The 53,748-nt window shown below is 71.4% G+C and carries 52 protein-coding genes, 1 rRNA gene and 1 riboswitch; of the genes, 21 read left to right on the top strand and 32 right to left on the bottom strand.

Features of this window, described 5'->3' with window-relative positions; translation table 11 throughout:
- The 6 genes from CA984_RS08080 to menD all read right to left on the bottom strand — a co-directional run.
- Positions 1-294 (bottom strand): DnaJ domain-containing protein (locus tag CA984_RS08080; protein ID WP_479725528.1); only part of this gene is annotated, 294 nt, incomplete at its 3' end.
- Positions 291-821, bottom strand: coding sequence for a nucleotide exchange factor GrpE (locus CA984_RS08075; protein WP_086569856.1), 531 nt, complete (start codon positions 819-821; stop codon positions 291-293). The genes CA984_RS08075 and CA984_RS08080, both read right to left, overlap by 4 nt.
- The gene (gene dnaK, locus CA984_RS08070; RefSeq protein WP_086569854.1) at positions 814-2,715 is read right to left on the bottom strand and encodes a molecular chaperone DnaK; all 1,902 of its coding nucleotides are present in this window, start codon (positions 2,713-2,715) and stop codon (positions 814-816) included. Before dnaK ends, CA984_RS08075 begins: the two co-directional genes overlap by 8 nt.
- Positions 2,716-3,033: 318 nt before the next feature.
- Positions 3,034-3,546 carry a YflT domain-containing protein gene (locus CA984_RS08065; RefSeq protein WP_086569852.1) on the bottom strand — a complete coding sequence of 171 codons (513 nt, stop codon included), beginning with the start codon at positions 3,544-3,546 and terminating at the stop codon, positions 3,034-3,036.
- A gap of 77 nt (positions 3,547-3,623) precedes the next feature.
- Entirely contained in the window at positions 3,624-4,259 is a 636-nt protein-coding gene (locus tag CA984_RS08060) for a DedA family protein (protein WP_086569849.1), read from the bottom strand.
- A gap of 193 nt (positions 4,260-4,452) precedes the next feature.
- Positions 4,453-6,108 carry a 2-succinyl-5-enolpyruvyl-6-hydroxy-3-cyclohexene-1-carboxylic-acid synthase gene (menD, locus tag CA984_RS08055; RefSeq protein ID WP_086569847.1) on the bottom strand — a complete coding sequence of 552 codons (1,656 nt, stop codon included), beginning with the start codon at positions 6,106-6,108 and terminating at the stop codon, positions 4,453-4,455.
- Between the two features lie 108 nt (positions 6,109-6,216).
- Between menD and CA984_RS08050 the strand changes: the two genes are divergently transcribed.
- The 3 genes from CA984_RS08050 to CA984_RS08040 all read left to right on the top strand — a co-directional run bounded on the left by CA984_RS08050 (position 6,217) and on the right by CA984_RS08040 (position 9,376).
- Entirely contained in the window at positions 6,217-7,392 is a 1,176-nt protein-coding gene (locus tag CA984_RS08050; protein ID WP_207620782.1) for an AMP-binding protein, read from the top strand.
- Positions 7,393-7,442: 50 nt separating this feature from the next.
- Positions 7,443-7,829, top strand: a complete 387-nt coding sequence (locus CA984_RS08045) for a hypothetical protein (protein ID WP_086569844.1) — start codon at positions 7,443-7,445, stop codon at positions 7,827-7,829.
- Positions 7,830-8,014: 185 nt separating this feature from the next.
- A complete protein-coding gene (locus CA984_RS08040) occupies positions 8,015-9,376 on the top strand; it encodes an RNA polymerase sigma factor (protein WP_086569842.1) in 1,362 nt (453 codons plus the stop codon).
- Positions 9,377-9,458: 82 nt separating this feature from the next.
- Here CA984_RS08040 and CA984_RS08035 read toward each other — a convergent pair whose 3' ends face one another.
- The 3 genes from CA984_RS08035 to CA984_RS08025 all read right to left on the bottom strand — a co-directional run bounded on the left by CA984_RS08035 (position 9,459) and on the right by CA984_RS08025 (position 10,963).
- Positions 9,459-9,773 carry a DMT family transporter gene (locus CA984_RS08035; protein WP_086569840.1) on the bottom strand — a complete coding sequence of 105 codons (315 nt, stop codon included), beginning with the start codon at positions 9,771-9,773 and terminating at the stop codon, positions 9,459-9,461.
- Positions 9,770-10,441, bottom strand: coding sequence for an FMN-dependent NADH-azoreductase (locus CA984_RS08030; protein WP_242675806.1), 672 nt, complete (start codon positions 10,439-10,441; stop codon positions 9,770-9,772). The genes CA984_RS08035 and CA984_RS08030 overlap by 4 nt, the downstream gene beginning before the upstream one ends.
- Positions 10,442-10,561: 120 nt before the next feature.
- Entirely contained in the window at positions 10,562-10,963 is a 402-nt protein-coding gene (locus CA984_RS08025; RefSeq protein ID WP_086569836.1) for a hypothetical protein, read from the bottom strand.
- Between the two features lie 151 nt (positions 10,964-11,114).
- Between CA984_RS08025 and CA984_RS08020 the strand changes: the two genes are divergently transcribed.
- Together CA984_RS08020 and CA984_RS08015 are read left to right on the top strand one after the other, a co-directional pair.
- Positions 11,115-11,702, top strand: coding sequence for a TetR/AcrR family transcriptional regulator C-terminal domain-containing protein (locus tag CA984_RS08020; RefSeq protein WP_086569834.1), 588 nt, complete (start codon positions 11,115-11,117; stop codon positions 11,700-11,702).
- A gap of 417 nt (positions 11,703-12,119) precedes the next feature.
- Entirely contained in the window at positions 12,120-12,311 is a 192-nt protein-coding gene (locus CA984_RS08015; RefSeq protein WP_031164576.1) for a DUF5999 family protein, read from the top strand.
- 3 nt (positions 12,312-12,314) lie between these two features.
- Here CA984_RS08015 and CA984_RS08010 read toward each other — a convergent pair whose 3' ends face one another.
- Positions 12,315-12,911: an alpha/beta hydrolase family protein gene (locus tag CA984_RS08010; RefSeq protein ID WP_086569866.1), complete on the bottom strand. Its 597-nt coding sequence runs from the start codon at positions 12,909-12,911 to the stop codon at positions 12,315-12,317.
- A 121-nt stretch (positions 12,912-13,032) separates the two neighbouring features.
- Between CA984_RS08010 and CA984_RS08005 the strand changes: the two genes are divergently transcribed.
- Entirely contained in the window at positions 13,033-13,380 is a 348-nt protein-coding gene (locus CA984_RS08005; protein WP_207620781.1) for a hypothetical protein, read from the top strand.
- Positions 13,381-13,394: 14 nt separating this feature from the next.
- On the opposite strand, the gene CA984_RS08000 is transcribed toward CA984_RS08005, so the two are convergent.
- The 11 genes from CA984_RS08000 to CA984_RS07950 all read right to left on the bottom strand — a co-directional run bounded on the left by CA984_RS08000 (position 13,395) and on the right by CA984_RS07950 (position 26,629).
- The gene (locus tag CA984_RS08000; RefSeq protein WP_086569830.1) at positions 13,395-14,177 is read right to left on the bottom strand and encodes a hypothetical protein; all 783 of its coding nucleotides are present in this window, start codon (positions 14,175-14,177) and stop codon (positions 13,395-13,397) included.
- 123 nt (positions 14,178-14,300) lie between these two features.
- Positions 14,301-17,156 carry an aminomethyl-transferring glycine dehydrogenase gene (gene gcvP, locus CA984_RS07995; protein WP_086569828.1) on the bottom strand — a complete coding sequence of 952 codons (2,856 nt, stop codon included), beginning with the start codon at positions 17,154-17,156 and terminating at the stop codon, positions 14,301-14,303.
- Between the two features lie 158 nt (positions 17,157-17,314).
- Positions 17,315-17,406: riboswitch (glycine riboswitch) on the bottom strand.
- Between the two features lie 15 nt (positions 17,407-17,421).
- Positions 17,422-18,042, bottom strand: a complete 621-nt coding sequence (locus CA984_RS07990) for a MerR family transcriptional regulator (RefSeq protein WP_012890655.1) — start codon at positions 18,040-18,042, stop codon at positions 17,422-17,424.
- 144 nt (positions 18,043-18,186) lie between these two features.
- Complete coding sequence (locus CA984_RS07985) at positions 18,187-18,657, bottom strand: bifunctional nuclease family protein (RefSeq protein ID WP_086012361.1); 471 nt, start codon at positions 18,655-18,657, stop codon at positions 18,187-18,189.
- A 79-nt stretch (positions 18,658-18,736) separates the two neighbouring features.
- Complete coding sequence (gene ftsR, locus CA984_RS07980; RefSeq protein ID WP_037934828.1) at positions 18,737-19,387, bottom strand: transcriptional regulator FtsR; 651 nt, start codon at positions 19,385-19,387, stop codon at positions 18,737-18,739.
- Between the two features lie 26 nt (positions 19,388-19,413).
- Entirely contained in the window at positions 19,414-19,929 is a 516-nt protein-coding gene (locus tag CA984_RS07975; protein WP_086569827.1) for an FHA domain-containing protein, read from the bottom strand.
- A 309-nt stretch (positions 19,930-20,238) separates the two neighbouring features.
- Positions 20,239-22,740, bottom strand: a complete 2,502-nt coding sequence (locus CA984_RS07970; RefSeq protein WP_086569825.1) for a mannose-1-phosphate guanyltransferase — start codon at positions 22,738-22,740, stop codon at positions 20,239-20,241.
- 3 nt (positions 22,741-22,743) lie between these two features.
- The gene (clsA, locus tag CA984_RS07965) at positions 22,744-23,340 is read right to left on the bottom strand and encodes a cardiolipin synthase ClsA (RefSeq protein ID WP_012890650.1); all 597 of its coding nucleotides are present in this window, start codon (positions 23,338-23,340) and stop codon (positions 22,744-22,746) included.
- A gap of 390 nt (positions 23,341-23,730) precedes the next feature.
- A complete protein-coding gene (locus CA984_RS07960; protein WP_086569823.1) occupies positions 23,731-24,150 on the bottom strand; it encodes a hypothetical protein in 420 nt (139 codons plus the stop codon).
- A 66-nt stretch (positions 24,151-24,216) separates the two neighbouring features.
- The gene (locus CA984_RS07955; RefSeq protein WP_086569821.1) at positions 24,217-24,918 is read right to left on the bottom strand and encodes a response regulator; all 702 of its coding nucleotides are present in this window, start codon (positions 24,916-24,918) and stop codon (positions 24,217-24,219) included.
- Between the two features lie 46 nt (positions 24,919-24,964).
- The gene (locus CA984_RS07950) at positions 24,965-26,629 is read right to left on the bottom strand and encodes a sensor histidine kinase (protein WP_242675805.1); all 1,665 of its coding nucleotides are present in this window, start codon (positions 26,627-26,629) and stop codon (positions 24,965-24,967) included.
- Between the two features lie 129 nt (positions 26,630-26,758).
- On the opposite strand from CA984_RS07950, the gene CA984_RS07945 reads away from it, so the two are divergent.
- From CA984_RS07945 to CA984_RS07935, 3 genes are all read left to right on the top strand, one after another.
- Positions 26,759-27,367: a class I SAM-dependent methyltransferase gene (locus CA984_RS07945; protein ID WP_086569819.1), complete on the top strand. Its 609-nt coding sequence runs from the start codon at positions 26,759-26,761 to the stop codon at positions 27,365-27,367.
- A 118-nt stretch (positions 27,368-27,485) separates the two neighbouring features.
- Positions 27,486-28,667 carry an acyl-CoA dehydrogenase family protein gene (locus tag CA984_RS07940; RefSeq protein ID WP_086569817.1) on the top strand — a complete coding sequence of 394 codons (1,182 nt, stop codon included), beginning with the start codon at positions 27,486-27,488 and terminating at the stop codon, positions 28,665-28,667.
- A gap of 67 nt (positions 28,668-28,734) precedes the next feature.
- Entirely contained in the window at positions 28,735-29,157 is a 423-nt protein-coding gene (locus CA984_RS07935; protein WP_086569815.1) for an SRPBCC family protein, read from the top strand.
- Between the two features lie 72 nt (positions 29,158-29,229).
- On the opposite strand, the gene CA984_RS07930 is transcribed toward CA984_RS07935, so the two are convergent.
- Genes CA984_RS07930 through CA984_RS07920 form a run of 3 tightly spaced genes read right to left on the bottom strand, consistent with a single transcriptional unit; the run spans position 29,230 to position 31,642 of the window.
- Complete coding sequence (locus CA984_RS07930; protein WP_086569813.1) at positions 29,230-30,012, bottom strand: enoyl-CoA hydratase/isomerase family protein; 783 nt, start codon at positions 30,010-30,012, stop codon at positions 29,230-29,232.
- Positions 30,009-30,923 (bottom strand): alpha/beta hydrolase, encoded by a 915-nt coding sequence (locus CA984_RS07925; RefSeq protein ID WP_086569811.1) that lies wholly within the window; start codon positions 30,921-30,923, stop codon positions 30,009-30,011. The genes CA984_RS07930 and CA984_RS07925 overlap by 4 nt, the downstream gene beginning before the upstream one ends.
- A 29-nt stretch (positions 30,924-30,952) precedes the next feature.
- Positions 30,953-31,642: a gamma-glutamyl-gamma-aminobutyrate hydrolase family protein gene (locus tag CA984_RS07920; protein WP_086569809.1), complete on the bottom strand. Its 690-nt coding sequence runs from the start codon at positions 31,640-31,642 to the stop codon at positions 30,953-30,955.
- Between the two features lie 493 nt (positions 31,643-32,135).
- Between CA984_RS07920 and CA984_RS07915 the strand changes: the two genes are divergently transcribed.
- Together CA984_RS07915 and CA984_RS07910 are read left to right on the top strand one after the other, a co-directional pair.
- Positions 32,136-33,251 carry a globin domain-containing protein gene (locus CA984_RS07915; RefSeq protein WP_086569807.1) on the top strand — a complete coding sequence of 372 codons (1,116 nt, stop codon included), beginning with the start codon at positions 32,136-32,138 and terminating at the stop codon, positions 33,249-33,251.
- A gap of 187 nt (positions 33,252-33,438) precedes the next feature.
- The gene (locus tag CA984_RS07910) at positions 33,439-34,518 is read left to right on the top strand and encodes a WD40/YVTN/BNR-like repeat-containing protein (RefSeq protein ID WP_086569805.1); all 1,080 of its coding nucleotides are present in this window, start codon (positions 33,439-33,441) and stop codon (positions 34,516-34,518) included.
- A gap of 106 nt (positions 34,519-34,624) precedes the next feature.
- On the opposite strand, the gene thyX is transcribed toward CA984_RS07910, so the two are convergent.
- The 3 genes from thyX to CA984_RS07895 form a co-directional block, all read right to left on the bottom strand.
- Positions 34,625-35,350 carry an FAD-dependent thymidylate synthase gene (gene thyX / locus CA984_RS07905; RefSeq protein WP_086569803.1) on the bottom strand — a complete coding sequence of 242 codons (726 nt, stop codon included), beginning with the start codon at positions 35,348-35,350 and terminating at the stop codon, positions 34,625-34,627.
- 97 nt (positions 35,351-35,447) lie between these two features.
- Positions 35,448-36,608 (bottom strand): amidohydrolase family protein, encoded by a 1,161-nt coding sequence (locus CA984_RS07900; protein ID WP_086569801.1) that lies wholly within the window; start codon positions 36,606-36,608, stop codon positions 35,448-35,450.
- 100 nt (positions 36,609-36,708) lie between these two features.
- Complete coding sequence (locus tag CA984_RS07895) at positions 36,709-38,856, bottom strand: anthranilate synthase component I (protein WP_086569799.1); 2,148 nt, start codon at positions 38,854-38,856, stop codon at positions 36,709-36,711.
- A 279-nt stretch (positions 38,857-39,135) separates the two neighbouring features.
- Between CA984_RS07895 and CA984_RS07890 the strand changes: the two genes are divergently transcribed.
- Together CA984_RS07890 and CA984_RS07885 are read left to right on the top strand one after the other, a co-directional pair.
- Positions 39,136-40,725: a CocE/NonD family hydrolase gene (locus CA984_RS07890; protein ID WP_086569862.1), complete on the top strand. Its 1,590-nt coding sequence runs from the start codon at positions 39,136-39,138 to the stop codon at positions 40,723-40,725.
- A gap of 230 nt (positions 40,726-40,955) precedes the next feature.
- Positions 40,956-41,891, top strand: a complete 936-nt coding sequence (locus tag CA984_RS07885) for a helix-turn-helix transcriptional regulator (RefSeq protein WP_086569797.1) — start codon at positions 40,956-40,958, stop codon at positions 41,889-41,891.
- A gap of 18 nt (positions 41,892-41,909) precedes the next feature.
- Here the strand turns inward: CA984_RS07885 and CA984_RS07880 are convergent, their stop codons facing one another.
- Positions 41,910-42,824 (bottom strand): SDR family oxidoreductase, encoded by a 915-nt coding sequence (locus tag CA984_RS07880; RefSeq protein ID WP_086569795.1) that lies wholly within the window; start codon positions 42,822-42,824, stop codon positions 41,910-41,912.
- A gap of 311 nt (positions 42,825-43,135) precedes the next feature.
- On the opposite strand from CA984_RS07880, the gene CA984_RS07875 reads away from it, so the two are divergent.
- The gene (locus tag CA984_RS07875; protein WP_086569792.1) at positions 43,136-44,395 is read left to right on the top strand and encodes an arginine deiminase; all 1,260 of its coding nucleotides are present in this window, start codon (positions 43,136-43,138) and stop codon (positions 44,393-44,395) included.
- A 40-nt stretch (positions 44,396-44,435) separates the two neighbouring features.
- Here the strand turns inward: CA984_RS07875 and CA984_RS07870 are convergent, their stop codons facing one another.
- Together CA984_RS07870 and CA984_RS07865 are read right to left on the bottom strand one after the other, a co-directional pair.
- Positions 44,436-45,809 carry a GntP family permease gene (locus CA984_RS07870; RefSeq protein WP_086569790.1) on the bottom strand — a complete coding sequence of 458 codons (1,374 nt, stop codon included), beginning with the start codon at positions 45,807-45,809 and terminating at the stop codon, positions 44,436-44,438.
- 6 nt (positions 45,810-45,815) lie between these two features.
- Complete coding sequence (locus tag CA984_RS07865; RefSeq protein WP_207620779.1) at positions 45,816-46,421, bottom strand: gluconokinase; 606 nt, start codon at positions 46,419-46,421, stop codon at positions 45,816-45,818.
- A gap of 136 nt (positions 46,422-46,557) precedes the next feature.
- On the opposite strand from CA984_RS07865, the gene CA984_RS07860 reads away from it, so the two are divergent.
- The 5 genes from CA984_RS07860 to mctP all read left to right on the top strand — a co-directional run bounded on the left by CA984_RS07860 (position 46,558) and on the right by mctP (position 50,673).
- Positions 46,558-47,286 (top strand): FadR/GntR family transcriptional regulator, encoded by a 729-nt coding sequence (locus CA984_RS07860; RefSeq protein WP_086569788.1) that lies wholly within the window; start codon positions 46,558-46,560, stop codon positions 47,284-47,286.
- Between the two features lie 196 nt (positions 47,287-47,482).
- Positions 47,483-48,037, top strand: a complete 555-nt coding sequence (locus tag CA984_RS07855; RefSeq protein WP_031172838.1) for a VOC family protein — start codon at positions 47,483-47,485, stop codon at positions 48,035-48,037.
- Positions 48,037-48,678 carry a carboxymuconolactone decarboxylase family protein gene (locus CA984_RS07850; protein WP_086569786.1) on the top strand — a complete coding sequence of 214 codons (642 nt, stop codon included), beginning with the start codon at positions 48,037-48,039 and terminating at the stop codon, positions 48,676-48,678. The genes CA984_RS07855 and CA984_RS07850 overlap by 1 nt, the downstream gene beginning before the upstream one ends.
- A gap of 134 nt (positions 48,679-48,812) precedes the next feature.
- Positions 48,813-49,076 (top strand): DUF3311 domain-containing protein, encoded by a 264-nt coding sequence (locus CA984_RS07845; protein ID WP_242675804.1) that lies wholly within the window; start codon positions 48,813-48,815, stop codon positions 49,074-49,076.
- A 4-nt stretch (positions 49,077-49,080) separates the two neighbouring features.
- On the top strand, positions 49,081-50,673 hold the full coding sequence (gene mctP, locus CA984_RS07840) for a monocarboxylate uptake permease MctP (RefSeq protein WP_086569784.1): 1,593 nt from the start codon (positions 49,081-49,083) through the stop codon (positions 50,671-50,673).
- 54 nt (positions 50,674-50,727) lie between these two features.
- Here the strand turns inward: mctP and CA984_RS07835 are convergent, their stop codons facing one another.
- On the bottom strand, positions 50,728-51,078 hold the full coding sequence (locus CA984_RS07835; RefSeq protein ID WP_086569782.1) for a DUF6285 domain-containing protein: 351 nt from the start codon (positions 51,076-51,078) through the stop codon (positions 50,728-50,730).
- Between the two features lie 52 nt (positions 51,079-51,130).
- Here CA984_RS07835 and CA984_RS07830 point away from each other — a divergent pair, with 52 nt between their 5' ends.
- Both CA984_RS07830 and CA984_RS07825 read left to right on the top strand, forming a co-directional pair.
- On the top strand, positions 51,131-52,321 hold the full coding sequence (locus CA984_RS07830; protein ID WP_086569780.1) for an acyl-CoA dehydrogenase family protein: 1,191 nt from the start codon (positions 51,131-51,133) through the stop codon (positions 52,319-52,321).
- The gene (locus CA984_RS07825) at positions 52,318-53,316 is read left to right on the top strand and encodes a phosphotransferase family protein (protein ID WP_086569778.1); all 999 of its coding nucleotides are present in this window, start codon (positions 52,318-52,320) and stop codon (positions 53,314-53,316) included. The genes CA984_RS07830 and CA984_RS07825 overlap by 4 nt, the downstream gene beginning before the upstream one ends.
- Before the next feature lie 181 nt (positions 53,317-53,497).
- On the opposite strand, the gene rrf is transcribed toward CA984_RS07825, so the two are convergent.
- A 5S ribosomal RNA gene (rrf, locus tag CA984_RS07820) occupies positions 53,498-53,614 on the bottom strand.
- Between the last annotated feature and the right edge of the window lie 134 nt (positions 53,615-53,748).

Genomic DNA, 53,748 nt, shown 5'->3' with positions numbered 1-53,748 from the left:
GCCCCGCGCGCCCCGACCGGCCCTGGCGCGGGCCCAGGTGTCCGGGTCCACGTCTTCGGGCACCTGGCGGAAGTCCGGCCCGAACGCGTCGTAGCGGCGGCGCGTCGCGGGGTCGGACAGGACGCTGTAGGCCTCCGAGATCTCCTTGAAACGGTCCTCGGCGCCCGGGTCCTTGTTGACATCGGGATGGTAGGTCCGCGCGAGCTTGCGGTAGGCGCTCTGGATCTCGTCCTGGCCGGCGTCCCTCGACACTCCGAGGCTTTCGTAGAAGTCGCGGGTCGTGGTGGCCATCATCCCTCCCTGGCCACCACGACCAGCGCGGGCCGCAGTTGCCGGTCGCCGTCTCCGTAGGCGGGCCGTACCACGTGCAGGACCGTCCCGTCGGGAACGCCCTCCTGGGCGAGTGTGGCCACCGCCTCGTGCCTGGCCGGGTCGAAGACCAGCCCGGCGTCGTCACGGCGCGGGAAGCCCAGGCGGGCGAGCACGTCCTGGGCCTGGTCCCGGATCGCCCGCAGTCCTTCGGCGATGGAGGCCGGGTCGCTTTCGGCGTGCTCCAGCGCGCGTTCCAGGTTGTCCAGCACGGGCAGCCATTCGGCGGCGGCCCGCGCGCGCTCCTCCGCCCGCACCCGTTCGGCGTCCCGGCTGACCCGCTTGCGCAGGTTGTCGAGATCGGCCAGGGCGCGCCGCCACCGGTCCTCCAGCTCGGTGATCCGCCGCTGGAGCTCGGCGACGTCCGGGGCGGAGCTCTCGGCGCTCTCCCGGACGGGCTCTTCCCGCTCGGACGCCTCACGCGCCGGTTCCCGCTCGGACGCCTCACTCATCGGTCGTGAACTCCGCGTCGATGACGTCGTCGTCCCCTCCACCGCCCTGAGCTCCCTGGGCGCCCSGGGCGCCCGGACCCGCCCCAGCCGGCTGGCCCGCGGAGGCGACGGCGAGGCTCTGGTAGACCTGCTGCAGCTCGGAGGTCAGGGACCGGAGCCGGTCGACCGGGGTGTCCTGCTGCTTGACCGCGTCACGGGCGTCGTTGACGAGCATCTCGGCCCGCGCCTTCTCATGGACGGCCACCGCGTCGCCCAGCTCGTTCAGCCGCCGTTCCACCTGGTAGGCGGCGCTGTCGAGCTCGTTGCGCGCGTCGACCGCCTGCCGCAGCCGCGCGTCCTCCTCACGGTGCTGCTCGGCGTCGGAGACCATGCGCTCGACCTCGCTCTGGTCGAGGTTGGAGCTCTCGCTGATGGTGATGCGCTGCTCGGCGTTGGTGTCCTTGTCCTTGGCCGAGACGTTCACGATCCCGTTCGCGTCGACGTCGAAGGTCACCTCCACCTGGGGCTCGCCGCGCGGCGCGGATCTGATGTTCTCCAGCCGGAACCTGCCCAGGGCCCGGTTGTCGGCGGCGCGTTCGCGCTCCCCCTGGAGCACCACGACGTCGACGGCGCTCTGGTTGTCCTCGGCGGTGCTGAACACCTCGGTACGGCGGGCCGGGATCGTCGTGTTGCGCTCGATGACCTTGGTCATGATCCCGCCGAGCGTCTCGATGCCGAGCGAGAGCGGCGTCACGTCGAGCAGGACGACGTCCTGCAGATCACCCTTGATGACGGCCGCCTGGACCGCGGCGCCCAGTGCCACGACCTCGTCGGGGTTGACCGTCATGTTCGGGTCCTTGCCGCCGGTCATGCGGCGCACCAGGTTCTGCACGGCGGGCATCCTGGTCGAGCCGCCCACCAGGATCACCTCGTCGATGTCGTTGGAGGAGAGCTTGGCGTCGGCTATCGCCTGCTCGACCGGGCCCTTGCAGCGCTCCAGGAGGTCGGCCGTGATCTCCTCGAACGTCGCCCGCCGCAGCGTGGTGTTCAGGTGCTTGGGGCCGGAGGCGTCCGCCGTGATGAAGGGCAGGCTGATCTGCGTCTGGGTGACCGAGGACAGCTCGACCTTGGCCTTCTCCGCCGCCTCGAACAGCCGCTGCAGCGCCTGGGGGTCGTTGCGCAGGTCGATGCCGTTGTCCCGCTGGAACTCGTCGGCGAGGTAGTCGACGATGCGCCGGTCGAAGTCGTCGCCGCCCAGGTGGGTGTCGCCCGAGGTCGACCGTACCTCCACGACGCCGTCGCCGATGGTGAGGATGCTGACGTCGAACGTTCCGCCGCCCAGGTCGAAGACGAGGACGGTCTCGTTCTCCTTGCGGTCCAGACCGTAGGCGAGGGCGGCCGCGGTCGGCTCGTTGATGATCCGCAGCACCTCCAGGCCGGCGATCTTCCCGGCGTCCTTGGTCGCCTGGCGCTGGGAGTCGTTGAAGTAGGCGGGCACCGTGATGACCGCCTCGGTGACCTTCTCCCCGAGGAACTTCGAGGCGTCGTCGACCAGCTTGCGCAGGACCTGGGCGGCGATCTCCTCCGGCGCGTACAGCTTGCCGTGGACGTCGAAGCGCACGGCCCCGTCCGGGCCGGACACCACGTCGAACGACACGGCGTTCATCTCGCTGGTGACCTCGTCGAAGCGGCGCCCGATGAACCGCTTGGCGGAGTAGATCGTCCCCTTCGGGTTGAGAATGGCCTGACGCCGGGCCAGCTGCCCGACCAGGCGCTCGCCCTGTTCGGTGAAGGCCACGACCGACGGCGTCGTCCGGGACCCCTCGGCGTTGGGGATCACCGTGGGCTGGTTGCCCTCCATCGTGGCGATCACCGAGTTGGTGGTGCCGAGGTCGATCCCGACAGCTCTAGCCATTTCTGACCTCCAGTGTGGGCTGTGCCGCCGGCGTTCGTCCCCGGCGGGCTTGTCGCATCCTCAGACCTTGTAGTTCTGTCCCTCCGCGGGCCGGATGTCCGGCTGGGACGTCGAAGCGGGCGGACGGTCGTCTCCTCGCCGCCGCGCCATAACGGGAGGGGGACCGGCGCCGAGAGGGGGCACGGGAGGTGGCGGCACCGCGACCCCGTGGGCGGCGCGGGCGCGCCCCCACCGCCTGGAGGCCCTCTCCCCTCACGGAACCGTCCGGCTGGAGCCGCCGAAGTGCGAGAGGGCCGCGCGGCCGGCGCGGGCCGTCCGCTAGAACTGCGGGGTGTGGGGGGTCTGCGGAGTCTGGGGGACCTGCGCGGCCTGCGGGGTGCCGACCTCCAGGAGCCTGCGGGCCTCCGCCGCGCGGTCGGTCGTGACCAGCACCTGGTACCGGTTGGCGACGATCGCGCTGGAGGACAGGAAATCCCGTTTGCCGCCGGTCAGCGCGTGGCCGATCAGCCCGAAGATCGCTCCCGCGATCGCGCCCCACACCAGCGCCCACAGCACCAGGAGAAAGGGGAACCGTCCAGGGGTGAAGATCGCCAGGAACAGGCCGATCAACAGGCCGATCCAGGCACCCGTCGCCGCTCCCATGCCGGCGGCGCGCAGGTAGGTCAGCCGCCCGAGCACCTTTTCGACGAGCCTGAGGTCCGATCCGACGATCTTGGTGTGCTCGACCGGGAACTTCTGGTCGGAAAGGTAGTCGACGGCTCTCTGAGCCTCCAGGTAGGTGTTGTAGGAGGCCACCGGTTCATAGGCGATCGAAGTGTCGTCAGTGCGCATGGCGCTTCCCTTCACGGTGAGTCGTACTCCCTCACCGTGACCGCATCACCGCGGGCCCACATCCCCAGGTCTGGTAGTCAGGCCGCGCCCGCGGGCTCCTCGGCCTCCTGGGCGGCCATCCTGGCCGCCCGGCGCTTGACGAGCAGCGTGGTCACGACGCCGAAGAGCACCGCGAGCACCAGCCCCGCCCAGGAGAAGCCCTTGAGCCATTTCTCGGCGACCCTGCCCAGGTAGTAGACGACCGCGGTGGTCCCACCCGCCCAGGCGATCCCGCCGAGCACGTTGGCGGTCAGAAACCTCCAGTACGGCATGCGCAGGGCCCCGGCCAGCGGGCCTGCCAGGATGCGCAGCAGCGCGACGAACCGGCCGAAGAACACCGTCCACATGCCGTAGCGCTCGAAGTAGCGCTCGGCCTTGGCGATGTGGGACGGGCCGAAGTGCTTGGGGAACCTGCGGCCCAGCCGGTCGAACATGGGCTTGCCGCCCTTGCGGCCGATGGCGTAGCCGATGGAGTCGCCGACGATGGCCCCGACGCTGGCGCAGATCCCGACCCAGAGCGGGTTGACCACGCCCTGCGCCGCCAGCAGCGCGGAACTGACCAGGACGATCTCCCCGGGCAGCGGAATGCCGAGGCTCTCCAACCCGATCACCAGCCCGACCAATGCACAGATCCACAGCGGGGGAATCGCCTGGAGCCATTCGTCGACATGCATGACGGACACCTTATTGGGTCAGCCGGACCGTTCCCTCCGGGACGGCGGGGCGCCCCGGAGGGAACGGTTCACCGGCCCCGGGTCCCAGGGCCCGCCAGGGCCGGCGGCCGCGCTCTCCACCCGGACCGCCCCGCCGCGGCCTCACATGACCTGGCGGCGGCCGCGCTCTCCCCCGGACCGCCCCGCCGCGGCCTCACATGACCTGGCGGATCGCGGCGTGGGCCGCGTCGCGCATCATGGCGTGCAGGACCGCGTTGGACTCCCGGTCGCTGCGGACCTCGACGATCCGCGGCCCCTCCCCGCGCAGCGCCTTGGAGAGCTGGTCGGGCTCGTCCACAAAGGTGTACGGAGTGCCGGTGGCGGCGGCCACGTGAGCCAGGTCCACCCCGTGCGCGGTGCCGAAGACCCGCTCGAACGGGTCGCGCAGCGAGGCCTGGGGCAGCAGCGAGAAGATCCCGCCGCCGTCGTTGTTCACCACGACCACGCACAGGTCGGGGCGGGGTTCGCGGGGGCCGAGGATCAGGCCGTTCTGGTCGTGCAGGAAGGTCAGATCGCCCATCAGCGCGTAGGCGGGGCCGTTGTGCGCCAGGGCCGCGCCCATGGCGGTGGAGACCACGCCGTCGATCCCGGCGGCGCCCCGGTTGGCCAGGACCCGCAGGCCCCTGCGGGGACGCATCGCCTGGTCCAGGTCGCGGATGGGCATGGAGGAGCCGGAGAACAGCAGCGACCCGTTGGGCAGCGTGTCCGCCAGGTCGCGGGCCAGGCGCGGCTCGCTGAGCCCGGCCCCGTCCAGCACCTCGTCGATCGCGGCCCTGGCCGCGTGGTCGGCGCGGCGCCAGGAGTGCAGCCAGGCGTCGTCGCCGGCCGCGACCGGGATCTCCACCGCCTGCGCCACCTGGGTGGCCGAGCGGGTCGGGTCGGGCCAGCGGGCCAGGTCGGGGGCGACCACGATGTGCTCGTCGGCGTGCCTCAGCCAGTTCAGCAGCGACCGGGACAGGCCGGGGCGGCCCAGGGTGACCACCACCTCGGGCCGGTGCCGGTCGGCGAACTCGGGGGTGCCGAGCAGGAAGTGGTAGGCCGACATGGCGTGGTCGCCGTAGCGGGCGCCGCCGTTCGGCTCCGACAGGACCGGCCAGCCGGCCATGCCCGCCGCCGCGACGTATCTGCGGATGTTGGAGGCGCCGTCGCCGACGACCAGCACGCCCCGCCGGGTCGGCGGCAGGTGCAGCGCCACCGCCGGGGGCGCCACCCGGGCCCGGATCCAGGGCCCGTTGGCGTCGCCCTCCAGGGACTCGCACCAGGAGGCGTCGCCGTCGGGGATCAGCGGCTCGCGGAAGGACAGGTTCAGCTGGACCGGGCCGGGGTCGGTGGGGCCCAGCGAGCGCTGGTAGGCCCGGCAGGCCAGCGACCGCCAGTAGGCGACCTGGCCGGGCCGGTCCTCGGGCACGCCGACCTCGCTGAACCAGCGGACCGCCGTGCCGTACAGCTTGATCTGGTCGATGGTCTGGCTGGCGCCGGTGTCGCGCAGCTCGGGCGGCCGGTCGGCGGTGAGCAGCAGCAGCGGCACCCCCGACTCGTGCGCCTCGATGACCGCCGGGTGGAAGTTCGCGGCCGCGGTGCCGGAGGTGCAGATCAGGGCGACGGGGCGCTCGCTGCGCCGGGCCAGGCCCAGCGCGAGGAAGGAGGCCGAACGCTCGTCGATGCGCACGTGCAGCCGGATCCGGCTGTCGGCGTGGACGGCCAGGGCCAGCGGGGCCGAGCGGGAGCCGGGCGCGAGGACCACGTCCGTAAGGCCGCAGCGCACGAGCTCGTCGATCAGCACCGTCGCGAGCGCGGTGGCGGGGTTCACCGCACTGCCTCCTCTGGCCGTCGCCCCCGGAGGGGCGGTTCTGTTTCCGCTGCGCCGAGGCGCTCCTCGGCTGTTGTCCGGCTTGTCGGCACTAACCTTACGACTGTGATGACCGGTTCCGCGCACCCGGAGCAACCTTGCCCTCGACGGGAGCTGCACGCCGTCGTGCTGCCGCCGGGCCCCGAGCTGTTCCGGGCCGTGAGCGCGGCGCTCGACGGCCGGGGCCCCGCCGTACTGCCCCTCTCCCCCGCCCTGCCCGCCCGGACGCTGCGGGCCACGCTCGACGCGCTGCGCCCCACTCACGTCAACGGCGTACGGCACGAGCACGGCGTGGGGGTCTCCCCCGAGGTCGCCGTGGTCATCGCCACCAGCGGTACGACCGGCGTCCCCAAGGGGGTCCAGCTCCCGGCCGCGGCCCTGCGCGCCTCCGCCGCGGCCTCGCTGCGCCGTCTGGACGCCCGGCCCGGCGAGCGCTGGCTCTGCTGCCTGCCGCCCTCCCACGTGTCGGGGCTGCAGGTGCTGGTCCGTTCGCTGCTGAGCGAGACCGAGCCGATCGTGCACGACGGCTTCTCCCCCGAGGCGGTGCTCGCCAGCGGCGCCGATCACGTCTCCCTGGTGCCGACCCAGCTCCGCCGGCTGCTCTCGGCGGACCTGTCGGTTTTCCGGACGATCCTGCTGGGTGGCGCCGCCGCCCCCGCGGACCTGCTCGCGGCGGCGCGTGCCGCCGGCGCGCGGGTGGTCACCACGTACGGCATGAGCGAGACCTGCGGCGGGTGCGTCTACGACGGCGCCCCCCTCGACGATGTGGACCTCAGGGTCGGCGACGACGGCCGGATCCGCGTCGCCGGACCGGTGCTGTTCTCCGGCTACCGGCTCCGCCCCGACCTCACCGCCGCCGCCCGTGACGGCGACTGGTTCCTCACCTCCGACCTCGGCTCCCTGGCCGGTGGGCGGCTGCGCGTCCTGGGCCGGGCCGACGACGTGATCAACACCGGCGGGGAGAAGGTCGTCGCGGCGGCCGTGGCCGCCGTCGTGGCCGAGCATCCGGCGGTCGCCGACGCCGCCGTGATCGGCCGTACCGACCCCGAATGGGGTGAGCGGGTGGTCGCCGTCGTGGTCTCCGCCGCACCCCCGACCCTGGCCGAGCTCCGCGCTTTCGCCAAGGAACGGCTGCCCGCCTACGCCGCCCCCGCCGAGCTGGTCCTTGTGCCCGAAATACCGCTTTTGCCCAATGGCAAGCCGGACCTCGCAACCCTCCGTTATGGTCTCCAACGGGAACCATAAGGACGCCTTCGCACGTCAAACAGACAGCCGAAGCAGGAAGGACGAGCCCGATGAACGTAACCCGCAAGACGTGGGTCTCCGCCGGCATCGTCAGCGTGGTCCTCGCCGGCGGCATATCCGTCGCGGCGGCCGCCGCGACCGGCGGGATCGGCAGGAACGGCGAGCCCGTGCCCGCGGTGGAGGGCGACCAGCCGATCTCCGAGGGCGCTCGGACCTCCCAGAGCCCGCCGGACCTCTCGGCGGGCCCCGAGGGAGACACCCCGGCGCAGGAGGACCCGTCCCAGGGGGCGACCGCGCCCGCGGAGGAATACGTGGTCTCCAAGGAGGTCAACCCCGACCCGCGGCAGGTCACGCGCTACTGGACCGAGCAGCGCCTGGAAGACGCCCAACCGTTGCCCATGCCCGTGGTCGAAGGTCCTGTGGACATCACTGAATAAGCCATACCAGGCGCCCGGAGAGGGTGGATCGCGGTAACGGCGATCCACCCATCATATTTTCCCCGTCAAGTCGGGAACAGAAAGTTCTTGAGTGGGGTTATTGGTACTGGTGCGCAGAGCGGCTCCCTCGCCGCCCCACCCCACAACCTGTAAACAGACGACTCCGTGATGGAGGAGGTGTCCTCATGCCCCAAACCGCCGTGGCGACCTCACCTGAGGCCCCGACGACCCTCGAGCAGCTCCTTGACCGAGGGCGAGTCCAGGGCCACCTTTCACTCGCGGAGCTGCGTCACGCCTTCGCCGAGGCAGGGATCAGCCCGACCGAGGGCAGGTCGATCCTGCGGGAGCTCACCGAGGCGGGCGTCAGCCTGGCCGCCGAGAACGAGCCCCCGCTCGCGGCCGCGACCGCGGCCAAGAAGTCCGCGGCCAAGAGCGCCGCCCGCAAGACGACCACCCGCAAGACGAAGGCCGCGTCCGACAAGCCCGGCAGGACGGCCGCCCCCGAGAAGAAGGCGGTCACCCGGGCCGAGCCCGCCGCCAAGGGCGCCGGCTCCGAGGCGGACGACGAGGAGTGGACCGCCCCCGAGGAGGCCGAGCTGGAGGCCGAGCCGACCCTGGACCTGGACGACCAGTCCTCGGTCATGGGCGACTCGGTGCACACCTACCTCAAGTCGATCGGCCGCCGCACGCTGCTGACCGCCGCCCAGGAGGTCGAGCTGGCCAAGCGGATCGAGGCCGGTCTGTACGCCGAGTCCAAGCTGGAGGCCGAGCCGGGTCTGTCGGCCGCCATGCGCGACGACCTGGAGTGGGTGGCCGAGGACGGCCGCCGCGCCAAGGACCACATGCTGGAGGCCAACCTCCGGCTGGTCGTGTCGGTGGCCAAGAAGTACACCGACCGCGGCATGGCCCTGCTCGACGTGGTCCAGGAGGGCAACCTCGGGCTGATCCGCGCGGTGGAGAAGTTCGACTACACCAAGGGGTACAAGTTCTCCACCTACGCCATGTGGTGGATCCGCCAGGCCATCCAGCGCGGCTTCGCCGACTCCGCCCGCACCATCCGGCTGCCGGTCCACGTGCTGGAGATGCTCTCCAAGCTGTCGCGCGTCGAGCGTGACATGCACCAGCGTCTCGGGCGCGAGCCCACGCCGGAGGAGCTGGCGGTCGAGCTGGACAAGACTCCCGACCAGATCGAGGAGCTGCTGCGCACCAGCCGCCAGCCGATCAGCCTCAACGCCACCATCGGCGAGGACGGCGAGACCACCATCGGCGACCTCATCGAGGACGTCGACTCCCCCGAGGCGTCCGAGGTGGTGGACCGCCAGCTCCTCGGCGAGCAGCTGCGGGGCGTGCTCGGCAACCTCTCCCCCAGGGAGGCCAAGATCATGGCCCTGCGCTTCGGCCTCGTCGACGGCAAGCCCCACACCCTCGACGAGATCGGCAAGCACCTCGGCCTGACGCGCGAGCGCATCCGCCAGCTCGAGAAGGAGTCCCTCTCCAAGCTGCGCCACCCCAGCAACACCCGTCCCCTGCTCGACTGGGCGAGCTGACCTGACGTGCGAGGCGCCGTCGTGACCTTCCCGTCGCGGCGGCGCCTTCGCATGTCCGGCCCCGGGTCCCGCGGCCGGGCGCTCAGCCGAGCGCCCGGGCCAGCACGATCCCGCCGATGATCAGCGCGAGCGCCGCGACGCGCCCGGCGCTCACCGGATCGCCGTGCAGCACGACCCCCAGCCCGATGGCGCCGACGGCGCCGATGCCGGTGAACACGGCGTAGGCCGTGCCGACGGGAAGGGTCTGCATGGACTTCGACAGCAGCCAGACCGCGACGGCCGCCAGCGCGAAGCAGATCACCGTGGGGACCGGCCGGGTGAACCCCTCGGTCGGCTTGATGCTCTGCGACCAGGCGATCTCCACCAGCCCCGCCAGCACCAGCATGACCCAGCTCATCGCCCGGCCAGCTTCCCGCCGAGCTCGGCGGCGGTCTCCATGGCGGCCTCGTAGGACCTCTCGTGCTTGTCCCGCAGGCCGGCCAGCGCGGGATCGATCAGCGAGTTGGTCAGCTCGGCGTGGATGAACACGACGTCGTCGACACCGAAGTGCCCCAGCAGGAAGTCGCGCAGGAAGCGCTCCTCGTGGTCGAAGGACTCCCTCGGCGTGCCGGGTCCGTAGGCTCCCCCTCGCGCGCCGGCGACGACGAACGTCCGGCCTTTCAGGCTCATCTTGGGGAAGGTCACCTGGTCGATCCAGGCCTTCAGCGCCGACGGGACCGAGTAGTTGTACATCGGCGTGCCGATCAGCACGACGTCGGCGGCCTCCAGCTCGGCCAGCAGGGGCTCCACGATCGCCCAGGCGTCCGCCTGGGCCGGGGTCCGCACCACCTCCCGGTAGCGGCCGATGTCGGTGATGCCCTGGGCCAGGACGGCGTAGCAGAGCTCGGTCCACGCCTCATTGACATGCGGGACCTGGTCGACGGCCAGGTCCCGGTAGGTGTACGCGCCGCCGGGGTCGGCCTCGCGCCACGTCCGGGCGAAGGTTCCCGACAGGGCGCGGGAGAAGGACGCGCGACGGGCGCTGGCGTCCAGGTGCAGCAGGTGGCCCATGACTCTCCGATCCATAAATGGACACTCTGTCCGCTTGTCATGGTAGCGACAAGCGGACACAGTGTCCACATAAAGAAACACCCACCGCGGGCTGCGCGGTGGGTGTCGGAGGGCGGTCGCCCCGGGGAGGGGGTGTCAGCGTGCGGCGACGGCGACCGGACGCGGGACGCGGGCGATGCCGGTCAGGCGGTTCTGCTCGCGGAGGGTGCGCAGGCGGTTGACCTCGTCGGTCCACTCGGCGCCCTTCGGGGTGGCCCGGCCCTTGCGGCGGCGGATCCGGTCGTCGTAGGACTTCACGCCGAACGTCGCCCGCTGGTTGGCCTCGGCCGCGCGCAGCGCCTCGGTCAGGGCGGCGTCGAAGGCCCGGCCCGCGGCCCGGCGCTCCTCGGCGGAGGTCGAGGTGGCCTGGACCCGGCGCAGCTCGGCCTCGGCGGCACGCGCCTTCTCCAGGAGCTCGGGGAAGCTCTTCCCGACCTCCTGGTCAGCGTGGTAACGGACCTCCGCCTCCCGGCTCACGCTCGGTCGGAAAAACGCCATCTTCTGCCCTCTCTCACCCGTCGCCGGGCATTCCCCGGCAGTTCACAGGCCGTAGCCTACGCCGTCGGCCCCTCCCTCACACACTCAGGCACCGTCCCGTCCGGCGCGCCCGCCTTTACGCAGTAAGGCCAAAGCTGGCAGGATGGCCCCCATGCCTGCCAAGCGACCGCCCATCCCGCTCTCCAGGGAGCGCATCATCGAGGCGGCCCTGCACATCGCCGACAGCCAGGGGTTGCGGCGGCTGACGATGCGGCGGCTGGGCGACGCGCTCCAGGTCGAGGCGATGGCCATCTACCATCACCTGCCGCGCGGCAAGGACGCCCTCATGGACGCGCTCGCCGAACACGTCACCACCGTGCACGCCGAGCCCGGCGAGAGCTGGCAGGACAGCGCGAGGGCGTGGTGCCGGGCGAGCCGGGCAGCGCTGCGGGAGCATCCCGGCGTGCTGGCGCTGGCCCTCACCAGACCGCCCAAGGGACGGGCGGCGATCGCCGTGCGGGAGCAGACCGACCAGCTGGCCGACGCGGGGCTGGCCGACGCGGCACGTGCGGTGCGCGCGATGCGGGCCTACGTCTTCGGGGCGGTGGCGGTGGAGGTGCAGCAGTCCGGCTGGGCCGAGCCGGCGGGCGACGACGACGAGCCGTGGCGGCCCCCGTCGCGGGGCGGCGGCAGCCCGGCGGCCGACGACGACTTCGAGCTCGGCCTGAACGCGCTCCTGGCGGGCCTGGACGGTGCCTGAACAGCCCCGGGCGAGGCCGACAAGTCGTAACCGATCATTTACCGACCCTGCGGCGTGTCGCACTTGGCCTGTTATCAGTCCATGAGGCATGCTGTGTTATAGGTCACACCCCCGAAAATCCCCGAAGGACTCACCCTTTCCACGCTGCAAACAGTCCTAACGGGCTATGTCGCCGGGTGCGGCCAGATCCCACACTTGTGCGTGCGGTCAGATCGCACGTTCAAGGGTGCGATCCGACCACGGATTTGATCTGCTTGATGTGCGGGCCTCACCCAGCCCGAGGCGCGCATGGCCATATAGTCCATCCAGATGCTCATCCCCCCGTCACAGGTGGGAACGGAGTCCCATCGGGACGGTGCCCGCCGGTGTCCGATGTCGATTCCAGCGAGCCGACAAGAGAGATCCGGAGGCACGCCGATGTGCCCGCACCAGCCGTCCTGTCCGTCCGCCGAGGCGCTGGACCGCGAAGCCGCCCGTACGATGGCAGCCCACCCCGAGCAGGGATGGAGTCTGCTCTGCAACGGTGTGGTGCTGTTCGATGACACCGGCGAGCTCCTGCCCGACGGTGCCGTCATCGAGCCGCACCGGCCACTGGCCGGCGTAGCCTGACCGTCACGCCGAGCCAGGCCGCATCCTCACCTCAAGCCACTCAGCGACGACCTCGCCCACGCGGGCGGGGTCTTTCTTGAGGTCGTGCCCCTCGCCCGGCAGCACCACCAGGCGCGCGGCGTCCGCCGCCTCCGGCACGCCGAACGGGTCGCGATCCCCGTTCACCACGAGCACGTCCACGCCCGCCGCGCGCAACTCCCCTGCACGGGACCGTTCGGGCCTGCCCGGCGGGTGGAGCGGGAAGGCCAGCGCGACGACCGCCTCGGCCCCGACCCCGAGAGCCGTACGGCAGGCGACCCGGGCGCCGTTGCTCCGCCCGCCCTGCGCGAGCGGCAGCCCCGGATAGCGTCCCCGGAGCTCGGCGACCAGCGCCTCCCACGCCTCGTCCTGCTTCACCGCCGAGCCCGGGGCCCGGGCGCCCCGCAGCCGGAACGGCTGGAGCACCCGCGCGACCACCCCGCCGACCCCAGCCGTGGCGTCCCGTACGGCCAGCAGGTCCGGGGCTTCCACTCCCCCGGCCGAGCCGTGGGTGATCACCAGCAGGAAGCGCGGATCGGCGACCTCGTCGATCTCCGCCAGGGCCGGGCCGTGCGGGGTCATGATCTCCAGGGGGAGTGCCTCGCTCCGGGTGGACACAGATCTCGTCCTAACGGCTGATGCCAGGGACCGCGTGTGGGCGGAGAATCGGGACGTGCAGGAACATCAAGATATCCGACAGGACATGCGGGCCACCATCGAGGCCCGGCGCGAGCTCGGTCCGGAGTACGAGGCCGCGCTGGTGGAGTCGTTCGTGGAGCGCCTCGACGCGACCATCGCCGCCCGTGTGCGGACCGAGATGCACCTCGCCGGAGGCCCGCCGCCCTACCCCGGCCCCTACGAGCAGAGGGGGCGGCAGCGCAGGAGCGGCAACTCCTCCATCCCGATCGCGCTGGGCTCGATGGGCATCGGCATCCCGCTGACCGCCATCGCCGCCAACGAGGCGGGCACCGCGGGGCTGCTGCTGGCGTGGGCCGGCATCGTCGCGATCAACTTCGCCCACGCGATCAGCCGCTGGCGCGGCCGCGACTGACCGCGGCGGGAGGATCAGGCGCCGCGGTTCAACCGGAGGCGGACATCCTCCGCGAGCCTCTCGTCGGCGCTGTCCAGACCGTAGCGCCACACCTGCTCGGCGTCCTCGTCGCGGCCCCTCAGCGGGAGGGTGCGGGCCAGGAGCTCGATGGCCAGCGCGGCGGTCTCCGCGTCGCCGCCATCCTCGATCGCCCCGGCGAACTCCGCGCACGCCATCTCCAGGTGCGCGATGCCGAGCAGGACCCTCAGCCTGGGCACATCCGCCACGTCCGGCACCGAGAGCGCCGTCAGGAGGGCCTCCGCGGCCTCACCCGCCTCGCCCTCCTCCAGCAGGAGCTCGGCCAGCGACTGCGCCGCGCGGGAGGCGATCTCCGGGTCGGCGGTGGCCAGGGCGGCCCGCAGTGCCTCCTCGGCCTCCCGCTGTCCCGCCGCGAGCCTGGCCAGGGCCATGTACGCCAGCGGGACGTAGGCGGGGTTCCCCGCCCCGAGGGCGGCCTGCCAGGCGCCTCGGGCCTGGTCGAGCAGATCCTCCTGCTCGAAGCTCCGGGCGAGCAGGCAGGCGGCCTGCGCGGCGAACTCCGGATGCCCGGTCGCCAGCGCGGTCCGCGCGGCCGTCCGGGCGCCCGGCGCGTCTCCGCGCTCCTGGAGCACCACCGCCAGCCCCACCGCCGCCTGTGCCCGGTCGGGCTCCGCGGGATCGGCGGCGAGTTGCGCGAAGATCGTTGCCGCGCCGTCCAGGTCGCCGCTCTCGGCCAGTTTCCGCGCGGTGTCCAAGGGGTGCGTGTCCACCTCTGGCATGCAGGGTCCTCCCGGGTAAAGGAATGCCCCGAGCCTAACGACTCGGGGCCACGCCCGTCCCCCCGCGCGGGGGTGGAAAATACGGGCCCGCGCCGGGAGGGCGCGGGCCTCGGGCGGCGGGGATCAGTCCTCGTAGGCCTCCAGCGGCGGGCAGGAGCACACGAGGTTGCGGTCGCCGTAGGCCTGGTCGATGCGGCGGACCGGCGACCAGTACTTGCCCTCGCGCACCGACGGCAGCGGATAGGCCGCCTCGGTGCGGGTGTAGGGGTGGGCCCACTCGTCGGTGACCAGGCAGTCGGCCGTGTGCGGGGCGTTGCGCAGCGGGTTGTCCACCCTGTCGTAGGCCCCGGAGGCGACCTTCTCGATCTCGCCCCGGATCGCGATCATCGCGTCGCAGAAGCGGTCGAGCTCGGCCAGGTCCTCGCTCTCGGTCGGTTCGATCATCAGCGTGCCGGCCACCGGGAAGGACATGGTCGGCGCGTGGAAGCCGTAGTCGACGAGGCGCTTGGCCACGTCGTCCACGGTCACGCCGGTCTCCTTGGTGATCTGGCGCAGGTCGACGATGCACTCGTGGGCGACCAGGCCGCCACGGCCGGTGTAGAGGACCGGGTAGTGCGGGGCCAGCCGGCGCGCCAGGTAGTTGGCCGACAGGATGGCCTGCTCGGTGGCCGCCGTGAGGCCTTCGGTGCCCATCATCCGGATGTAGGCCCAGGAGATGGGCAGGATGCCCGCCGAGCCGTACGGCGCGGCCGAGACCGGGCCGACCGCCGAGCCCTCGCGCAGCGGGTGGCCGGGCAGGTAGTCGGCGAGGTGCGCGCGGACCGCGACGGGGCCGACGCCCGGGCCGCCGCCGCCGTGCGGGATGCAGAAGGTCTTGTGCAGGTTGAGGTGGGACACGTCCGCCCCGAACTCGCCCGGCTTGGCCAGGCCGACCAGCGCGTTGAGGTTGGCGCCGTCGACGTAGACCTGGCCGCCGGCCTCGTGCACCCGCTCGCAGATCTGGGTGATGGTCTCCTCGTAGACGCCGTGCGTGGAGGGGTAGGTCACCATGATCGCGGCGAGCTGGTCGCGGTGCTTGTCGATCTTGGCGTTGAGGTCGTCGAGGTCGACGTTGCCCTCGTCGTCGCAGGCGACCACGGCGACGCGCATGCCCGCCATGACGGCGCTGGCGGCGTTGGTGCCGTGCGCGGAGGACGGGATCAGGCAGACGTCGCGGCCGGACTCGCCGCGCGCCTTGTGGTAGGCGCGGATCGCCAGGAGACCGGCGAACTCGCCCTGGGAGCCCGCGTTGGGCTGGATCGACACCGCGTCGTAGCCGGTGACCTCGGCCAGCCAGTCCTCCAGCTCCTTGATCAGCTCAAGGTAGCCCGCGGCCTGCTCCTGCGGGGCGTAGGGGTGCAGCCCGGCGAACTCCGGCCAGGTGATCGGCTCCATCTCGGTGGTCGCGTTGAGCTTCATGGTGCAGGAGCCCAGCGGGATCATCGACCGGTCGAGCGCGATGTCCTTGTCCTGAAGCCTGCGCAGGTAGCGCAGCATCGCCGTCTCGGACCGGTGGCTGTGGAAGACCGGGTGGGTCAGGTAGTCGCTGACCCGCGCCAGGGCGGCGGGCAGCGCGTCGTGCGTGGCGGCGTCCAGGTCGGTCAGGACCGCGCCGTTGACCTCGAAGGCGGCCAGGACCTGCTCCAGGTGGATGAGCTCGGTCTTCTCGTCGCAGGTGACGCCCACGTGGTCGTCGTCGACCAGGCGCAGGTTGACCCCGTTGTCGCGGGCCGCGGCGACGACCTGGGCCGCGCGGCCGGGCACGCGGGCGAGCACGGTGTCGAAGAAGGTGTCGTGCACGACCTCGACGCCACCGTGGCGCAGGCCCTCGGCGAGCACGACGGCGTGCCGGTGGATGCGCCGGCCGATCCGGCGCAGGCCCTCGGGCCCGTGGTAGACGGCGTACATGCCGGCGATCACCGCGAGGAGGACCTGCGCGGTGCAGATGTTGCTGGTCGCCTTCTCGCGGCGGATGTGCTGCTCACGGGTCTGCAGCGCGAGCCGGTAGGCGGGGCGCTGGTCGGCGTCCTGGGAGACGCCCACCAGGCGGCCCGGCATCTGCCGCTGCAGGCCGTCCCGGACGGCCATGTAGGCCGCGTGCGGGCCGCCGAAGCCCAGCGGGACGCCGAAGCGCTGGGAGGAGCCGATCGCGATGTCGGCGCCGAACTCGCCGGGCGCGGCGAGCAGGGTGAGGGCCAGCAGGTCGGCGGCGGCGACCACCTGGGCGCCGCGCGCGTGGGCGGCGTCGGCGATGGAGCGGAAGTCCCTGACCCGCCCGCTGGCGCCGGGGTACTGCACGAGCACGCCGAAGCACTCGGGGAGCTCGGCGGTGAAGTCGCTCTCGACCAGCTCGATGCCGAGCGGCTCGGCCCTGGTGCGCAGCACGGCCTTGGTCTGCGGCAGCGCGTCGGCGTCCACCACGAACACGTCCGACTTGGCACGGCCGGCGCGGCGGGCCAGGGTCATCGCCTCGGCGGCGGCGGTGGCCTCGTCCAGCAGGGAGGCGCCGGCGACGTCGAGCGCGGTCAGGTCGGAGACGACCGTCTGGAAGTTGATCAGGGCCTCCAGCCGGCCCTGGGAGATCTCCGGCTGGTAGGGCGTGTAGGCGGTGTACCAGCCCGGGTTCTCCAGGAGGTTGCGCCGGATGACGCCCGGGGTGATCGTGTCGTGGTAGCCCAGGCCGATCATCGAGGTGAGCACGCTGTTGCGCGCGGCCAGGGCGCGCAGCTCGGCGAGGGTCTCGGTCTCGCTCGCCGCCGGGGGCAGGCGGAGCCGGTCCTTGGCCCGGATCGCCTCCGGTACGGTCACCGCGACCAGGTCGGCGGTGGAGGCGAATCCGACCACCTCCAGCATGCGGGTCTGGTCGGCGTCCGCGGGCCCGATATGACGGGTGGCGAAGGGCGGAGAGGTGAGCTCGCTGAGCGGTGACAGGTCGGTCATGGGAAGCCTCCCGAGGTGGTGGAGACCGGCGCTGGGCGCGGGCTTATGCCGGATCTCCCCCTCTGTCACCTCGACCTGAGAGCTTCACCCCCCCTGCCGGGGAGGCTTTCACCGTCGGTGAGACGCGTCTGGCGGACGCACCTGCTTTCCAGAGTCGCCTCGTCCGTGCGGTACCGGGTGCCTGAGAGATTCCGGGGAGGTTGCTCCTTCGGCGCCCCGATCATGTCGGGGTCTCTCCCGCACAGGGTCAGCAGCGAGACCAACTTTACCCCGTACGCCGAGCCCTGCGACGGCGGGCCAGCTCATCCGCGTGGTGATCGTCTAAAGGGCCCTGGCCGGACTCCGCGCGCTCGCCGGGAAGATCCGCGAGGGAGCCCTCCACCTCCTGCCACACCCGGCCCAGCGCGATGCCGAAGACACCCTGACCGCCCTGGAGCAGGTCGATGACCTCGTCGGGCGAGGTGCACTCGTAGACGCTCACCCCGTCGCTCATCAGCGTGATCTGGGCGAGGTCGTTGACGCCGCGGTCACGCAGGTGCTGTACGGCGATGCGGATCTGCTGGAGGGAGACGCCGGTGTCGAGCAGTCGTTTGACGACCTTGAGCACCAGGATGTCGCGGAAGCCGTACAGTCTCTGGGAACCCGATCCGTGGGCGGCCCGCACGGTGGGCTCGACCAGGCCGGTGCGCGCCCAGTAGTCCAGCTGCCGATAGGTGATATCGGCGGCCGCGCACGCGGTGGGTCCTCGGTATCCGATGTCGGCGGGCGCTTTCACCGGCTGCCCGTCGAAAAGCAGACCCTCTTCACCCGCGCGCTGACGTGCCGACTGGCGCCGTTCCGGGTCATCCTGATCGGCGTTTCTACCCTCGCCGCTGCTGACCGCCACGCGGACCTCCGGCTTTCTCTCATCCCACGGCCTGATCTGGGGGTTTGCGCACGGCCGTGGGTTTCACTTGCACCGTAGGACTGGGGCCAAGCTCAGTCAACGACCCCACCCGGCGCGTCGTGAAGCGTAAATGCACCGAAATTCCTACCCCGCGCGACCGAAGTCCTCGGGCGTGATTGTGTCAAGGAACTCCCTGAACTTCTCCACCTCGTCCTCCTGGTCGTCGGGGATGATCACCCCGGCCTCCCGGACCACGTCCTCACTGGCGAAGATACGTGCGCCTGTGCGAAGTGCCAAGGCGATCGAGTCAGAGGGACGGGCACTCACCTCGACCCCGTTGGAGAACACGAGGTCGGCGAAGAAGATCCCGTCACGGAGGGCGACGATGTTCACCGTGCTCAGCCGGACGCCGAGCGCGTCGAGCACGTCACGGAACAGGTCGTGGGTGAGCGGCCGCGGGGGCGGCTCCTCGGCCTGTGCCATGGCGATCGCCGTCGCCTCCGTCATGCCAATCCAGATTGGCAGATAACGCTCCCCATGTGCCTCCTTCAGCAGAACAATTGGCTGGTTGGAGGGCATCTCAACCCGAACGCCCACGACCTCCATCTGCAACACGGGCTGCTCCGTCTTCGCTGGATTCCGACCGGTTTGTTCAACGTAACACTCGTGGGGGTACGAGTGCCTGGTCAGGTTGTCACCGGCCCAGCACCCCACGCACGCCGGAACGCAGCAGCGAGGCGTGCAATTCCAGCAGGAGGCCGGAAATCTCCCTGGCCGTCTCGTCGGCCCGGTCGATGGCGCCGGGTCCGCGACGGCGCAGCAGCGGGGCGATGGCCTGCTCCACGAGGCCGGCCTCACGCTCGGCGGCGGCCTTGACCGCACGCAAGTGGCGGGCGTGCAGCCCGAAGGCGGCGAGGGCTCCGACACTGCGGGCCACGGCCAGGGCCTCGGCGTCGTAGTAGCGGGCCACCGCGGCCAGCAGGCCGTAGTCCTCCAGCTCGGCGAGGGTCTCCTCGTTGAGCTCGGCGGCGGCGAGCAGCTCCTCACGGGTGAGGCGGATCTCGGGGGGCGCGTCGTCGGGGACGGCGCGCGGGCGCGCGGCCGGCCGCTCCTCGCGGTCGGCCGCCTCAAGCTGGTCCTTGATCACGCGCAGCGGCAGGTAGCGGTCACGCTGCTCGCTGAGGATGTAGCGGAGCCGCTCGACGTCGGCGTAGGTGAATTTTCGGTAGCCGGAGGGACTGCGCTCCGGCTCGATCAACCCCTCGCCCTCCAGGAAACGAATCTTGGAGATGCTGACATCGGGGAACTCGCCCTGCAGGAGAGCGAGCACCTCCCCGATGCTCATGTGCGCACGAGCGGCCTGCGAGCTCATCATCCTCCAGCGGCGCCACGGGTGAGGAAGACCAGCCGGAACTTACCGATCTGGACCTCGTCCCCGCCGTACAGCGGGACCTCCTCGATCCGCTCGCGGTTGACGTAGGTGCCGTTCAGGCTGCCGACGTCACGGACGGTGAAGACCCCGCCGCCGCGGCGGTAGAACTCCACATGGCGGCGCGACACGGTGATGTCGTCGAGGAAGATGTCGCTCTCGGGGTGGCGGCCCACGGTGGTGAGATCGCTGTCCAGCAGGAAGCGGCTACCGGCGTTGGGACCGCGCATGGCGACCAGCAGAGCGGTGCCCGGGGGCAGCTGCTCGACGGCGTGCCGCTCGGCGAGAAGCGTCTCTCCGGTCTCCGCCTCATAGGCCTCGATCCCGGAGAGGGAGATGGTCGAGGTGCTGTCTCCGGGGGTGTCGGCGACCCTGGTCAGCGGCGACCCGCATCGTGAACAGAAACGGGCATCCTCAGGGTTGGCATGACCGCACTGCGTGCAGTAGACGCTCGGCATCGATCGGCTCGGCCTCCTACCGCGAAGACGCGGCAACGGTACTCAGGGATGCGCGCCTCGCTTCTCCGCTTCTCAAGTATTTTCTCAGACTGCGAATGTCGCAACATACACCGTCGAGAAGCAGAGATCAAGGCAGACGCTCGACCGCGGGTTCGGTCGGTGACAAAGTTACAGCCGGGTGGCCTCCCCGGTCCATGCCGCCGCGCGGGGTTTGTCGCACCCGGTCGCGTGGACCGGCCCGCGTCCGCGGCGCCGGCCGCACTTTCCCGCCGTCCGGAGCGCCGGACCCCGCCCCGGCGAGCGGCTCCCTCACGTGGCCGCCGCCTCCTCCACCACCCGCGCCCAGTGCTCCAGCAGGCTCTGCGCCGAGTCGACGTCGGTCCCCTCGGCCCACAGGTGGGTGACGGCCTCGGCCGGATCGGGCAGCACCAGCGCCCAGCCGCCGTCCTCGGTCACCACCCGCACCCCGTCGGTGGTGTCGATGCGGTGGTGCTCGGCGGCCTCGATCACCGAGCGCATCACCACCCCCTTGGCCGCCCATGGAGTCGGGACGGTACGGCGCAGCAGCTTGGCCTCGGGGATCCTGGCGTCGATCTGGCTGAGCGACAACCGGGTCCTGGCGACCAGGCCGAGCAGGCGCAGGAACACCGCCAGGCCGTCCACCGTGGGGCCGAACTCGGGCACGACGAAGCCGCCCCTCCCGTCCGCCGCGAAGATCATGTCGTGGCCCCGGGCGGAGGCGGTGAGCGCGTCGACGGCGGTGGAGGTCCACTCGACCTGCACCCCGTGGAAGCGGGAGACCTGCTCGGCCACCCGGGTGGTGGTGACCGGCAGCGCCACGCGGCCGCCGCGCCGCTCGGCGGCGACCAGGTCCAGCACCACCAGCAGGGCGCGCTCCTCGCTGATCAGCTGGCCCATCTCGTCGACGAGCGCGACCCGCTCCCCCACGGGGTCGAACCGCACCCCGAAGGCCGCCCTGGAGGAGCTGACGAGCTCCGACAGACGCTGCAGGTCGCGCCGGCGCTCGGCGAGGGTCTCGGTGGGCGAGGCGTCGTCCAGCCGGTTGTTGACGGTGAGCACGTCCACCCCGACCCTGCCGAGGAGGCTGGGGAGCACCAGCGAGGAGGTGCCGCCCGCGCAGTCCACCACGACCTTCATGTCGGCGTCGCGGACCCCGGTCATGTCGACGCAGCGCAACAGCTCGTGGGTGTAGTCCTCGACGGCCCGGGCGGGGAAGCTGAGCTCGGCGATCTCGCCGGGGAAGGCCCGGCGGAACTCCTGCCGGGAGAAGACCCGGTCCAGCTTGCGCTGGGCCGCCTGGGACAGGTCAGCGCCGCGCTCGTCCATGAAGACGATGTCCACGCTCTGCGGGTCCCCCAGGGTGGTGCGCAGCGCGATGCCGCCGACGGCGTTCTCCCTGGCGGTGTGGAAGCGGGTGACCGGCAGCGGGGCCGCCTCCAGGTCGAGCACGTTGATCGCGCTGGCGTTCAGGGCGCTGATCACGGCCCGCTTCAGCGCCCGCGCGGCGCGCGAGGAGTCGCGGGAGGTGATGACCGAGGCGCCCTTCTTCAGCGTGGTGGCGTAGGCGCTGGCCAGCCGTACGCACAGCTCAGGGGTGATCTCCACGTTGACCAGCCCGGACACGCCGCGCGGGCCGAACAGGTTGCGCTGGCCGCGCGGCTCCCAGATGACGCTGGTGTTGACCACCGCCCCGGCCTCGACGGTCTTGAACGGGTAGACCTTGACCCCGGAGGAGACGTAGGCCTCGGCCTCGATGATGCACTCGTCGCCGACGACGGCGCTCTCCTCGATCCTGACGCCGGTCATCAGGTCGGTGTTCTTGCCGACGACGCAGCCGCGCAGGTGGGCGCGCGGCCCGACGTAGACGTTGTCGTGGACGACGGCGCGGTGCAGGAAGGCGCCCTCGCGGACCACCACGTTGCTGCCCAGGACGGTGTATTCACGCAGCTCGGCCCCCGCTTCGACCTTGGCGTAGTCGCCGATGTAGAGCGGCCCCTTGAGCACGGCGTCCGGGTCCACCGAGGCGCCCTCGGCCACCCACACGCCGGGCGAGACCTCGAAGGCGTCGCTGTCCACCCTGACCCGGCCGGACAGCACGTCGGCCTGGGCTCTGAGGTAGCTCTCGTGGGTGCCGACGTCCTCCCAGTAGCCGTCGGCGACGTAGCCGTACAGGGGGGCGCCGCGCGCCAGCAGGCGGGGGAAGACGTCGGCCGACCAGTCGACCGGCACGCCGGCGGCGATCTCGTCGAGGACCTCCGGCTCCATCACGTAGATGCCGGTGTTGACGGTGTCGGAGAAGACCTGGCCCCAGGTGGGTTTCTCCAGGAAGCGCTCCACCCGGCCGTGGTCGTCGACGATGACGATGCCGAACTCCAGCGGGTTGGGCACCCGCTTGAGCCCGATGGTGACCAGCGCGCCGTTCTCGCGGTGGAACCGGATCATGTCGGTCAGGTCGATGTCGGTGAGAGCGTCGCCGGAGATGACCAGGAAACGGTCGTCGCGGAGCCTGTCGGCGGCGTTCTTGACGCTGCCGGCGGTGCCGAGCGGGGTGTCCTCCGTGGCGTAGTACAGGCTCATGCCGAGCTCGTCGCCGTCGCCGAAGTAGTTGCGGACCAGGGCCGCCAGGAACTGCACGGTCACCACGGTCTCGGTGAGCCCGTGCCGTCTCAGCAGGCGCAGCACATGCTCCATGATCGGCCGGTTGATCACGGGCAACAGGGGTTTGGGCTGGTTCGCGGTCATCGGCCGGAGCCGTGTCCCCTCCCCGCCCGCCATCACGACGGCCTTCACACATCACCTCTTAAGGCGTTTGGCTCCTTTGGCGAGCTGCCGCACCTGTACCCAATACAGCACCCCGGACCACCAGTACAGACCTGTGCCCCAGATCGCGAGCGACCAGCCGACGATTCCGGCCACATCCGCGTACCAGGCGTCATGGTGGGCGAGGAAGAGCAGCGGGAAGGAGTAGAGCAGGTTGGCGGTGGCGGCCTTGCCGAGGAAGTGCACCGGCAGCGCCGGGCCGTACCCCAGGCGGCGCAGGATGGGCGGGATGCCCAGCAGCATGACGTCGCGCAGCGGGATCGCCAGCGCCAGCCACCAGGGGATGATGTCCCGCATGGCCAGGCCGAACAGGGTGGCCAGGATGTACAGCCGGTCGGCCAGCGGGTCGAGCAGGCGGCCGAGCCTGCTGGTCTGGTTCCACGCCCGGGCGATCTTGCCGTCGAGCCAGTCGGAGAAGCCGGCCAGCATCAGCAACGCGACGGCCCAGCCGTCGGCCTTGGGCCCCAGCACCAGCCAGAGGAAGACCGGCACGCCGAGGAGCCTGGCCAGGCTCAACGCGTTGGGAACCGTCCAGATCCGATCCTCGGCTCCCGATGCTTCCGGATTCACCCGTATGTCTCCCCTCCCGCACTTGATGCCGACCCTACCGGTGCGGGGGGCGCACGGACCGTCTCGCCTGTTCCGGATCCGTCCTCCGGACCGGCGCGGGCGGCCCCGACCAGGGACGGGACTCCCCCGGACGCTCACGGGACCCGGGACCCGGGAGCGGAGAGCAGGAGCGGGGAGCGGGAGCGGGGATCCGGGTCCCAGGAACGGGAACGGGAACGGGGGCGGGGACCTGGGTCCCGGGAGCGGGGAGTGCGTCGGCCCGGGACGGCCCAGCCGGAGCCCAGCCCGTCCCAGGGCGCCGGACGGACACGACCGGGCGGGGAAACACTCCGAGGCGCCACCGAGGCCCCTGCGGGCCGCGGTGGCGCCTCGGCGACGCCTCGGTGAGGCTCAGGGGCGGCGTACGGCGGCGCGAGGCGACCAGGCCCAGATCAGCACGGCCACGGTCAGGCCGAACAGGGTCAGCCCGCTGGGCACGTGGGTGCCGAGCATCTCCCAGCTGAAGTGCTGGCCCATGCCGATCAGGAGCAGGCCCAGGCTGGCCAGCGCGGGCCACCCCGCTCCCCGGCCCGGCCGCCAGACCAGCACGGCCGCCACGATCTGCAGCAGCGCGATCAGGTGCACCACCATCCCGACCATGACGTGGGTCTCCGCCAGATCCTCCCCGCCCTGCACGGCCTGGCCGGCGAACGAGGCGGCGACGACCAGGGCGACCGCCTGGGCGGTGACCAGGATGCGCAGGCCGTAGAGCAGACCTGCGGAAACGGGGCGGCCCTGTGCTGTGGACGGCGGGGTGACGACCTCCTGCATGAGATGTGTCCTTCCTCCGGTGAGTGGTTCGGAGCACATCGTCGCCGCGGCGGGCACCCCGGGTCGTCAGCCTGAGGGGTGACTCCTCGGTACGCCTCGTGGTGGATTCGCGACCGGGCGGAACTCCGCGTCGACCAGGCCGATCCGGTGCGCGACCACCGCGGCCTGGGTGCGGTTGCGCAGGCCCAGCTTGTCCATGGCGGTCGAGACGTGGGTCTTGACGGTGGTGACGCCCACATGGAGGGCGTCGGCGATCTCCGCGTTGGACAGCCCCACCCCGACCAGCGCCAGAACCTCCAGCTCGCGGTCGGTGAGCCCGGCCGGGACCTGCACGGCGGCCTGCTCCTCGGCGGCGAGCGCGCGCTCGACCACGCGGCGCAGCACCGAGGGGGCCAGCAGCGGCTCCCCGGCGGCGGCCCTGCGCACGGCGTCGACCATCCTCTCCGGCTCGTCGTCCTTGACCAGGAAGCCGATCGCCCCGGCGCGCAGCGCGGCGTAGACGTTCTCGTCCTCGGCGAAGGTGGTGAGGATCACGATCCGCGCGCCGGGCCAGGACCCCAGGATCCGCCGGGTCGCCTCCAGCCCGTCCATCCTGGGCATGCGCAGATCCATCAGCAGCACGTCGGGGCGGAGCAGCTCGGCCTGCTGGACGGCCTGCGCCCCGTCGACGGCCTCGCCGCAGACCTCCATCTCCCCGGCGGCCTGCAGCAGCATCCGCACGCCCGCGCGCACGAGCGCCTGGTCGTCGGCGATGACGACCCTGATCACGGGGCCTCCCCGGACGGCTCGGAGATCCCGGCGACACCGCACTCGCTCACGAAGTCTCGCTTTCCTCACGCCACCAGGGCAGTCTCCTGCGCGAAGGGGTCTCCGCGCACACACGGTCGGCGCGCTCCAGGGGGAGCGTCGCCGCCAGCCGCCAGCCGCCGGCCCCGTCGGGGCCGGCGGAGAGGTCTCCGCCCAGGGCCCTGGCCCGTTCCCGCATGCCCGCGATGCCCTGCCCGGAGGAGGGCAGCGCGTCGCGGGGGCCGGGCGGCGCGCCGCTGAGCACGTTCACCCCGAGCGAGTCGCCGGCCACCCCGAGCTCGACGACCGCCGAGGTGCCGGGACCGGCGTGCTTGAGGACGTTGGTCAGGCCCTCCTGGACGATCCGGGCGGCCGAGGCCCGGGCCACCAGGGGCGCGAGCTCGGCCTCCGGGCCGAGGTGGAGCTCGACCTTCAGCCCGGCCGCGTTCATCCGCTCCACCGCGTCGCGCACCACCTCCTCGGGGGCGGCCACGGGCAGGTGGGCGAGATCCGGGTCGCGCAGCACGTTGAGCAGGCCGCGCAGGTCCTCCAGCACCTGGTGGCCGGTGGACCGGATGTCGGACAGCGCCTCGGCCACCGGACCGGAGGGCGCCGCGTACTGGGCGGCGCCCGCCCGCAGCACCATGGCGGCGACGTGGTGGGCCACGATGTCGTGGACGTCGCGGGCGATGCGTTCGCGCTCGGCCAGCAGGTCGGCCCGGGCGCGCTCGGCGATGAGCTGCCTGGCCTCCTCCGCCACGGCCAGCTCCAGATCCGCCGCGGCCCGGCGGACGCCGACGTAGCGGCCGATGACGATGGGGGCCGCCACCATCGCCAGCAGCGCGGCCACCCGGGGCGGGGTGACGTGTGACAGCTCGCCTTCGACGACGTTCAGCGCGGTCACGCCGCTGGCGATCAGGTAGGCGACGGCCGTCCAGGACCACGGGGCGCGCATCGCGAACACGCCCAGCGTGACCAGGAACAGCCCCTGCATCGAGTTGGCGGCGAACCCCGCGTTCTGGTCGGCCAGGAGCACCAGCAGCGCCTGCAGCGCGAACGCCGTGGCGGGCAGGCTGCGCGCCAGGCCGGCGGTGAGGCCGCAGCCGATGGCGAACCAGCCGGCCGCCCAGACCGGCAGCTGCCCGCCGTCCCACTCCGTCCAGGTGTCGAGCACCATGAAGGCCACCCCGCCGCCCGCGAGCAGCAGGTCGAGGCCTGGGCGCCGCTCCACCCCGGACACCGGCTCGATGGGACTGCGCAGGTAGCGGCCGATGACGACCGGGACGGCGCTCATCCCGAGCGGCAGGTACCAGGTGCTGGAGGTGAAGGCGATCCCGGGGTCGGCGAGGTTGATCGCCGTGGCGGCGGCGGTCAGGACGGCCGCCGGTGCGATCCACCGCCAGGTGCCGCGGTAGGCGAGCATCGCCACCGCGACGGGGAGCAGGGTCTGCACCGTGTTGGAGGTGTGGGCGCCGAGCCGGTCGCACACGACCAGGAAGACCGCCTGGTAGAGGCAGACCGCGAACGGGCGGCGCCGGACGAATCCCAGGGGGACTCCGGCGAGCAGCGAGAAGATCCCCACGATCCACCAGGGCGCCGTGCCGCTCTGGCCGGACTTGCCCGAGAGCAGCAGGTCGAGAACGACTCCCGCGGCGGCCAGGCAGACGTCCAGGACCGGACCACGGGATCGCATACGGAAAAGGTATCCGGGCCCGCCCCCGGCTCTCTCATCCTCCAGGAGGGCGCCTCCTCCTCCAAGTGGCCGGAAGATCGGCCGAATGGCGGGGGCGCGCGCCTCCGGGAAGCCTCTACCCTTCACAACATGACCAATGACACCACGCTGTTCCTGGGTCAGTGGATGCGTTCGCCGGGGACGGTCGGGGCGGTGGCGCCGAGCTCGCGACGGCTCGCCGAGACGGTGACGACACCGGTCCCCCGCCGGGGCGACCCGGTGATCGTCGAGCTGGGGCCCGGCACCGGCGCGTTCACGGCGGAGATCCAGCGGCGGCTGGGCGGCCGGGGGCACCACATGGCTGTCGAGATCAACCCGAGGCTGGCCGACTTCCTCGCCGCCCGGCACCCGAAGGTGGACGTCGTGGTCGACGACGCGGCGCGGCTGCCCCAGCTGCTGGAGGAGCGCGGTTTCCACAAGGCCGACGCGATCGTGAGCGGGCTCCCCTGGGCGGCGTTCTCGGAGGAGACGCAGACCCGCCTGATGGACGCCGTCACCGCGATCATGGATCCGAACACGGCCTTCACCACCTTCGCCTACAGCTTCGCCAAGCGCCTGCCCCCCGCGCAGCGCTTCCGGCAGCGCCTGCTCGACACCTTCGAGGAGGTCGTCGTGGGCCGCACGGTGTGGGGCAACATCCCCCCGGCCTTCGTCTATCACGCGCGCAGGCCGCGGGAGTGCGTGGCCGGCCCGGCCTGAGCCGGGACGCGTCCCGTCGGCCGGCCGGATCCGGGCCGGACGGCACCGCCTCGGGGCTGGAGCCTGAACAGAACTCCGTTCTACTATTGCGCACGCAACGAGAACGGAGCTGATCACGGTGGACTTCACTCTTCCCGAGAGCGCCCTCGCCGTCCAGCGCGGTGTCGCCGACATCTGCTCGCGCTACGACCTGGACTACTGGCAGCGCTGCGAGAGCGAGAAGCGCTGGCCCGAGGAGGTCTGGGCGGAGCTGGCCAAGGGCGGCTGGCTCGGCCTGGCCGTACCGGAGGAGTACGGCGGAGGCGGCCAGGGACTGCTCGAACTGGCCGTGGCCACCGAGACGCTGTCGGCGTCCGGATCCGCCGGGGGGTCGGCGTTCACCTACGTCCTCACCCCGGGCTTCGGCGCCATGACCCTGGCCAGGCACGGCAGCCGGTGGCAGCGCGACGAGCTGCTGCCCGGACTCGCCACCGGTGAGCTGGAGACCTGCTTCGCCCTGACCGAGCCCGACGCCGGGTCCAACGCCCTGGGCATCACCACCTTCGCCCGCCGCGACGGCGACGAGTTCGTCGTCAACGGCCAGAAGATCTGGATCACCGGTGTGCAGCGCGCCACCTGGATGCTGCTGGTCACCCGGACCGTCCCGGCCGCCGAGGCCAGGCCGCGCACCGACGGCATGACGGTCTTCCTGGTCAACGTGCCCGAGGCGGTCGCCGCCGGGCGGCTCTCCTTCCAGCCGATCCCGAAGATGGGCGCCAACACCACCCCGTCCAACATGGTCTTCATCGACGATCTGCGGGTGCCCTCGGCCAACGTCGTGGGCGAGGTGGACCGGGGCGCGCTGGTGCTGTGGGACATCCTCAACCCCGAGCGCGTCCTGCTGGCGGCCTCCGCCCTGGGCGGCGCCGAGGTCGCGCTGAGAGTGGCCGTGCAGTACGCCAAGGAGCGCGAGGTCTTCGGCCGCCCGATCGGCGCCAACCAGGCCATCGCCTTCCCCCTGGCCCAGGTCAAGGCGAAGATCGAGCTGGCCAGGCTGATGCTCTACAAGGCCGCCTGGCTGTTCGACCGGCAGCGGCCCTGCGGCACCGAGGCCAACATCGCCAAGCTGACCGCCTCCCAGGCTGCGTGGGAGGCGGCCGACCACGCCTTCCAGACCCACGGCGGCATGGCCTACTCGCTGGAGTATCCGGTCGCCCGCCTGCTGGCCGACGCCCGCATCGGCAAGGTCGCCCCGGTCACCGAGGAACTTCTGCTCAACTACCTCGCCACCCAGGTGCTGGGACTGCCCAGAAGCTTCTGAGCCGATTGCGGAGCGGCCCGTACGGGCAGATCATGAGCAGGTCGGGACGAACACGAGGGAGCGGCCGATGTCCGCCTACGCCAGCACCGTGCTCAACGCCTCAGCCGAGGAGGTGTGGGGTTACCTCAGGGACTTCGGCAACCTGGCCGAATGGCTGCCCGGGATCACCCTCTGCGAGATCGAGGAGGGCGACGGCCTCCGGCCGGGGGCCGTGCGCAGGATCGAGGGCCCGGGCGGGACCTTCCGGGAACGGCTGCTCACCCTCGACGACGGCTCCCGCTCGGCCGCCTACGAGATCCTCGAGAGCCCGTTGCCGATGCGGGACTACCGGGCCCTCTACCGGGTCTCCCCCGTCACCGACAGCGGCCGGGCCTTCGTCGAGTGGTCGGCCGCCTTCGAGGCCGACGACGAGGCGAAGATCACCAAGATCGTCACCCGGGGCATCTTCGAACCGGGGCTGGCCGCCCTGCACAGGCGTTTCCCGGCCTGAACCGGTCGCGGGGCGCGCGGTCCCGGGTTCCGCCCGCGCGCCCACCGTCCGCCCCTCCGGCCGGACGCCCGGTCAGCCGAACCTGGGCGGCCGCTTCTCGCGGACGGCCCGCACGCCCTCGGCCACGTCCGGACCGGTGAACCCGAGGAACTCCATGGCCAGGGAGGCGTCGAAGGAGGGGCCGGCGAGACGGAGCCAGTTGTTGAGGGAGTACTTCGTCAGGCGGATCGCCTCGGCGGAGCCGCCGGCCAGCCGGGAGGCGATCTCCAGGGCCCTTTCGTGCACCTGGTCGTCGTCGACGCAGAGGCTGACCAGGCCCATCGCCTCCGCCTGCTCGCCGGTGACCGGCTCGCACAGCAGCAGGTGGTATTTGGCCTTGGCCAGCCCGCACAGCAGCGGCCAGACGATGGCGGCGTGGTCGCCGGCCGCGACGCCCAGCCGGGTGTGGCCGTCGATGATGCGGGCCGTACGGCCGGCGACGGAGATGTCGGCCAGCAGTGCGACCGCGAGCCCCGCGCCCACCGCGGGCCCCTGGATGGCCGAGACGACCGGCTTGGCGCAGTTGAGCACGTTGTAGACGATGTCGCGCGCCTCGGCGAAGACGCGCAGGCGCGTGGCGTGGTCGCGCGTCATCTCCTCGATCATCGACAGGTCGCCGCCGGCGGAGAACGCCTCGCCCTCGCCTCGGATGACGACCGCGCGCACGTCGTCGTCGCGGTCGACGTCCCGCCAGACCTCGGCGAGCTCGCGATGGCCGGTCATGTCCACGGCGTTGAGCCTGCGCGGCTCGCTGAGCACGATCCTGAGCACTCCGTCGGCGGCCCAGTCGATCTTCAGCTTCTCGTAGTCCCTCACCGGAAGGCCTCCCCGAGCCGCAGGGCGGCGTACTCGCGCGCCTCGACCGCCTGGTCGAAGAAACCGGGCAGGCCGAAGAAGCCATGGATGGCCCCTCCGTAGCGCCTGAGCTCGACCGGCACCCCCGCCGCCGCCAGCTGGGCGGCGTAGGCCTCGCCCTCGTCGCAGAGCGGGTCGTACTCAGCGGTGATCACCGTCGCCGGGGCCAGGCCCGTCTTGTCGGCGAGCCGGAGCGGGGCCAGCCTGGGGTCGGCCGGGTCCCCGCCGTACTGCTCGATGAACCAGGCCATCTCGCCGGCGCCGAGCCCGAAGCCGGCGGCGTGGCGGCGGTAGCTCGGGGTGTCCATGGCGACGTCGGTCACCGGGTAGATCAGCAGCTGGTGGGCCGGCCGGAGGCCGGCGTCCCGAGCCTGCCAGGCCGCCACTGCGGCCAGGTTGCCGCCGGCGCTGTCGCCGCAGACGGCGATCCGCCCCGGGTCGGCCCCGTAGGCCCCGGCGCGGGCGAAGACGTCCTTGACCACGGTCCACGCGTCGTCGGCCGCGGCCGGGAAGGGATGGTCGGGGGCCAGCCGGTAGTCCACCGAAACCACGACCGCCCCGTTGCGCACGGCCAGGTCGCGGCCGAGCGCGTCGTTGCGGGCCACGCTGCCGAACACCCAGCCGCCGCCGTGGAAGTAGACGATCGCGGGGAGCGGGCGGTCGCCCTCCTCCGGCCGGTAGACGCGGATCGGCACCCCTTCCACGACCTCGTCCCTGACGACCGGCAGCGGCACGATCGGCCCCCGCTGCTCGGCGAAGCCGTCCAAGGTCCGCATCTGGGCGATCGCCTCGGGGGTGAGCGAGGAGACGGGTGTCTCGAGATCCGTCGGGAACAGCTTCAGGTAGGCCTCGGCCTGGGGGTGCAACGGCATGACCGCACATTACCCGCCGGCGGTCCGGATCAGCCGGTGGCGGCCTCGACCAGCGCCTCGACGAGCCGGTTGTCCTCCCCGCGCTCGGGGTGCCACTGGACGCCGACGGCGAAGCGGTGCCCCTGGAGCTCGACCCCCTCGACGATCTGGTCGTCGGCCCACGCCACGGCCTGCAGGCCCGCGCCGAGCCGCTTGACCGCCTGGTGGTGGGGGGCGGTCACCTCGGCGCGGTCGCCCACCGCCTTGCCCAGCTTGCTCGACACGCTGATCTGGATGAGGTGCGCACGGCCGGCGGCGACGTGGCGGTCGTGGTCGACCGCCTCGGGAAGCCAGGGGATCAGGCTGCCCCCCTGCGCGACGTTCAGGACGTGCATGCCGCGGGCGACCGCGAGCAGCGGCAGGTCGGCCTGGACGGCGGCGCGGGCCAGTGCCAGCTCGAAGCGGTCGCGGTGGGGCTGGAGGTCCTCGGCCCGGTCCTCGCGGGCCGCGCCGTACAGGGACGGGTCGAGCTCGCCGCCGCCGGCGAGGATCACTCCGGACAGCTCGCGCACGTAGCCGTCGACGCCGCCCAGGTTCAGCGGCGGCAGCAGCACCGGCAGGCCGCCCGCCTTCTCAACCGCGCGGGCGTAGGCGGGGGGCGACAGGACGGCCTCACGGACCCAGGTGCCCCAGCGGGCGGCCTCGAGGTAGGCGGTGATACCGATCAAGGGTCGGGACATACGTACTCCAGGGGGGCCATGCGGAAGGCGGTGTCCCCTATTTCGGGCGGCACCCATCCCATCTCCGGCAGGACCCCTATCATGACGCACTCCATTTCGGTTATGTCACGCATCCGAGGTATCGGTGTCGTCTCGCCGGGAGCCGCCCCCGTCCTCGCCCAGGAAAGGCCGGGGCCCCTGGAGTCCAAGGTGGGAGCCCTGACACAGGTCCATAGATCGGGTAAATCGACAACTTCGGTTGAATGTGATTCTTATTCGCTTATCCCGCCAAAAACAAGTGGCGTGGTCACGGAAAATAACTTTCCCATTACGGATAGTTTGAATTCGCACTATATTACGGGGAAACGGTTGTGACGTCCACATGGTGATGGAAGACTCAAATTCGAGCGACCAGGTGTGCCGGGGCCGCCGGACGCTCATCACCCGGAACCGTCAGGGAGGTGGATCTGCATGATCGGACTTTGGTCCGATCAATTAGGGTGGGTTCGGTCACATGTCTTTGAATCCGCGTCTCGTCAAGGAAAGCTTCGCCGTCGTCGAGCCCGTCGCGGACAAGGCCGCGGCATACTTCTACGGCCGCCTGTTCGCCCAGAGCCCGCACCTGCGGGGACTGTTCCCGCCGGCCATGGACGTCCAGCGCGACCGCCTGTTCACCGCTCTGACCAGGATCGTCTGGAGCCTCGACAGCCCGGACAGCCTGTCGTCCTTCCTCGGCCAGCTCGGACGCGACCACCGCAAGTACGGGGTGATCGCCGAGCACTACACCGCGGTCGGCAACGCGCTGCTGGCCACGGTCAGGCGCTTCGCCGCCGAGCTGTGGACCGCCGAGATCGAGGCGGCGTGGGTGGCCGCGTACACCGTCGCCGCCAAACTCATGATCGAGTCAGCCGAGTCCGACTCGGGGGTCTCGCCCGCCTGGTGGCCGGCCGAGGTGATCGACCACGAGCTCCGCACGCCGGACATCGCGGTGATCACGTTACGTCCCGGCCAGCGCCTGCCGTACCTGCCGGGCCAGTACGTCAACGTGCAGACCCCGCGCTGGCCGCGCGTCTGGCGGACGTTCTCCATCGCCAACGCGCCGCGGGCGGACAACACCGTCCGCCTGCACGTCCGGGCGGTCCCCGGCGGCTGGGTCTCCTCCGCCCTGGTCGAGCACACCAGGATCGGTGACACCCTGACGCTCGGCCCGGCGGTCGGCACGATGACCCCCACCGACTCCGGCCGCGACATCCTGTGCGTCGCGGGAGGCACCGGGCTCGCCCCGCTCAAGGCCATCGTGGAGCACGTGATCGCCTCGGGGCGGCGGCCCAACATCCACCTGCTGTGCGGCGCGCGCCATTCGCGGGAGCTCTACGACCTGCCCGACCTGGCCCGGATGGCGTCCGCCTTCCCCTGGCTGAGAGTCGTGCCCGTGGTCTCCGACCAGCCCGGCTACGACGGCCTGCGGGGACGGGTGCCGGAGGTGATGGAGCGCTTCCACTCCTGGGCCGACCACGACGTCTACGCCTGCGGCCCGGTCGCCATGGTCAACGAGGTCGTCCGCAGGCTCCAGCGGAGCGGGGTGCCCCTGGCCGACATCCACAGGGACCTCATCCACGGCGAGCCCTGACCGGCGGCGCGTGAAGGCCCCTTCACACACCGGGCAGTGGCGCGTATCATGGCGCGGCACGACCAGAGTCGTACGGGTGTTCGAGAAAACTCGCGTGGCGTTGTGCCGCGTTTCCTCTCCGTCCTGAAGGGCGGGATCTCCACACTGGAGGTAGCCGATGAGACCTGATCTGGAAAGGCGGCCCGCCATGCCCGACACGATCCTCGCCGTGGGCACCCGCAAAGGCCTGTTCCTCGCCCGCTCCACCGGGGACGGCCCCTTCGAAGTGGAGCCGGTCCGCTTCTCCACCATCGGCGTGCACTCGGTCGCCATCGACACCCGCGGCCCGGTGCCCCGGATCCTCGCCGGAATCGAGTACGGCCATTTCGGCCCCTCCGTGATGTGGTCGGACGACCTCGGCGAAACCTGGCAGGAGGCCGGTCAGGCCCCGATCGCCTTCCCGCCGGACACCGGGGCGGCGCTCACCCGCGTCTGGCAGCTCCAGCCCTCCCCCTCGGAACCGGGGGTGGTCTGGGCCGGGGTCGAGCCGGGGGCGCTGTTCCGCTCCGAAGACGGCGGCGTCACCTTCTCCCTGGTGGAAGGTCTGTGGAACCATCCGCACCGGGCCCAGTGGCAGCCCGGCTTCGGCGGGCTCTGCCTGCACACCGTGCTGCCGCACCCGAGCGATCCGAAGACCCTGGCGGTCGCGGTCTCCTCCGGCGGCTTCTACCGCAGCGACGACGGCGGAGCCTCCTGGGAGGCCGCCAACAAGGGGATCCGCGCCCCGTTCCTCCCCGAGGGATCGCAGTACCCCGAGTTCGGGCAGTGCGTGCACAAGGTCGACACGCATCCGTCCCGGCCGGAGCGGCTCTTCCTCCAGCACCACTTCGGCGTCTACCGCAGCGACGACTTCGGCGGCTCCTGGACCTCCGTCGGCGATCCGCTCCCCTCCGACTTCGGCTTCCCGCTGGCCGTGCACCCCGACCGGCCCGACACGCTGTACGTCTTCCCGCTCCAGGCCGACCTCGACCGCACGCCCGTCGACCACCGCTGCCGGGTCTTCCGCAGCGACGACGCGGGCGCGTCCTGGCAGCCCCTGAGCAAGGGACTGCCCGAGGGCCCGGTCCACGCCGCCGTGCTGCGCGACGCCCTGTGCGCGTCGAGGGCGGGGATCTTCTTCGGCACCCGCGACGGCGAGGTGTACGGCTCCCGCGACGACGGGGAGAGCTGGTTCTCCGTCGCCGAGCACCTGCCGGACGTCCTGACCGTGCGTGCGGCGGTGCTCTGAGCCGGCGGAACCCCTCCCGGACGGAGGGATTCCGCGTGTTCCCAGGGGCGCTGAGGCGAGCAGCCGCACACGTCGGCGCGGGCCGCCCTTCCGGGCGTCCCGGCTCCTAGGGGGCGCTGCGGCCGTTGGCGACGAAGGCCGCGTGGGTCAGGGGCATGAGGGCCGCCCAGGCGGCCTCCATCTTCTCGGCCACCATCTCGATCTCCCGCTGCGGGAACGAGGGCACCTTGGCCTGCTCGTTCTTGGTGCGCAGGGACAGGAAGTGCATCAGCGAGCGCGCGTTGCACGTGGCGTACATCGAGGAGAACAGGCCGACGGGCAGCACGGCCCTGGCCACCTCACGGGCGATCCCGGCCTCCAGCATCTCCTGGTAGGCGACGTAGGACTGCCGGTAGGCCGCCTCCATCGCCTCGATCGTGATCTTGTGCTGCTCCTCGCTGCCCTCGACGAAGACATACTTGCCCGGACGGCCCTCCTGCACCAGCTTCCGCTCCGCGCCCGGAACGTAGAAGTCAGGCTGAAGCTCGCGGTAGCGGCCGCTCTCCTCGTTATAGGACCATCCAACCCTGTGGCGATGAAATTCGCGGAAGACGAAGATCGGGGCGCTGACGAAGAAGGTCATCGAGTTGTGCTCGAAGGGGCTGCCGTGCCGGTCGCGCATCAGGAAGTTGATCAGCCCCTTGGACCGCTCGGGGTCCTTGTGGATCTCCTCCAGGGACTGCTCCCCCGCGGTCGACACCCGCGCCGCCCAGAGCACGTCGGAGTCCGAAGCGCTGTGTTTGACCAGCTCGACGGTTACGTCGTCGAGAAAGCGCGGCTGGCTTCGATCCATGGGCGTAGACCTTCCGGTGACGGGGACGGGATGGAGGCAAGCCTAGCGCCGCCGCCCGCGGGGGCCTCGGGCGCCAAGGCCGGAGAGGGGGCGCGGCCTACAGCCGGTAGACCCGGCGGGCGTTGCCGGAGCCGATCATGTGGGCCACCCGGGCGGCGTCCGGGACGCTCCACTCGTCGTCGGCCAGCCGTACGGCCAGCGCCCTGGCCAGGCTCCGCCGGTAGTACAGGGCGCCCAGGTGACAGGTCTCGGCCACGCCGTAACCGTCGGAGCCGAACAGCTGCTTGTGGAAGGGGACGAGCTCCAGCAGCTCCCCCATGACAGCGGCCGACCCCGCGGCGGTGTGGGTCAGCACGAGGCCGACGTCCACGTAGACGTGCGGGAAGACGTTGGCCAGATAGGCCGCCTGGCGGTGGAACGGGTAGCAGCGCAGCAGGATGACCGGCACGCCCATCGGCTGCAACGCCCGGACGAAGCCGGTCATCAGCGCCGGGTCGGCGCGGTGGAGGTCCAGGCCGGGGTCGCCGTAGCCGGTGTGGAACTGCAGCGGCAGCCCGCGCTCCCTGGCCACGTCGACCGCCGCCCAGAGCAGGTGGCGCAGCAGCACCGGGTCGGTGAGCCGCCCGCCGGGGTGGGCCAGCCGGCGGGCGGCCGCCGCGATCACCGATCCCCGGGCCGGCCTCGCCGGGTCGAAGTCCAGGCCGTGGCGGTAGGCGATGGCCGAGGTGAAGCCGGCGGCGCGGCCGGCCCTGCCGGCGAGTGCCTCACCGAGGGCGGTGATGTAGGAGGCCGCGGAGGCGGCCGTCTCCGCGACGCCCTGCTCGATCTGCTCGATCCGGATGATCTCGTCGGCCGCCGCGCCGCCCAGCCGGCCCATCTCGGCCGCCGAGAGCAGGTCGGGGCCGTTGAGACCGGTGTCGACCAGGAAGGCCATGATCCCGGCGGCACGCAGCAGCCTCCGGTTCACCTCGGCCGGCCCGAGCTCGCTCCGGCGGGTCAGGTAGACGGCCGGCGGGACGTGCGGGTCCAGGTCGAGGACCGGCGCGCACCAGCGGCGGACCGCGGCGCCGGCGGGGGTGTCGAAGTGGGTGGTGCCGGGCGGCGCCGGGGTGCCCGCCTCGGTGATCAGAATCTCGAAGCGGGCCCGGGTCAGGTCGTCGCGGCGCACGCCGTGGCAGTGGTGGTCGACCAGCGGGGCCAGCAGGGCCTCCCGCACCGGGTCGGGCAGGTCGACGGGCAGCGCGTCCTGCGGTCTCATGCCGGCTCCTCCCACGGCTACGGGCGGACCGGTCCGGCCGGTCCGCCCGTGGTCTACGGCAGGAGCACTCTACGACTACCGAGCGTGACCCGGCGTGCCTTTACGCAGAGGTACGGCAGAGCCGGAGAACGTTGGAGATGATCTTCGCCCCGGCCCCGCCCTCGGCCGTGAGGATCGACTCGGGGTGGAACTGCACGGCGAAGCGCTTCCTGGCCGCGTCCTCGATCGCCATCACCGCGCCGTCGGGGGTGAGGGCGGTGGCGGTGAAGCCGACGACTCCGGACTCCTTGGCGTGGAGGGAGTGGTAACGGGCCGCGACGAACTCCTCCGGGAGGCCCTCCAGCAGCGCGCCGGCACCGGTCCGCCGCACCTGGCCGCGCTTGCCGTGCTCGGGGTGGGACAGCAGCTCCAGCGTGCCGCCCGCATGCTCGACCATGCCCTGCAGGCCGAGGCAGACGCCGAACACCGGAAGGTCTCGCTCGTAGAGCGCCCCGACCAGCTCCGGCAGGCCGAAGTCCGACGGCCAGCCGGGACCGGGCGACAGCACCACGAGGGACGGCGCGATCTCGTCGATCATGCCCACGGGGAAGCCGTGCCGGAGCGTGACGACCTCCGCGCCCTGCTGGCGGAAGTAGTCGGCCAGGGTGTTGACGAAGGAGTCCTCGTGGTCCACCAGCAGCACCTTCATCCCCTCCCCCGGCTGCTCCCTGACCGGCTGCGGCACGTCCCGCTCCTGCGGGTTCCGGGCCGCCCCGACCGCGGCCAGGGCGCCGAGCAGGGCGCTGGCCTTGAGCTCGGTCTCGCGCTCCTCGGCCTCCGGGTCGGAGTCGAACAGCAGCGTGGCGCCGGCCCTGACGGTGGCGACGCCGCCGCGGATCTGCGCGGTGCGCAGGGTCAGGCCGGTGTTCATGGAACCGTCGAAGCCGATGTAGCCGACCGCTCCGCCGTACCAGCGCCTGGTGGTGGCCTCGTGGTCCTCGATGAACTGCATCGCCCAGGACTTGGGGGCGCCGGTGACGGTGACGGCCCACATGTGGGTGAGGAAGGCGTCCAGCGCGTCGAACTCCGGCCGCAGGCGGCCCTCGATGTGGTCGACGGTGTGGATCAGCCGGGAGTACATCTCGATCTGCCGCCGCCCGATGACCTGCACGGTGCCCGGCACGCAGATGCGGGACTTGTCGTTGCGGTCCACGTCGGTGCACATGGTCAGCTCCGACTCCTCCTTGACGCTGGACAGGAGGGTGCGGATCGCCTCGGCGTCCTCGATCGGGTTGCCGCCGCGGGCGATGGTGCCGGAGATCGGGCAGGTCTCGACGCGGTCGCCGCTGACCCGGACGTACATCTCCGGGGAGGCGCCGACCAGGTGCTCGCCCTCGCCGAGGTTGAACAGGAACTCGAACGGCGCGGGGTTGGCCTTGCGCAGCCCCCGGTAGAAGGCGGCGGGGTCGGTGCACGCGGCGTGGAAGACCTGGCCGGGGACGACCTCGAACAGGTCGCCGCGGACGAACTTCTCCTTGGCCGCGGCGACGACCTGCGCGTAGGCGCCCTTCTCCGGGTCGGCGGGCAGCTCGGCCGGGGCGGGGGGCAGCGGGATGCTCTCCCCCTCGCGGGCCAGGCCGCGGGTGGAGACCCCGTCCACGGTGAACTCGTAGAGGTATTCCTTGCTGGTCTCCCGCTTGCGGTCGATCACCATCACCCGGTCGGGCAGGTGCAGCACGAGGTCGCGCTGGTCGTCGGCCCGGGTGAGGGCCTGCCGGATCGGCTCGAACTGGAAGGCCAGGTCGTATCCGAAGGAGCCGTACAGCCCCAGGTGCTCGTTCTCGCCCTTGAACGCGGCGATGACCTCGCGGATCGCGGTGAAGACCGTGGGGCGACGGCTGCGCATCTCCTCGGGGAGGATGTCCTCGGACTCGGCGACGTGGACCTCGACGTGCTCGGCGGTCGGTTCGCCGGTGGGCTTGCCGGTGGCCAGCAGGCAGGACGCGACGGCCGGCAACACGACCCTGCCCCGCGCGTTCAGGGCGCGGGCGGAGATCCGGCGGCCCCTGGCCACGATCTCCAGGCAGGGGTCGACGTAGGCCAGGTGCCACCGGCTGTAACGGCCGGGATACTCCATCCCGGAGGAGAGCACGCCTCCGCGACGCTCGCCGAGCGTCGTGACGACGTCCTCGAGCACCGTCTCGGGCACATCGGACGCCGTGACCTCGACCTCGATGCCACCGGCGGTGGTATATCCGCTCGTCTCCACTACAGTCTCGCCCCTTTGTGATCTCTCTGATGCCCAGAGGGGGCGGACATGGAAAAGGCCGCCTCTCCGGGCGGCCGCCCTGTCTGCTCGCGAAATGCGAAACCCGCGCCGCCTAGAAGCGGCGCCACCACTGAAGGGTGTCGAGGTGTCGCATGCCGCCCAGAGTACCGGCGAAAACCGTGATCATGCAACGTGCCGGGGGGAGGCGGCGAGTCGCATGACCGGTCTCACGTCGGCCGCCTCTGGCTCATCCGGGGGGTGATCTGTTACGAGTGGTGGATGCCCCCGTATCGCGTTCTCCTCCAACGTGACCTGCCGGTGCCGATGACCGACGGGGTCACCCTTCTGGCCGACCGCTACGTGCCGGTCGGCGCCGTGCGTCCGCCCACGGTCCTGGTCCGCTCGCCGTACGGCAGGCGCGGCGTGTTCGGGCTGGCCTTCGGCCGGGCTTTCGCCCGGCAGGGGTTCCAGGTCGTCCTGCAGAGCTGCCGGGGCGGGTTCGGCTCCGGCGGCCTGCTCGACCCGCTCGGCGACGAGCACGAGGACGGGCTGGCCACGCTGGCCTGGCTGCGCGGGCAGCCCTGGTACGGCGGGAGCCTGGCCATGCACGGCCCCTCCTATCTGGGCTACACCCAGTGGGCGATCGCCCCGTTCGCCGGACCCGATCTGAAGGCCATGGCCACCTCGGTGACCGCCTCCCAGTTCCGCGACGCCGCCTACGTGGGCGGGGCGTTCGCATTGGAGTCCTCACTGATCTGGACCACGCTGACCGCCTCGATGGACACCCGGTTCGGCGGGGCCGGCGCGCTGCTGGCCCCCCGCAGGACCCGGCGCGCGGCGCTGTCGGGACGCCCGCTCGGGGAGCTGGACGTGCTGTCGGCCGGCAGGGGGCTGCCGTTCTTCCAGGACCTGCTGGCCCACCACGCCGACCCGGCCGCCTACTGGGGCAGGCGCGACTTCTCGGCCTCGGTGGGCGAGGTGGAGGCGGCGGTCACCATGGTCGGCGGCTGGTACGACGTGTTCCTGCCGTGGCAGGTCAAGGACTACACGACGATGCGGGCGGCGGGGCGGCGGCCGTACCTGACGATCGGCCCGTGGTACCACGCCGACATCCGGCACGGCCGGGTGGCCAACGCCGACGCGCTGGCCTGGTTCAGGGCGCATCTGCTGGGTGACCCGTCGGGGCTGCGGGAGCAGCCGGTCAGGCTGTACGTCACCGGTGCGGGCGAGTGGCGCGACTATCCCGACTGGCCGGTGCCCGGCATGCGCGAGCAGCGCTGGCACCTGCAGCCGGGCCTCGGGCTCTCGCCCGGCAACCCTCGGGAGGGCGACCCCGACCGTTACCGCTACGATCCCGCGCACCCCACACCCGTGCTGGGCGGACCGGTCCTGCTGGGCAACTCCGAGCCGCGCGACAACCGGCGCCTGGAGGCCCGGCGCGACGTGCTCGTCTACACCGGCCCCGAGCTGTGCGAGGACACCGAAATGATCGGCCCGGTCTCCGCCGACCTTTACCTCCGGTCGAGCACCGAGCACGCCGACGTGGTGGTGCGGGTCTGCGACGTGCACCCGGACGGCGCGTCCTACAACGTGTGCGAGGGCGTGCGCCGCCTGTCGCCCGGCGCTCCCCCGGCCGGCGCCGACGGGATCCGCCGCGTCCAGGTGGACCTGTGGCCGGTCGGCCACCGCTTCCGGCGCGGCCACCGGATCCGCCTGCACGTGGCCGGCGGCGCCTATCCCCGCATCGCCCGCAACCTCGGCACGGGAGAGCCGCTGGGCACCGGCCGCACGATGGTCGCGGCCGACCACGAGATCTTCCACGACCCGGCTCACCCCTCCGCGGTCGTACTGCCCCTCGCCCGCGGCTGACCCGTCCCGTCCCGTACCCCGGCTTCCCATCCGAGCCGTACCCCGGCCAGCCCGTACCCCGTCCGGACCATAGCCCGTCCGGACCATAGCCCGTCCGGACCGTAGCCCGTCCGGACCGTAGCCCGGCCGTCCCGTCCCCATCGGCCCGTCCTCGGACCGCCCCCTCCGCGGCCGGCTCGTCGGCCGCCGAGCGGCCGGGTTAGGGTCGGTGGGTGCGTGCGGCCAGGTTGATGTCGTTGGTGCTGTTGCTCCAGGCCCGGGGAGGCATGACCGCCGCGGAGCTCTCCCGGGAGCTGGAGGTCTCCGAGCGGACCGTCCACCGGGACGTGCTGGCCCTGGCGGAGGCCGGGGTGCCGGTCTACGCAGACCGCGGCCGGAGCGGGGGTTACCGGCTGCTGGAGGGATACCGCACCCGCCTGACGGGGCTGGACCGCGCGGAGGCCGAGACGCTCTTCCTGTCCGGCGTGCCGGAGGCGCTGCGGGAGATGGGCCTGAGCGGCGTGGCGGCCACGGCGCGGCTGAAGGCGTCGGCCGCGCTGTCACCCGGCGTGCGCGACGCGCCCGCGACGGCCGCTCAGCGCTTCCACCTGGACGCCCCCGGCTGGTTCGCGAGCGAGAGACCGCCCCCGGAGGCGCTGGCGCCGCTGGCCAGGGCCGTGTGGGGCGACCATCCGGTCACCGCGCTCTACCGGGGGGCGGAGCGGGCACTGGAGCCGTACGGGCTCGTGCTCAAGGCCGGTGCCTGGTATCTGGCGACCCGGTCCGCGATCTACCGAGTGGACCGTTTCACCGAGGTCGGGATCCATTCCGACCGGCGCTTCGAACGGGACCGCGGCTTCGACCTGGCGGCGTTCTGGAGCGGGCGCGCCGCCGAGTTCGCCCGCTCCCTGCTCACCACGCGTGTCACCGTACGGCTCAGCCCCGCCGGCCACCGTCTGCTGCCGCACGTGGCCGACCCCGCGGCCCTCGGCGACGCGCTGGAGTCGGCCGGGGAGCCCGACGGCCAGGGCCGGATCACGGTGTCGCTGCCCGTCGAGTCGCTGGAGGTCGCCTACTCCCAGATCCTCCGGTTCGGCCCGGAGGCCGAGGTCCTCGACCCGCCCGAGCTGCGCACCCGCCTGGCCGACGCCGCCGCGCGACTGCGGGCCCTGTACGGCCGGCCTTGAGGCCCCCGGCCCCTGCCGTCAGCGGTATCCGGTCGCGTCGGCGGGTCCGCCCCTGTCCTGGACCTCCACGATGTAGCGCCAGGCGTCCGGCCTGCTGCCGTCGGCGTCGGTGAAGCCGTAGACCTGGGCCAGCTGCCCGCTGGAGAGGGACTGTCCCGACCAGCGGCCCCGGTCCTCGTCGGCCGCCAGCGCGACGACCGCGCGGCCGGTGTAGGCGGGCGACTCCGAGATCACGAAATGCGGCTCCCGTTCGGTGGCGTCGCGCCAGTTCTCCTCCGTGACGCCGAAGTGCTCCAGCATCACCTCCGAACGCAGCCAGCCGGGGGTCAGCGAGACCGCGGCGCACCCGTGCGGGCGCAGCTCGTGGGCCTGGGCGAAGGCCAGGCGGTTCACCGAGACCTTGGCCAGGTCGTAGAAGAAGGAGACCCGGTAGTTGACGGCGTTGTACTCCGCGGTGCCGTCGGTCACCTCGACGACCATGCCGCCGGGGTTCCTGATCAGCAGGGGCAGCGCGTGGTGACTGGTGATGACGTGGGTGTCGATCGCCAGCCGGAGCAGGCGCAGGCCGTCGTCCAGCGGGTGCTCCCAGAGCGGGGTGTCCCACGCCGCCAGCGTCTCTCCGCCCCAGATGTCGTTGACGAGCAGGTCGAGTCTCCCCTGCTCGCGGTCGATCCGCTCCACCAGTCCTCGGACCTGCTCGGACTCCAGGTGGTCCACCTGGAGAGCGATGCCCTCCCCGCCGGCCCGCGTCACGAGCTCGGCCGTCTCCTCGATGGTCTCCGGCCGGTTCATCTCCGAGCGCCGTTCCCGGGTGCTCCTGCCGGTGCAGTAGACGGTGGCTCCCGCGCCGCCCAGCGCGACCGCGATCGCCCGGCCCGTCCCTCTCGTCGCCCCGGCGACCAGGGCGACCTTTCCCTTCAACGTGTTGTGCATGGGGACGATGCTGGCAAGAAAACAGGACATCTCTTGTCATGTTTTCCGTCGCTCTTTCCGCCGTCGCGGACGTACGGCAGCAGGCGTCTCCGGGGCTCTGCCTCAACCTGGAGGATGCAACGCGAGAAATAGTGTTAAAAGCATATTTATGGCGGGAAAAACGCCGATATGGTCTTCAGCCAGCAGAGAGGATCACCGGCGGTGCGTTGACGTTCATCCGCCAGGGCCCACGGAGCAGCGGCCAATCGGTCATCGGTGTCACCCCTCCTCGGCGGGGCGGCGCATCACCGCACACGGACGGAGACATCACCATGACCACTGCAGCCTTCGGCGTGCACTCCGAGGTCGGCGTCCTCCGCAAGGTCATCGTCCACCGGCCCGACATGAGCCTGAAACGGCTGACCCCCAGCAACAACGACAAGCTGCTCTTCGACGACATCCTGTGGGTCGAGCACGCCCAGAAGGAGCACGACAGGTTCGTCACCCTGATGCGCGAGCGCGGCGTCGAGGTGTTCTACCACCAGGAACTACTGGCCCAGGCGCTGGAGGCGACCCCCGACGCCAAGCGGAACGCCGTCGAGCAGGCCGTCACCCATCTGACCGTCGGCCCCGCCCTGGTGGACGCCGTCCGCGAGGAACTGTCCACCTGGAGCGGCAAGGACCTGGCCACCCACCTCATCGGCGGGCTGACCAAGGAGGAGTTCGACGTCCGCGGGTTCGACACCCGCTCCCTGGTCGCGGCCTCGGCCGACCCGCAGCAGTTCGTGCTCCCGCCCCTGCCCAACTCCCTCTACCAGCGCGATCCCGCCGCCTGGCTGTACGGCGGCGTCTCGCTCAACCCGATGTTCTGGCACGCGCGCCTGCTGGAGACCATGAACCAGAGCACGATCTACCACAACCACCCGATGTTCACCGGCGAGAACTTCTCCTACTGGTACCCGCCGAGCGGCGACGAGGCCGACTTCGACGAGGAGGACTTCGGCAAGGCCGCGCTGGAGGGCGGCGACATGATGCCCATCGGCAACGGGACCGTGGTCATCGGCATCAGCGAGCGCAGCACCCCGCAGATGATCGAGCACATCGCCCTGGCGACCTTCGCCGCCGGGGCGGCCGAGCGCGTCATCGCCGTCAACGTCCCCAAGCGCCGCTCCTACATGCACCTGGACACCGTGTTCACCTTCCTCGACGTCGACAAGGCCTCCGCCTACCTGCCCTTCCTGGAGACGGCCGTCACCCACTCGCTGCGTCCCGGCGACAGGGACCGGACGCTGGACGTCCGCCCCGAGAGGAGCTTCGTCGCCGCCGTCGAGGACGCGCTGGCCATCTCCCGGCTCGACATCATCCCCACCGGCGGGGACGACAGCCAGCAGGCCCGCGAGCAGTGGGACTCCGGCAACAACTTCTTCGCCCTCGAACCCGGCGTCGTCGTCGGCTACCACAAGAACCAGTTCACCAACCGCAAGCTGCGCCAGCACGGCGTCGACGTCATCGAGATCGAGGGCTTCGAACTGGGCAAGGGCCGGGGCGGCACCCACTGCATGACCTGCCCCATCCTGCGTGAGGGCATCTGAGGCCGCTCCGGCGGGCCATGCCATGACCTGCGGGAGCGGTCTAGACGACCAGGTCCAGCAGCAGGACCAGCACCAGGCCGGTCACCGAGATGACGGTCTCCATCACCGACCAGGTCTTGATGTTCTGGCCCACGGTGAGCCCGAAGTACTCCTTGACCAGCCAGAAGCCCGCGTCGTTGACATGGGAGAAGAACAGCGAACCGGCGCCGATGGCCAGGACGAGCAGCGAGACCTCCCCGGTGCCGAGGTTGACGACCAGCGGGGCCAGGATCCCGGAGGCGGTGACGGTCGCGACGGTGGCCGAGCCGGTGGCGAGGCGGATGAGCACCGCGACCAGCCAGGCCAGCAGCAGTACCGAGAGCCCGCTGTTCTCCACCCAGCCGGCGATGAGGCCGCCGATCCCGGTGTCGATCAGGGTCTGCTTGAAACCGCCGCCGGCGGCCACGATTAGCAGGATGCCCGCGATCGGCGGCAGCGACTGCTCCAGGGACTTCGCGATCGCCTTCCTGTCCATGGCCGCACCGCCACCGAGGGTGAACATCGCGACGATGACGGCGAGCAGCAGCGCCACCAGCGGCGTGCCGAGGAAGTCGAGCACGGTACGGACGGCGGTGCCCTCCGCGGTGAAGATGTCGGCAAGAGCCTTGCCCATCATCAGCGCGACCGGCAGCAGCACGGTGGCGAGGGTGACGGGGAACGACGGCCGCCGCGCGTCCTCCGCTCCGGGTTCGGCCTCGAAGAGCTCCGGCGGCGGGACGTCCACCCAGCGGGCGGCGTACTTGGCGAACAGCGGCCCGGCGATGGCCACCGTCGGAATGGCGACGAGCACGCCGAGGGCCAGCGTGATGCCCAGATCGGCCTTGAGGGCGTCGATGGCGACCAGTGGCCCCGGGTGGGGAGGCACGAGGCCGTGCATCACCGACAGGCCCGCCAGCGCGGGGATGCCCACGCGCACCAGGGAGAGCCCGGAGCGGCGGGCGACCAGGAAGATGACCGGCATCAGCAGGACGAGGCCGATCTCGAAGAACATCGGCAGGCCGATCAGCGCGCCCACCGCGGCCATCGCCCAGGGCAGGGAGCGGGGACTGGACCGGCCGACGATCGTGTCGACGATCTCGTCGGCCCCGCCGGAGTCGGCGAGCAGCTTGCCGAACATCGCACCGAGCGCGATGAGCGTGCCGACGCCGGCCGCCGTACTGCCGAACCCGGTGGTGAAGCTGGTGATGGTGTCGGCCATCGGCAGGCCCGCGATGGCGCCGACGGCCAGCGAGCCGAGGGTCAGGCTCAGGAAGGGATGGACCTTGAAATAGGTGATCAGCAGGACGATCAGCGCGATGCCGGCGAGCGCCGCGGGGATCAACCGGCCGGGAGAGACCTCGGCGGGGGCGGCGAGTGCGATCAGGGCGGAGCTCATGTCATTTCACTCTCCTGGGTCTGCCGGAGTTCCGGGACCTGGTCCCGGGCCGGCGGGGGGCGCCGGACGTGACCGCGCGGGGTGCGGCGGGGTCGCGGCGAGGTAGGCCTCCACGAGCTCCTCGACGGGCCTGTCGAGGTCGAGGACGATCCCGTGCTCGTCCGGCTGAAGAGGCTCCAGGGTTTCGAACTGCGAGGCGACCAGCGACGCCGGCATGAAGTGCCCCGGCCGGCCGGCCACCCGTCGGCGGACGACCTCGATGTCGCCGTCGAGGTGGACGAAGCTCGCCGACGGCGCCGCGTGCCGCAGCACGTCGCGGTAGCCGCGTTTGAGCGCGGAGCAGCTCACCACTCCACCGGTGGCGGCGTGCTCGGCGAGCCAGGCGCCGATCGCCCGCAGCCAGGGCAGCCGGTCGTCGTCGTCGAGCGGGATGCCGGCCGACATCTTGGCGATGCTGGTCTCGCTGTGGAAGTCGTCGGCGTCGGCGAACGGCACCCGCAGCCGCCGTCCGAGAGCCACGCCCACGGTGGTCTTGCCCGAACCGGTCACGCCCATGACAACCAGGAGCGGAACGACGGAGACGGGGTAGGGGGGTTCTTGAGCGGGATCCATCGAAAGACCTCTCGTGTCGAGCTTTGCGTTAGCGTGACACGATTAGTCATATGTAATCAAGAGTTAACGGGCAATAAATCATATCTTTAAGGCTTGATGAGCGCGTTGATGAAGAGCCATGCAATGATTGACCGCCGTGGGAGACAATGAACAGACCACTGGGGGGCTGCATCAGAGTGTCCTCGACGAGCTCGGATCGTTGATCGCCTCAGGCGGTCTCGCAGCCGGGCAGGTGCTGACGATCGAGGAGCTGGAGCTCCGTTTCGGGGTCTCCCGCTCGGTGATCCGCGAGACGATCCGCGTCCTCGAATCGATGGGGCTGGTGAGCAGCCGCCGCCGCGTCGGCGTCACCGTGGCCGCGCGCGCGGAATGGAATCTGTTCGACCCGCGGATCATCCGGTGGCGGCTCGCCGGCGAGGGCCGCGGCGAGCAGCTCAGGTCGCTCGGCGAGCTGCGCCACGGCGTCGAACCGGTGGCCGCGGCCCTCGCCGCGCGGCACGCGACCCCCGAGCAGTGCGGCGCGCTGACCGGCGCCGTCATGCAGATGGCCGTGCACGGCAGGTCCGGCGACCTGGAGGCCTACCTGGCCGCGGACATCCTGTTCCACCGCACGCTGCTGGAGGCCTCCGGCAACGAGATGCTGGGGGCGCTCACCGGCGTGGTCGCCGAGGTCCTGACCGGCCGGACGCATCATCACCTGATGCCGGCGCGTCCCGAGCCGGCGGCGATCCGGTGGCACGCCGAGGTCGCGCAGGCGGTGCAGTCGGGAGACGCCGCAGCCGCCGAACGCGCCATGCGCAACATCGTCGACGAGGCGACCCGGGCGATGCTGGGTGACGTCCCGGACGGAGACGTCACCGCATAGCGCGGCGGGCACGCCCCCGGACAGGCCCGGCGAGCAGCGCGGGAGCGAGGGCCTCCGGGGCCACGTCATGCGTCCGGCCGTCCGGGGAGCGACGGCGCCCGCGAAGGAGGGCTGCGGCGGCACGAGACGGCCCGGCCATGTTTCGGGTGACGTCAGGTGTGATAAGTAACTCATTACTTCGACGAGCGAGGAGACCATGGGCGACAACACCGAGTTCGAGCTGCGCGGAGTCAATCATCTCGCGCTGGTGTGCTCGGACATGCAGCAGACGGTCGACTTCTACTCCGGCGTCCTGGGCATGCCGCTGATCAAGACGATCGAGCTGCCGATGGGCTGGGGCCAGCACTTCTTCTTCGACTGCGGCGGCGGCAACGCGCTGGCGTTCTTCTGGTTCCCCGACGCCCCCGACGCGGTGCCCGGCATCTCCGCGCCGAAGAACCTGCCCGACCGGGGAGAGCTGCTGTCGGCGGTCGGGTCGATGAACCACATCGCCCTCGACGTCGCACCGGACAAGATCGAGGAGTACCGCGACAAGCTCATCGCCAAGGGCGTGGACGTCGGAGTGCTGCTCAACCACGACGACAGCGAGTTCGGCATCGCGCCCGCGATGCAGGAAGGGGTGTTCGTCCGGTCGATCTACTTCAAGGACCCCGACGGGATCCTGGTGGAGTTCGCCGCCTGGACCCGCGAGCTCGGCCTGCCGGAAGACGTCCGTCACGAACCCAGAACCGCCGCCGACAGGACCGCGTGATGCCGCGGCTGCGCCAGGTCCCCCGCGACGAGGTCACCGACCCGCTGACCCTGTTCTTCTACGATCGACTGTTCGGCCCGGGCCGGGATCCGGTGACCGCCCCCGGCACCGCGACCGGCTCTCCCGGCGACTGGTGGACGGTTTTCGCCCTTGACCCGGCCATCCTCAAGCACTGCGTGAAGGGCTTCCAGCTCTACCGGGAGGCCGAGCTCGACCCCGTGCTGCGCGAGCTGGGCCAGTCGCGGGCCGGATGGGCGCGGGGCAGCCAGTTCGTCTTCTCCCAGCACTGCAAGCAGATGCGGGCGCTCGGCATGTCGGACGAGAAGGTCCAGGCGGTCGCGTACTGGCAGGTCAGCCCGCTCTTCGACGAACTGGAACGGGCCGTGCTGGCCTACACCGACTCCCTGGTGCTCGACGGCGGCCGGGTGCACGACGAGATCTTCGCGGTCCTCAGGGCCCACCTGTCCGACCGGCAGATCCTGGAGCTCACCTACATCACCTGCCTCTACGAAATGCACGCCACGATGTCAAGAGCACTGCGCCTGGAATTCGACGATCGGCCCGAACCGGTCGTCGAAGTGGACGCGCCCGACGGGTACGGCGTTCGCGACATCGCAGAGGACCTCCGAGCCGGAGGCTGACCTACCGTTCGTCGCGCCGACCGCTCCGCTCGGCGCTCGGCGACCGCAATGAAACGCTCACATAATTACGCTGCCGGTCAGCCTAGGAAGACAGCCGTGACCGGCTGCCTCCTCTCCGTCTCGAGGAGACCGAGTTGACTACTCCTGACGCCCCCGAGTTGACCACCCCCGACGACCCCGGCGGCCCTGGCGGCCCCGACCAGGATCGGAGCGATCGCAGCCCGTGGAACTGGCTGCTGATTTTGCCGATCATCCTACCTTTGGCGCCTTTCCTCTTCAACTTCGACGAGCCCCGGATCTTCGGTTTCCCGCGCTTCTACTGGCTCCAGTTCCTCTTCATCGCGGTCGGCGTCACATGCACCACGATCGTCTACCAGATGACCAAGCGGAGGCGATGATCCCGTGAGCGAGCACCTGACCGAGATCGTCGTCTTCTCCGCGCTGTTCCTGCTCGTCAGCGGCATGGGCTTCGTGGCCGCGCGCTGGCGCCGGCCGGACAATCTGGCCACCCTGGACGAGTGGGGGCTGGGCGGCCGGAGTTTCGGTCCCTGGATCACCTGGTTCCTCGTCGGCGGCGACCTCTACACCGCCTACACCTTCGTGGCCGTGCCCGCCCTGCTCTGGGGCGCGGGCGCGATGGGCTTCTTCGCCGTGCCGTACACGATCGTGGTCTATCCGATCGTGTTCCTGGTGCTGCTGCGGCTCTGGTCGGTCTCACACGTGCACGGGTTCGTGACCCCGGCCGACTTCGTCCGGGCGCGGTTCGGCTCCCCCACGCTGGCGCTGCTGATCGCGATCACCGGTATCGTCGCGACGATGCCCTACATCGCGCTCCAGCTCGTCGGCATCGAGGCCGTGCTGAAGTCGATGGGGGTGACCGGCCACCTGCCGATCATCATCGCGTTCGCCATCCTGGCCGCCTACACCTACCAGTCGGGCCTGCGCGCCCCGGCGCTGATCGCCTTCGTCAAGGACACGCTGATCTACATCGTGATCCTGGTCGCGATCTTCGCGATCCCGGCCCAGCTGGAGGGCGGCTGGTCGGGGATCTTCGACGCGGCCCAGGCCAAGTTCGACGCCACACCCGCGCAGGGGGACGGCATCCTGCTCAACGCCGGCAACCAGCTCCAGTACATCACGCTGGCCCTGGGATCGGCGCTCGCGCTCTTCCTCTACCCGCACAGCATCACCGGCGTGCTGGCCTCGCGGAACCGCGACGTGATCAAGCGGAACATGTCCGCGCTCCCCGCCTACAGCCTGCTGCTCGGCCTGATCGCGCTGCTCGGCTACATGGCCATCGCGGCCGGGATCAAGCCCATCGGCACGGACAACAACACGATCGTGCCCCAGCTGTTCGACAAGATGTTCCCCGACTGGTTCACCGGCGTCGCCTATGCCGCGATCGGCATCGGCGCGCTGGTCCCCGCGGCGATCATGTCGATCGCCGCGGCGAACCTGTTCACCCGCAACGTCTACAAGGAGTATCTGAAGCCGGACGCCAGCGACGCCGACGAGGCCCGCGTCTCGAAGATCACCTCACTGCTCGTCAAGGTCGGCGCGGTGCTGTGCATCCTGTTCCTGGACACCGGCTTCTCCATCGACCTCCAGCTCATCGGCGGCGTCATCATCCTGCAGACGCTCCCGTCGGTGGCGCTCGGCCTCTACACCCGCTGGTTCCACCGGATCGGCCTCATCGCCGGATGGGCGGGGGGCATGGCCGCCGGGATGCTCCTGCTCTACAACATCGGCAACCCGGTCACCGGCAAGCTGCACTTCGCCGGATCGGCGTTCCCCTTGGAGAAGCTGGGCCTGGACACCAAGATGACCGTCTACGCGGGCGTCCTCGCCCTGGCCGTCAACCTGGCCGTCGCCGCCGCCGGCACGCTCATCGCCCGCGGCGCCAAGGCGTCCGAGGGTGACGACGCCACCCGGCCCGACCACTACCTCGCCGACGAGGGCGACCCCCGCGTCAAGGACCTCGACCTCACCCACTGACCTCCGTACGGCCCGCACCCCGCGTGGGCGGGTGCGGGCCGGAGCGTGTGCCCGCTACGCCTCCGGCGGGCGGGCATAGCCGGGGTTGGCCACGGCCAGCTTGTCCCGTACGGCCCGCGCCAGGGTGTCGAACAGGGCGGAGCCGTCCAGGCCCTCGCGGATCGCGGCGGCGAGCTCGGCGTCGGAGGAGAAACCGAGCCCGCCGAGCCGGTCGGCGTGGGCGGCGGCCTGCTCGGGGCCGAGTTCGAGCTCCCGCTCGACCATGCCGAGCACGTTGACGGCCACCCGGGTATGGAAACGGACCCGGCCCTCGACGACGGGCAGCACGTCGCTCTGGAGGAAGTCGCGGACCGCGGCGACGAGCTGGGCGGCGGAGGGGACGTCATGGGGCATGTCCCGGGACATAAGGGCCTCCTTATCCGTTGACTCCGCAACGGATCTCGGATGTGATCCTTCCATGACTTTCGCGGTCCCCGACAGCGTCCGGCCGGTCCGTGACGCCGTCCACGCGTTCATGACCGAGCGGGTCGAACCGGCGGAGGCGGTGCTCCACGGAAACGGGCCCGAGGCCGCCGCGACACTGCGCGAGCTGCAGGAGCAGGCCAGGAAGGAGGGCCTGTGGGCCCTCGGGCACCCCGCCGACCTGGGCGGCGGCGGACTGCCCTTCCTCGACTACGTGTACGTCAACGAGGTGCAGGGACGCAGCGACTTCGGACAGCTCGCGCTCGGCACGTTCACCCTGCAGGACTCGCTGATGCTGCACGAGTACGCCAGCGACGAGCAGCGCGGCCGTTTCCTCGTCCCGCTGGTCCGAGGGGAGATCTGGCCGAGCTTCGCGATGACCGAGCCCGACGTCTCCAGCAGCGACCCGACCCAGCTCCGGACCTCGGCCGTGCTGGACGGCGGCGAATGGGTGATCAACGGCCACAAGTGGTTCACCACCGGGGCGGACCGGGCCGCCTACACGACGGTGATGTGCCGGACCGAGCCGGACGCACCGCCGCACCTCGCCTTCTCGATGATCCTGGTGCCGACCGGCACCCCCGGCTACACCATCGTGCGCGACACGCCGGTGCTGGGCATCGACGGCGGGCACTGCGAGGTCCGCTACGAGGACGTGCGGGTGCCCGCCTCGAACCTGCTCGGACCGCGTGGCCAGGGCTTCGTCATCGCCCAGCGGCGGCTGGGGCCGGGCCGGATCTTCCACTGCATGCGCTGGCTCGGTCAGGCGCAGCGGGCCTTCGACCTGATGTGCCGCCGCCTGAACGAGCGCAGCGTCTCCGGCCGGCCGCTGGCCGACAAGCAGCTCATGCGCCGCCACGTGTTCGACTCCTACACCGAGATCCAGTCGGCCCGGCTGCTCACTCTCAACGCGGCCCATGCGATCGACCGGGGCGGACAGGCCCGGGTGGAGATCGGAGCCGTCAAGGTCGCCGCCGCGCGGATGCTGCACAACGTGATCGACCGGGCCATCCAGGTGTACGGCGCGGCGGGACTGACGGCGGACACCCCGCTGGAGCGGATGTACCGGCACGCCAGGGCCGGCCGCATCTACGACGGCCCCGACGAGGTGCACATCGACTCGGTCGGCCGCCGCATCCTGGGTGAGTACGCCACGGGCGGCAACTGGGAGTTCGGCCTGCGATGATCGACGATCTCGTCTCCGGCGTCTTCGGCCCCGGTACAGCTGTCGCGTCGCGGATCCGGCTGCCGGGGGGCGCGTCACGGGAAACCTGGGCGCTGGACGTGGTGGATCCGGGCGGTGTGACCCACGAGCTGATCCTGCGGATGGACTCCCCCGGCGCCGCGCTGGACGCCGGGATCGGGCTGGCCGGCGAGGCCGCGCTGATGCGGGCGGCCCGCGCGGCCGGCGTGCCGGTGCCCGGGGTCCTGGCGTCCGCCGGATCGCACATCCTGATGGAGCGGGTGAGCGGCGAGACGATCCCCCGGAGGATCCTCCGCGATGACGCCTTCGCGGACGTGCGCCCCGGGCTGGCCGCGCGGTGCGGGGAGATCCTGGCCGCGATCCACCGCATGCCGCTGTCGTCGCTGGCGCCGGCCGCGCCCCGGGGCGACCCGGCGCGGGCCGTGCCCCAGCGAGCCGCGCCGCCCGCCGTACCCGATGATCCGCTCCGGTCGTGGCGGGATCTGCTCGATCTCACCGGGCAGCCGCACCCGGTGTTCGAGCTGGCCTTCCGTCGGCTGGCGGACTCCCGTCCGGCGGGCGGCCGGGTGACGGTCGTGCACGGCGACTTCCGCAACGGCAACCTCGTCATCGGCCCCGACGGGATCCGCGCGGTGCTCGACTGGGAACTGGCCCACGCGGGGGACCCGCTGGAGGACCTCGGATGGCTCTGCGTGAAGTCCTGGCGGTTCGGCTCGCCGCTGCCGGTGGGCGGCTTCGGGGAGTACGGCCCGCTCGTCGAGGCCTACGAACGGGCGAGCGGCCATCCGGTGGATCGCGACGCGCTGCGCTGGTGGGAGACATTCGGCGTGCTCAAGTGGGGGGTCATCTGCGTCATGCAGGTTATGCGCCACCTCACCGGCGGCGCCCGCTCCGTCGAACTGGCCGCGATCGGCCGCCGGGTCTGCGAGACCGAATGGGACCTCCTGGAGGCCCTGGCACGGGAGACCCCGGCTTGAATCATGTGCTTCCTACCTCTTCACGGCCCCCCCGTAGTGCCTTGATCAGGAGGAGAGGAGAGGCCGGTGAGGGGATCGCAGCAGGAACCGTCGAAAAGGGCAGAGGAGCGAGAAAGGGGAGCAGAAAAGGCCCGGAAAACAGAAAAGGCCACCCCGAAGGGTGGCCTTTCCTATAAAGATTGTCCGGCGGCGACCTACTCTCCCACACCGTCCCCGGTGCAGTACCATCGGCGCTGAAGAGCTTAACTTCCGGGTTCGGAATGTAACCGGGTGTTTCCCCTTCGCCATAACCGCCGTAACACTGTGAAACTGTCAAACACACACGGTGCTTGCTGTTTCAGAATCGCATAGTGGACGCGGGCAAGAACCTTGGTTTCGCGCTGCTCCGGACCCGGCGAAGGGACAGAGCGCTGCAGAAACCAAGCTTATGCT

The sequence above is a fragment of the Streptosporangium minutum genome (assembly GCF_002149035.1).
Taxonomy (GTDB): Bacteria; Actinomycetota; Actinomycetes; order Streptosporangiales; family Streptosporangiaceae; genus Streptosporangium; species Streptosporangium minutum.
The sequence above is the reverse complement of the archived record's forward strand: the minus strand, read 5'-3'. Positions and strand labels throughout refer to the sequence as shown.

What these genes read in the sequence shown, in the direction of transcription:
- CA984_RS07950 (WP_242675805.1), bottom strand. Translation starts at nt 26,629, where the DNA reads ATGCGATCCCGTGGTCCGGTCCTGGACGTCTGCCTGGCCGCCGCGGGA.
- CA984_RS07865 (WP_207620779.1), bottom strand. Translation starts at nt 46,421, where the DNA reads ATGGATCCCGCTCAAGAACCCCCCTACCCCGTCTCCGTCGTTCCGCTC.
- CA984_RS07825 (WP_086569778.1), top strand. Translation starts at nt 52,318, where the DNA reads ATGATCGACGATCTCGTCTCCGGCGTCTTCGGCCCCGGTACAGCTGTC.
- thyX (WP_086569803.1), bottom strand. Translation starts at nt 35,350, where the DNA reads ATGGATCGAAGCCAGCCGCGCTTTCTCGACGACGTAACCGTCGAGCTG.
- CA984_RS08060 (WP_086569849.1), bottom strand. Translation starts at nt 4,259, where the DNA reads ATGCATGTCGACGAATGGCTCCAGGCGATTCCCCCGCTGTGGATCTGT.
- CA984_RS07900 (WP_086569801.1), bottom strand. Translation starts at nt 36,608, where the DNA reads ATGAGACCGCAGGACGCGCTGCCCGTCGACCTGCCCGACCCGGTGCGG.
- CA984_RS07945 (WP_086569819.1), top strand. Translation starts at nt 26,759, where the DNA reads ATGACCAATGACACCACGCTGTTCCTGGGTCAGTGGATGCGTTCGCCG.
- CA984_RS07910 (WP_086569805.1), top strand. Translation starts at nt 33,439, where the DNA reads ATGCCCGACACGATCCTCGCCGTGGGCACCCGCAAAGGCCTGTTCCTC.
- CA984_RS08030 (WP_242675806.1), bottom strand. Translation starts at nt 10,441, where the DNA reads ATGGATCGGAGAGTCATGGGCCACCTGCTGCACCTGGACGCCAGCGCC.
- CA984_RS08040 (WP_086569842.1), top strand. Translation starts at nt 8,015, where the DNA reads ATGCCCCAAACCGCCGTGGCGACCTCACCTGAGGCCCCGACGACCCTC.
- CA984_RS07855 (WP_031172838.1), top strand. Translation starts at nt 47,483, where the DNA reads ATGGGCGACAACACCGAGTTCGAGCTGCGCGGAGTCAATCATCTCGCG.
- CA984_RS08050 (WP_207620782.1), top strand. Translation starts at nt 6,217, where the DNA reads ATGACCGGTTCCGCGCACCCGGAGCAACCTTGCCCTCGACGGGAGCTG.
- CA984_RS07875 (WP_086569792.1), top strand. Translation starts at nt 43,136, where the DNA reads ATGACCACTGCAGCCTTCGGCGTGCACTCCGAGGTCGGCGTCCTCCGC.
- CA984_RS08015 (WP_031164576.1), top strand. Translation starts at nt 12,120, where the DNA reads ATGTGCCCGCACCAGCCGTCCTGTCCGTCCGCCGAGGCGCTGGACCGC.
- CA984_RS08005 (WP_207620781.1), top strand. Translation starts at nt 13,033, where the DNA reads ATGCGGGCCACCATCGAGGCCCGGCGCGAGCTCGGTCCGGAGTACGAG.
- CA984_RS08010 (WP_086569866.1), bottom strand. Translation starts at nt 12,911, where the DNA reads ATGACCCCGCACGGCCCGGCCCTGGCGGAGATCGACGAGGTCGCCGAT.
- CA984_RS08065 (WP_086569852.1), bottom strand. Translation starts at nt 3,546, where the DNA reads ATGCGCACTGACGACACTTCGATCGCCTATGAACCGGTGGCCTCCTAC.
- CA984_RS07960 (WP_086569823.1), bottom strand. Translation starts at nt 24,150, where the DNA reads ATGCAGGAGGTCGTCACCCCGCCGTCCACAGCACAGGGCCGCCCCGTT.
- gcvP (WP_086569828.1), bottom strand. Translation starts at nt 17,156, where the DNA reads ATGACCGACCTGTCACCGCTCAGCGAGCTCACCTCTCCGCCCTTCGCC.
- CA984_RS08075 (WP_086569856.1), bottom strand. Translation starts at nt 821, where the DNA reads ATGAGTGAGGCGTCCGAGCGGGAACCGGCGCGTGAGGCGTCCGAGCGG.
- CA984_RS07915 (WP_086569807.1), top strand. Translation starts at nt 32,136, where the DNA reads ATGTCTTTGAATCCGCGTCTCGTCAAGGAAAGCTTCGCCGTCGTCGAG.
- CA984_RS07925 (WP_086569811.1), bottom strand. Translation starts at nt 30,923, where the DNA reads ATGCCGTTGCACCCCCAGGCCGAGGCCTACCTGAAGCTGTTCCCGACG.
- CA984_RS08045 (WP_086569844.1), top strand. Translation starts at nt 7,443, where the DNA reads ATGAACGTAACCCGCAAGACGTGGGTCTCCGCCGGCATCGTCAGCGTG.
- CA984_RS07935 (WP_086569815.1), top strand. Translation starts at nt 28,735, where the DNA reads ATGTCCGCCTACGCCAGCACCGTGCTCAACGCCTCAGCCGAGGAGGTG.
- CA984_RS07885 (WP_086569797.1), top strand. Translation starts at nt 40,956, where the DNA reads ATGTCGTTGGTGCTGTTGCTCCAGGCCCGGGGAGGCATGACCGCCGCG.
- CA984_RS07975 (WP_086569827.1), bottom strand. Translation starts at nt 19,929, where the DNA reads ATGCCGAGCGTCTACTGCACGCAGTGCGGTCATGCCAACCCTGAGGAT.
- CA984_RS08000 (WP_086569830.1), bottom strand. Translation starts at nt 14,177, where the DNA reads ATGCCAGAGGTGGACACGCACCCCTTGGACACCGCGCGGAAACTGGCC.
- CA984_RS08035 (WP_086569840.1), bottom strand. Translation starts at nt 9,773, where the DNA reads ATGAGCTGGGTCATGCTGGTGCTGGCGGGGCTGGTGGAGATCGCCTGG.
- CA984_RS07890 (WP_086569862.1), top strand. Translation starts at nt 39,136, where the DNA reads ATGCCCCCGTATCGCGTTCTCCTCCAACGTGACCTGCCGGTGCCGATG.
- ftsR (WP_037934828.1), bottom strand. Translation starts at nt 19,387, where the DNA reads ATGAGCATCGGGGAGGTGCTCGCTCTCCTGCAGGGCGAGTTCCCCGAT.
- CA984_RS07870 (WP_086569790.1), bottom strand. Translation starts at nt 45,809, where the DNA reads ATGAGCTCCGCCCTGATCGCACTCGCCGCCCCCGCCGAGGTCTCTCCC.
- CA984_RS08025 (WP_086569836.1), bottom strand. Translation starts at nt 10,963, where the DNA reads ATGGCGTTTTTCCGACCGAGCGTGAGCCGGGAGGCGGAGGTCCGTTAC.
- CA984_RS07830 (WP_086569780.1), top strand. Translation starts at nt 51,131, where the DNA reads ATGACTTTCGCGGTCCCCGACAGCGTCCGGCCGGTCCGTGACGCCGTC.
- CA984_RS07880 (WP_086569795.1), bottom strand. Translation starts at nt 42,824, where the DNA reads ATGCACAACACGTTGAAGGGAAAGGTCGCCCTGGTCGCCGGGGCGACG.
- CA984_RS07850 (WP_086569786.1), top strand. Translation starts at nt 48,037, where the DNA reads ATGCCGCGGCTGCGCCAGGTCCCCCGCGACGAGGTCACCGACCCGCTG.
- CA984_RS07920 (WP_086569809.1), bottom strand. Translation starts at nt 31,642, where the DNA reads ATGTCCCGACCCTTGATCGGTATCACCGCCTACCTCGAGGCCGCCCGC.
- CA984_RS08020 (WP_086569834.1), top strand. Translation starts at nt 11,115, where the DNA reads ATGCCTGCCAAGCGACCGCCCATCCCGCTCTCCAGGGAGCGCATCATC.
- CA984_RS07835 (WP_086569782.1), bottom strand. Translation starts at nt 51,078, where the DNA reads ATGTCCCGGGACATGCCCCATGACGTCCCCTCCGCCGCCCAGCTCGTC.